We start from the raw sequence: 57,091 nt of genomic DNA, 5'->3' as shown, positions 1-57,091 counted from the left end.
CGCCGTCGCGCTTGACCGGGCCCTTGATCAGGTCCTCGCGCTTGATGCCCAGCCACATGGCGATCGCCGCCGCCACGAAGCACGACGAGTAGATGCCGAAGCAGATGCCGATGGTCAGCGCCAGCGCGAAGTAGTGCAGCGTCGGGCCGCCGAAGAAGAACATCGACAGCACCACCAGCTGCGTGGAGCCGTGGGTGATGATGGTCCGGCTGATGGTCGAGGTGATCGCGTTGTCGATGATCTCGGTGGTCGTCATCTTCCGGTAGCGCCGGAAGTTCTCGCGGATCCGGTCGAAGATCACGACCGATTCGTTCACCGAGTAGCCCAGCACCGCCAGCACCGCCGCCAGCACCGCGAGCGAGAACTCCCACTGGAAGAAGGCGAAGAAGCCCAGGATGATCACCACGTCGTGCAGGTTGGCCAGCACGGTGGCGAGCGCGAACTTCCACTCGAAGCGGAACGCCAGGTAGATCATGATCCCGACCACCACCATGCCCAGCGCCTTCAGGCCGTTGGTGGTGAGCTCCTCGCCCACCTGCGGGCCGACGAACTCGATGCCGCGCTGCGTGGCGGAAGGGTCGATGGCCTTGAGCGCGGCCATCACCGGCACGCTCTGCTGCTCGGCGCTCATGCCCTGGCGCGCCGGCAGGCGAATCTGCACGTCACGCGAGCTGCCGTAGTTCTGCACCAGCACTTCCTGGTAGCCGAGCTTGCTCACGGCGTCGCGGATCTTGCCGACGTCGGCGGGCTGCGAATAGGCCACCTCCATCACGGTGCCGCCGGTGAACTCGACCGACAGGTGCAGGCCGCGGTGCATCAGGAAGAACACCGCCAGCGCGAAGGTCGCGAAGGAGATGATGTTCAGCACCAGGGCATGGCGCATGAACGGAATGGTGCGGTGGATGCGGAAGAACTCCATGGCCTTCTTTCCTTACTTGGCTTCGGCCACGGACGTACCGTCGGCGGTATCGGTCTTGGGGCGCCAGACGGTGCCGATCGACACGCTCTTGAGCTTCTTCTTGCCGCCGTACCAGAAGTTCACGACGCCGCGCGAGAAGAACACGGCCGAGAACATCGAGGTCACGATGCCCAGGCAGTGCACCACCGCGAAGCCGCGCACCGGGCCGGAGCCGAAGGCCAGCAGCGCGATGCCCGCGATCAGCGTGGTCACGTTGGAGTCGAGGATGGTGCCCCACGCGCGGTCGTAGCCGGCGTGGATGGCCGCCTGCGGCGAGGCGCCGTTGCGCAGTTCCTCGCGCACGCGCTCGTTGATCAGCACGTTGGAGTCGATCGCCACGCCGATCGCGAGCGCCATGGCCGCGATGCCGGGCAGCGTGAGCGTGGCCTGGATCATCGACAGCAGCGCCACCAGCAGCAGCAGGTTGACCGCCAGCGCGATCGACGAGAACAGGCCGAACAGCGCGTAGTACACGCACATGAAGACCATGATCGCCAGGAAGCCGTACATCACGGACTTGATGCCCTTGTCGATGTTGTCGGCGCCCAGCGTCGGGCCGATGGTGCGTTCCTGGATGATTTCCATCGGCGCGGCCAGCGAGCCGGCGCGCAGCAGCAGCGCGAGGTCGTTGGCCTCGGTCACGCTCATCGAGCCCGAGACCTGGAAGCGGTTGCCGAGCTCGCCGTTGATCGAGGGAGCCGTGAGCACTTCGCCCTTGCCCTTCTCGAAGATCATCATCGCCATGCGCTTCTTGTAGTTCTCGCGGCTGACGTCGCGCATGATGTTGCCGCCCTTGGCGTCCATCGTCAGGTCGACCTTGGGCTGGTTGCTCTGCTGGTCGAAGCCGGGCTGCGCGTCGGTGAGGTTCTCGCCGGTGACCAGCACCTGCTTCTTGACGATCACCGGGCGGCCCGCGCGGTCGAAGAACTTCTCCGAACCGAAGGGCACCGGCCCGCCGCTGAGCTCGGCCGCGCGGCCTTCGGACGATTCGTCGACCAGGCGCATCTCGAGAGTGGCGGTGCGGCCGAGGATTTCCTTGGCCTTGGCCGTGTCCTGCACGCCCGGCAGCTGCACGACGATGCGGTCGATGCCCTGCTGCTGGATCACGGGTTCGGCCACGCCGAGTTCGTTGATCCGGTTGTGCAGCGTGGTGATGTTCTGCTTGAGCGCGGCGTCCTGCAGGCGGCGCGCGGCCTCGGGCTTGATGGTGGCGACGAGGCGCCAGTTGCTGCCGTCCGGACCGTCGGTGGTCGTGAGGTCGGGGAACTGGTCCTGGATCAGCTGCTTGGCCTTTTCCAGCGCCGCGGCGTCGCGGAAGGTCACCTCGACGGTCTGGCCGTTGCGGCTCACCTGGGTGCCGCGGATGTCCTTCGAGCGGAAGTTGGTGCGCAGGTCGCTCGCGAAGGATTCGGCCTTCTTGTCGATGGCGCCCTTCATGTCGACCTGCAGCAGGAAGTCGACGCCGCCACGCAGGTCGAGCCCCAGGTACATCGGGAAGGCGTGCAGCGCCGTGAGCCACTTGGGCGAGCGCGACACCAGGTTCAACGCCACCGTGTAGGGCGGGTCGGCGGCGTCGGGCACCAGCGCATGCTGGATCAGGTCGCGCGCCTTGAGCTGCTCGTCGGGGCTGCCGAAGCGAGCGCGCAACGAACCGCCATCGAGCGTGATCAGATCGGGCACGAGGTCGCCCGCCTTCAGGGCCTCCTCGACGCGGGTCTGGGTGGCGCTGTCGACCTTGACGGTCGACTTGGCCGACGAGACCTGCACCGCAGGTGCCTCGCCGAAGAAATTGGGCAGGGCATAGATCAGCCCCACGAGCAGCACGATCACGATGATCGCGTACTTCCAGACCGGGTAACGGTTCATGAGATCGCGCTTTTCAGAGACGGCAGGAACGGGACACGGCGTGACTTGAGGTCCGGGGCAACGAAGCGCAAGACCGGGCCACGCTTTTCTTTCTTATTTGACGGCGCCCTTGGGCAGCACCTGCACCACCGCGCTGCGCTGCACCTTGATCTCGACGCCGTTGGCGATCTCGAGGCCCAGGTACTGGTCGCCGACCGAGGTGATCTTGCCGAGCACGCCGCCGGCGGTGGCGACTTCATCGCCCTTGACCAGCGCCTCGATCATCGCGCGGGCTTCCTTCTGGCGCTTCATCTGCGGGCGGATCATGACGAAATACAGCACCACGAACATGAGCACCAGGGGGAGCATGCTGCCCAGCGAGGACAACATGTCGCCACCTCCGGCAGCGGGAGCGGCGGTCTGGGCGAAAGCGGTAGAAATGAACAAGGAAGTCTCCAACAGAGGGAAGAGGTAATGACTCCGGCGCGAGCCGCGCTCGGGGTTCGGCGGCACCAGGGCCTTCGCACCAGGGCCTTCGAACGGGCCAAGGGTCAACGGGCACGGGCCGCGAATCGAAGCCAGGCGGGGCTTGGCCGCCGCACAGCACCGGGCATTGTATTCGTGGCGAAGCGCCGCTCCGCGCGCTTATCCGGCGCGGGGCGGTGGGCATTCGGTGTTTGGGAGGCGCTCCTGGATTGCTATGTTTTGAATAGCATCGATCCTAAGCGGTGCCTGTGACAGCACGGTTTCGGCGCCAGGCCCACGGGCCCGGCGCCGGCGCGGCCGGGCCAGCGCTCAGGCTGCCGCGCGTTCGGCGCGGGGCTGGCGCCACCGGGCCAGCAGCTCGTTCCAGCGCAGGCGCGCGGCCTCGAGGTTGCGCTCCTTCACGTGGCCGTAGCCGCGGATCTGCTCGGGCAGCGCCGCGATCTCGAGCGCCAGCGCATGGTTGTCGGCGCGCAGCGCGCCGATCACCTCGTCGATGCTCGCGCGGTACTCGCCGATCAGCGCGCGCTCGGTCTTGCGCTCCTCGGTGCGGCCGAACAGGTCGAAGGCGGTGCCGCGCAAGCCCTTGAGCTTGGCCAGCAGCCTGAAGCCCGTCAGCATCGAGGGGCCGAACTTCTGCTTCAGCAACTGGCCCTTGGCGTTCTTCTTCGCGATCAGCGGCGGCGCGAGGTGGTAGTTGAGCTTGAAGTCGCCCTCGAACATGCCCTCGATGCGCTCGAGGAAGGCGCGGTCGGTGTGCAGCCGCGCGACCTCGTACTCGTCCTTGTAGGCCATGAGCTTGAACAGGTAGCGCGCCACCGTCTCGGTCAGCGCGGTCTTGCCGGTCAGGCTGCTCTCGGCCTGCTGCACCTTGGCGACGAAGCGGCGGTACTCGTCGGCATAGGCCGCGTTCTGGTAGCCGGTCAGGAACTCGACACGGCGCGCCACCAGGCTGTCGACGCTCTCGCGCTTCTTGAACTCGATCACCTGGCCGGGACGCACGCGCTTTTGCAGCTCGTCTGGCCGCACGGCGGCCTGGCGGCCCCATTCGAAGGCGGCCTTGTTGTTCTCGATCGCCACGGCGTTGAGCTCGATCGCGCGCATCAGCGACTCGTGCGCCAGCGGGATCCAGCCCTTCTGCCAGGCGTAGCCCAGGATCATCGGGTTGACGTAGATGGTGTCGCCCATCAGCGCGGTCGCGGCCGCGTCGGCATCGAAGGCGCCCACGCCCTCGGCGCCCACGGCGCGCGCGATCTCGGCGGCACAGGCGTCCTCGGGGTTCTGCCAGTTGGCGTTGCGCACGAAGGCGGCCGTGGGCGCGCTGTGCGTGTTGAGCGCCACGTGGGTGCGGCCCTCGCGCATGCGCGCCATGGTCTCGCCATTCACCGACACCAGCGGGTCGCAGGCCAGGATCAGGTCGGCCGCCGCCGTGCCCACGCGGGTGGTGCGGATGTCGCCCTGGGTGTCGCCGATCAGCACGTGGCTCCAGGTGGCGCCGCCCTTCTGCGCCAGGCCGGCCGCGTCCTGCGTGACGATGCCCTTGGCCTCGATGTGCGCGGCCATGCCCAGCAGCTGGCCGATGGTGATCACGCCGGTGCCGCCGACACCGGCCACCACCACGCCCCAGACCTTGCCGCCGGCCAGCGACGGGATCGTGGGCTCGGGCAGCAGGCCGAACTCGGCCGGCGTGGCCGCCTTGTTCTTCGCCTTCTTCTTGAGCTGGCCGCCCTCGACGCTGACGAAGCTCGGGCAGAAGCCCTTGAGGCAGCTCATGTCCTTGTTGCAGGTGCTCTGGTTGATCGTGCGCTTGCGGCCGAACTCGGTCTCCAGCGGCTCCACGCTCAGGCAGTTGCTCTGCACGCCGCAGTCGCCGCAGCCTTCGCAGACCAGCTCGTTGATGACCACGCGCTTGGCCGGGTCGACGGCCGTGCCCCGCTTGCGGCGGCGGCGCTTCTCGGTGGCGCAGGTCTGGTCGTAGATGATGGCCGTGGTGCCGGGCATCGCGCGGAACTCGCGCTGGATCTCGTCGAGCAGGTCGCGGTGCTTGACCTGCACGTGGTCGCCCGGGATGCTGACGCCCTCGTACTTCTCGGGCTCGTCGGTCACGATCACGACCTTCTTGGCGCCCTCGGCATGCAGGCTCTCGGCGATCTGCAGCACCGAGTGGCCCTCGGGGCGCTCGCCCACGGTCTGGCCGCCGGTCATCGCGACCGCGTCGTTGTAGAGGATCTTGTAGGTGATGTTCACGCCGGCCGCGATGCTCTGGCGGATCGCCAGCAGGCCGCTGTGGAAGTAGGTGCCGTCGCCGAGGTTGGCGAAGATGTGCTGGTCGGTCGTGAACGGCTGCTGGCCCACCCATGGCACGCCCTCGCCGCCCATCTGCGTGAAGCCGATGGTGGAGCGGTCCATCCAGGTCGCCATGAAGTGGCAGCCGATGCCGCCCATGGCGCGCGAGCCCTCGGGCACCACGGTGCTGGTGTTGTGCGGGCAGCCCGAGCAGAACCAGGGCTGGCGCGCGTCCTTCACGCCCTCGGCCTGGATCACCTGCATCGAGCGTTCCTTGGCCTCGAGGATCGCGAGCTGCGCGTCGATGCGCGCCGCCATGTCGGAGCCGGCGGGCAGCACGCCCGTCTTCTTGAGGCGCCCGGCGATCGCCTTGGCGATCAGCGCCGGGTTCAGGTCGGCATTGGCGCGCAGCAGCGTGTGGGCGGTCGGGTTGGGCATCGACCATTCGCCGCCCGAGTAGCCCTCGGCCGCATGCACCTCGCCCTCGTCGAACTTGCCGACCACGTTGGGCCGCACGTCGGAGCGCCAGTTGTAGAGCTCTTCCTTGAGCTGGTATTCGATGACCTGGCGCTTCTCCTCGACCACCAGGATCTCCTGCAGGCCGGTGGCGAACTCGCGCGTGAGCTGCGCCTCGAGCGGCCACACCACGCCCACCTTGTGCAGCCGGATGCCGAGCTGGCGGCAGGCCGCGTCGTCCAGCCCCAGGTCGATCAGGGCCTGGCGGGTGTCGTTGTAGGCCTTGCCGCTGGCCATGATGCCGAAGCGGTCGTTCGGGCCCTCGATCACGTTGTGGTTGAGGCGGTTGGCGCGGATGTAGGCCAGCGCGGCATACCACTTGTAGTGCATGAGCCGGGCTTCCTGCTCCAGCGCATGGTCGGGCCAGCGGATGTGCAGGCCGCCGGGCGGCATCTCGAAGTCGGTCGGGATCACGATGTCGACGCGCTCGGGGTCGATCATGGCCGTGGCGCTCGACTCGACGATCTCCTGGATCGTCTTCATGCCCGACCACACGCCCGAGAAGCGGCTCAGCGCGAAGGCGTGGATGCCGAGGTCGAGGATTTCCTGCACGTTGGCCGGGAAGAACACCGGCGTGCCGCAGGCCTTGAAGATGTGGTCGCTCTGGTGCGCCGCGGTCGAGCTCTTGGAGATGTGGTCGTCGCCGGCCACCGCGATCACGCCGCCCCAGGCGGTGGTGCCCGCCATGTTGGCGTGCTTGAAGACGTCGGAGCAGCGGTCCACGCCCGGGCCCTTGCCGTACCAGATGCCGAAGACGCCGTCGAACTTGTTGGTGCCCTGTGGCGAGAAGCCCAGCTGCTGGGTGCCCCACAGCGCGGTGGCCGCGAGCTCTTCGTTCACGCCGGGCTGGAAGACGATGTTCTGTTCCTTGAGGAACTTGCTGGCCTTCCACAGCGCCTGGTCGTAGCCGCCGAGCGGCGAGCCGCGGTAGCCGCTGATGAAGCCGGCCGTGTTCTTGCCGACCTGCTTGTCGCGCAGGCGCTGCAGCATCGGCAGCTTGACCAGGGCCTGGACCCCGCTCATGAATGCGCGCCCGTAGTCGAGGCTGTATTTGTCGTCGAGCGTGACGGTTTCTAGCGCGCGGCGGATGTGCTCGGGCAGCGGGGCGTTCATGTCTGTCGTCTCCGTGGTGGCAGGGCCTTGTGGGCCTGGCTGATAGGTGCGGGTCTGTGCCCGGTCGGGCGCGAGCCCATGATCACGCAAAGTGTATGCCGGGGTCCGCGACAGGTGTTTGCTTTCCATGCCCCCAAAAAGCCACTTCCAGAAAGAAGATTGCTTAATATCGAGGCTTATGGAAAGCATTGACAAGTTCGACCTTGCCATCCTGCAAGAACTGCAGACCGACGGCCGCCTCACCAACGCCGAGCTTGCGCAGCGCGTGGGCCTGTCGGCCGCGCCCTGCTGGCGCCGCGTGCGCGCGCTGGAAGAGGCCGGCTTCATCAAGGGCTACCGCGCCGAGATCGACCGGCACAAGATCGGGCTGGGCGTGCTCGCTTTCGTGCGCGTCGACACCGAGCGCGTCACCAACGAAGCGACCCGCAAGCTCGAGGACGCCATCCGCAAGATGCCCGAGGTCGTGGCCTGCCACTACATCAGCGGCACCGGCACCTTCGAACTGCAGGTTGTGGCGCGCGACCTCGACGGTTTCTCCGCCTTCGCGCGGCAGCACCTGATGAACCTGCCGAACGTGAAGGACCTGCACACCAGCTTCTCGCTCGGCGAGGTGAAGGCGAGCAGCGCGCTGCCGCTGGGGCACCTGGCGAAGTAGCGGCCGCGAGGGCCCGACGGGACCGGCGCCGATGGGCCACGGAACCCGCCGCCCGCCAGCCTAAAATCCTCGCCCACCCCAACCGCCACCCGGCGCACCCGAGGACTCCGCATGACCCCCACCCGCCGCGCCCTGGCGCTTGGCTTTGCCGCCGCCTTGCTGGCTTTCGGCGCCCTGGCGCCCGCCCAGGCGCAGAACCGCGAACTGACCGTGGCCTCCAGCGCCACCTATGCGCCGTTCGCGTTCGAGAACAAGGACAAGCAGATCGTCGGCTTCGACATCGACATCATCAACGCCATCGCGAAGCAGCAGGGCCTGAAGATCAAGATCGTGAACACGCCATTCACCGGCATCTTCGGCGCGCTCAACAACGGCGACGTCGACCTCGTGATCTCGGGCGTGACGATCAACGAGAAGCGCAAGCAGAGCTACGACTTCACGCCGCCCTACTTCGCGGCGCGCCAGCTGATCGCGCTGCCGAAGAACAGCACGGTCGCCTCGCTCAAGGACCTCACGGGCAAGAAGATCGCGGTGGTGAGCGCCTCGACGGCCGACGACATCGCATCGCGCGAGTTCGGCAAGACCAGCCCGAACATCCGCCGCTTCGAGAGCACGCCGCTGATCATCTCCGAGCTGGCCGGCGGTGGCGTCGACGCGGCGATGGGCGACAACGGCGTGATCGCCTACCGCGTGTCGCAGAACCCCGATCTGAAGACCGTCGACGACAAGTCCTTCCCCGAGGAAGGCTTCGGCATCGTGGTGAAGAAGGGCGACAAGGCGCTGCTCGACAAGCTCTCGGCCGGCCTGGCGGCGATCCGCGCCGACGGCAGCTACGTGACGATCTACAAGAAGTGGTTCAACAAGGACCCGAACGTGCGCTGAGCCGCACGGCCCCCGTTTTGCTCCCACGGCCGCGCTTCGCGGCCGTTTCGTTTTTCTTTTCGTTCGTTTCTCTGCATTGAAGGAAGCCGCCATGGAACAACCGGTGTTGCTGTTCGGATGGTTCCGCTGGGACATCCTGGTCGAATACAAGGACCTGTTCTGGCAGGGCGCCTGGATGACCTTGCGCATGACGGTGGTCTGCGTGCTGCTGGGCGCGAGCTGGGGCCTGTGCCTGGCGCTGGCGCGGCTCGCGCAGCCGCGGCATGCGCCCTGGACCTGGGTGGCGCGCTTCTTCCTGCGCTGGCCGGCCACGGTGTACGTGAGCTTCTTCCGCGGCACGCCGCTGTTCGTGCAGATCCTCTTGATCCACTTCGCGGTGATGCCGGTGTTCATCCACCCCACCTCCGGCCTGCTGATCGACGGCGAGCTCGCGCGCACGCTCAAGCAGGAGCACGGGGCGCTGATCTCGGGCGTGGTGGCGCTCACGCTCAATTCGGCGGCCTACATCTCCGAGGTGTTCCGCGCGGGCATCCAGTCGATCTCGCGCGGCCAGTTCGACGCCGGCCGCTCGCTGGGCTTCAACCCGGCGCAGGTGATGCGTTACGTGGTGCTGCCGCAGGCCTTCCGCCGCATGCTGCCGCCGCTGGGCAACAACGCGATCGCGCTGCTGAAGGACACCTCCCTGGTCTCCGCCATCGGCCTGGCCGAGCTGGCCTACGCGGCGCGCACGGTGGCCGGCGCCTATGCGCGCTACTGGGAGCCCTATCTCGCGATCTCGGTGATCTACTGGGTGATGACGCTGGTGCTGACCACGCTGCTGCGCCGGCTCGAGCACCGGCTCGCGCGCAGCGACCGCGGCTGACCGCTGGCTGACCGGCTCGGGGCCTCGCGGCGACAATAGCCCCACATGCCCCCGATATCGCCCGAAGAGACGCCCATCCCGCCAGCGCGGCCGAAGCCGCCCAAGCTCGCCGCGCTCGAGCCGCTGAAGCTGCCGGTGTTCCGCATGCTGTGGAGCACCTGGCTGATCGCCAACATCTGCATGTGGATGAACGACGTGGCGGCGGCGTGGATGATGACCTCGCTGACCACCTCGCCGATCTGGGTCGCGCTGGTGCAGTCGGCCTCCACGCTGCCGGTGTTCCTGCTCGGCCTGCCCAGCGGCGCGCTGGCCGACATCCTCGACCGCCGACGCTGGCTGATGGCCACGCAGTTCTGGCTCGCGGGCACGGCGATCGTGCTGTGCGCCGCGATCGCGCTCGACATGATGACCGCGCCGCTGCTGCTGGCGCTGACCTTCGCCAACGGCATCGGGCTGGCACTGCGCTGGCCGGTGTTCTCGGCCATCGTGCCCGAGCTGGTGCCGCGCCCGCAATTGCCCGCCGCGCTCGGGCTCAACGGCATCGCGATGAACGCCTCGCGCATCATCGGCCCGCTCACGGCCGGCATGCTGATCGCGAGCGCGGGCAGCGTCTGGGTGTTCGCGCTCAATGCGGTGCTGTCGGTGGCCTCGGGCTTCGTGGTGCTGCGCTGGCGCCGCGAGCACACGCCCAATCCGCTGGGCCGCGAGCGGCTGATCAGCGCGATGCGCGTGGGCGTGCAGTTCGTCTGGCAGTCGCAGCGCATGCGCGCGGTGCTCAGCCGCATCACGATCTTCTTCTTCCATTCGACGGCGCTGCTGGCGCTGCTGCCGCTGCTGGCACGCAACCTCCAGGGCGGCGGCGCCGGCACCTTCACCCTGCTGCTGGCGGCCATGGGCTCGGGCGCGATCGTGGCGGTGCTGTTCCTGCCGCGGCTGCGCCAGGCGCTGGGGCGCGACCAGCTGGTGCTGCGCGGCACCGCGCTGCAGTCGGCCGCCACGGCGGTGATGGCCTTCGCGCCCAATGCCTGGGTCGCGGTGCCGGCGATGTTCTTCGGCGGCATGGCCTGGATCACAGTGGCCAATTCGCTGTCGGTGTCGGCCCAGCTCGCGCTGCCCGACTGGGTGCGCGCGCGCGGCATGTCGACCTACCAGATGGCGATCATGGGCGCGAGCGCGATCGGCGCCGCGCTGTGGGGCCAGGTCGCCACGGTCACCGACCTGCAGGTCAGCCTGGTCGTGGCCTCGATCACCGGCACGCTGCTGATGCTGGCCGCGCTGCGCTGGGTCACCGACGTCTCGGGCGAGGACGACACCACGCCCGCCAAGGCCGGCTGGGCCTCGGGGCCGCCTTCCGAGGCGCCGCAGGAGAACGGCCGCGTGGTGATCCACGTCGAATTCATCATCGACCCGGCGCGCGCCGCGGCCTTCCACCTGGTGATGCAGCAGACGCGCCGCGCGCGGCTGAGCCAGGGCGCGATCGGCTGGGAGCTGCTGCACGACATCGGCGAGCCGGGCCGCTACGTCGAGCAGATCGTCGACGAGAGCTGGACCGAGCACCTGCGCCGCTTCAACCGCGCGACCGCCGCCGACATGGCGCTGCGCGAGCGCCGGCTGGCCTTCCACCTGGGCGAATCGCCGCCGGTGGTCACGCGCTACGTCGTGCGCCGCTGATCCACGAAGCCCCCTGACGCCATGAAGACGACCCAGGTCGCCACGCTGTTCTGTTGCCTGTTCCTCATCGGCTCGGCCGAGGTGGTGGCGGGCCCGATGATGGGCGCGATGAGTGCCGACCTCGGCGTGCGCTCGAGCGCCATCGCCTACCTGCCGGCCGCCTATGGGCTCGCCTATGGCGCCTTCGCGCTGATCGCCGGGCCGCTGTCGGACCGCTGGGGCCGCCGGCGGCCGCTGCAGGCCGGGCTGCTGGGCTTCGCGCTGCTGAGCGCCGCGCTCCCGAGCGCGCCGAGCCTGGCGGTGGCGATCGTGCTGTCGGCCCTGGCCGGGCTGTGCGCGGGTCTGATCCAGCCCAATGCGCTGTCGCTGGTGGCCGACGAATCGCCGCCCGAGCAGATCGGCCGCCGGCTCAGCCACGTGTTCGTCGGCCTGATGCTGGCCTTCGTGCTCACGCCGGTGGTGGCCGGCTGGCTGACCGACACCGCGGGCTGGCGCTCGGCCTACTACACGCTCGCGGCGATGGCCGCGCTGGCCTTTCTCGCGGTGACGCGCGCCTTTGTGCAGCGCGTGCCGTCCGCCACATCGCATGCGGGCTTTCTCGCCACCCATGCGCAGGCGCTGCGCACGCCCGGCGTGCGGCGGCGGCTCGCGGTCAGCTATCTCTGGCTCGGCTGGGTGGCGGGCTTCGGCGCCGTGGTGGCCGAGGTGGCGGCGCGCAAGCTGGTGCTGTCGTCGACCGACACCGGCCTGATCGCCGGCCTGTTCGGCCTGGCCGTGATCGCCGGCAACCTCGCCAGCGGCCGGCTGCAGCGCGCGCTCGGCGAGGCCGCGCTGCCACTGGCGGCGCTGGCCGCGGCGGCGGGCCTGCTGGGCCTGGCGCTGCCGGTGGGCTCGACCACGCAGCTGGTGCTGCTCGGCCTGCCCTGGGCCTTCGGCTACGGCTGCGCGGGGCCGCTGCACCATGCGCGGCTCAGCGCGCTGTCCGAGCGCTACCGCGGCACCATCAACTCCTATCACGCGAGCCTGCTCAACCTCGGCATCTTCTCGGTCTCGTTCCTGCTCGGCAGCGTGGTGCCGCGCTTCCCGGTCGAGGTGTTCTGCGCGCTGGCCGGCGGCGTGACGCTGGTCGGCGCCTGCCTGCTGCTGCCGTGGCCGTGGCGCAAGGCCGGGGTCGCGACGACCTGAGCGCGACGACCCGAGCGCAGGGCGGCAGCCCAAGGAAAACCCTGACGCGACTTTTTTTGACCATTCGGATAATTTAGGTCATCATCCGCGCCGTCGCCACGAACGAGGACCATCCCGATGAACCCGGTCACCCTGCGCAGCCGCTTCTGGTCGGACCTGACCAGCGAAGAGTTCTCCCGCCTCGACCGCGAACGGCTGATCGCCGTGCTGCCGGTGGGCGCCACCGAGCAGCACGGTCCGCACCTGCCGATGTCGACCGACACCGCCACCATCGACGGCATGGTGCGCGCCACGCTCCCCCACCTGCCCGACGACCTGCCCGTGCTGTTCCTGCCCACGGTGCCCTACGGCAAGAGCAACGAGCACTCGCGCTACCCGGGCACGCTCACGGTCTCGGCCAGCACGCTGATCGCGATGTGGACCGACATCGGCGCCTGCGTGGCGCGCGCCGGCGTGCGCAAGCTGGTGCTCTACAACAGCCACGGCGGCCAGATGAGCGTGATGGACATCGTGGCGCGCGACCTGCGCGAAGCGCACGGGATGATGGTGGTGGCCGCCAACTGGTACACGCTGGGCCTGCCCGAGGGCCTGTTCACCGCGCACGAGGGCAGGCACGGCATCCACGCCGGCGACCTCGAGAGCTCGGTGATGCTGCACCTCACGCCCGACTACGTGCGCGCCGACCAGTTCCGCAACTTCCACTCGATGACCGAGGACCTGGCGGCCGAGAACAAGTACCTCTCGATCACGCCCAGCGGCAAGCTCGGCTGGCAGATGCACGACATCAACCCGATGGGCGCGGCCGGCGACGCCACCCGCGCCACGGCCGAGAAGGGCGCCGCGGTGCTCGACCACGTGGGCCGGCGCTTCGTCGACCTGCTGCGCGAGGTCGACCGCTTCCCGCTGTCGCGCCTGGCCAACGAGCCCGCCTGGCGCTAGGCTCGCGCCCCGCCACGCCCTCCGGAACACCCCATGGAAAGCACCACGCCATCCATCCCCGATGCCGAAGCGCCGCTGGTCCGGCTGCGCAACGTCGGCAAGCGCTTCGCCAACGGCACGCTCGCGCTGCAGGGCATGTCGCTCGACATCGGCGCGCACGACTTCATCAGCTTCCTCGGCCCCTCGGGCTGCGGCAAGAGCACGGCGCTGCGGCTGATCGCCGGCCTCACGCGCGCCAGCAGCGGCGAGATGGCCTGGACCGGCGGCGCCGCCGCGCGCACCGACCGCGACCTGGGCTTCGTGTTCCAGGAGCCGACGCTGATGCCCTGGGCCAAGGTGTTCGACAACGTCTGGCTGCCGCTCAAGCTCGCGGGCATGAAGCGCGACGCCGCCGCGCCCGTGGTGCAGCAGGTGCTCGAGATGGTCGGGCTCTCGCGCTTCGCCGACGTCTATCCGCGCGAGCTCTCGGGCGGCATGAAGATGCGGGTGTCGATCGCGCGCGCGCTGGTCACGCACCCGCGCCTGCTGCTGATGGACGAGCCCTTCGCCGCGCTCGACGAGATGACGCGCATCAAGCTCAACAACGACCTGCTCGCGATCTGGCGCGAGCACCGCTTCTCGGTGGTGTTCGTCACGCACAGCGTCTACGAGTCGGTCTACCTCTCGAACCGCATCGTGGTGATGGCCGCGCGCCCGGGCCGCGTGATCGACGAGATCCGCATCGACGAGCCCTACCCGCGCGGCGAGGCCTTCCGCACCTCGAGCCGCTACAACGCGCACTGCACCGCGGTGTCCCAATCCCTGCATGGAGCCCTGCATGGCGTCGACATCGATCACTGAGACCGCGGTCGCCGCCGTGCACGACGACGACCTCGCCACGCCCTCGGCCGACGCCCAGCGCGCCCACGAGGACCGGCAGCGCCGGCGCGAATCGCTGCTGCGCATCGTGGTGCCCGCGGTGGTGGTCGGCGCGCTGCTGCTGCTGTGGGAATGGACCGTGCGCGCCAACAACATCCCGCACTACATCCTGCCCGCGCCCTCGCTGATCCTGAAGACGCTGTTCGACAACTGGGACACGCTCTCCAGCGCGCTGTGGTTCACCGTGCGGCTCACGCTGCTCGCGCTGGCCGCGGCCATCGTCGGCGGCGTGCTGCTGGCGATCGCCTTCGCGCTGTTCAAGTGGGTGGAGATCGGGCTGTTCCCGATCGCCGTGATCCTGCAGGTCACGCCGATCATCGCGATCGCGCCGCTGATCCTGATCTACGTCTCGAGCACCACCGCGGCACTGCTGCTGTGCGCCTGGATCGTGGCCTTCTTCCCGATCCTGTCGAACACGGTGGTGGGCCTCAAGAGCGCCGACAGCAACCTGCGCGACCTGTTCCAGCTCTACAAGGCCTCGCCCTGGCAGACCTTCCGCTACCTGCTCGCACCGAGTGCGCTGCCCTACTTCATGGCGGGCCTGAAGATCGCGGGCGGCCTGAGCCTGATCGGCGCGGTGGTGGCCGAGTTCACCGCGGGCACGGCCGGCAAGGAAACCGGGCTGGCCTCGCGCATCCTCGAGTCGAGCTTCCGCACCGAGATCCCGATGATGTTCGCGGCGCTGCTCTTGGTGTCGCTGCTCGGGATCGTGATCTTCATCGTCTTCGCCGCGCTCTCGCGCCTGGTGCTGGGCCACTGGCATGAAAGCGAAATGCGCCGTGAACGCTAGGACCTCGCTCGCCCCGGCCGTCGACTGGGACGCGGTGCATCGCGACCTCGCGGGCCTGAACCTGGTCACCGCGCCGGGCCAGCGCAAGCAGCTGTCGAAGGACTTCTTCTGGTACAGCCCGATCCTCACGGCGCAGCTCTCGGGCTGCGTGGCCGAGCTGGTCGTGAAGGTCGGCACCGAGGACGACGTGCGCCAGGTCTGCGCCACCGCCGCCAAGTGGAAACTGCCGCTCACGGTGCGCGCGGGCGGCACCGGCAACTACGGCCAGTGCGTGCCGCTCGAGGGCGGCCTGGTGATGGACGTGACGCAGCTGTGCCGCGTGCTCGACATCGGCGACGGCCGCATGCGGGTGGAGGCCGGCGCGCGCATGCACGACATCGACCTGGCCGCGCGCGAGACCGGCCAGGCGCTGCGCATGTGGCCCTCGACCTGGCACGTGGCCAGCCTCGGCGGCTTCATCGCGGGCGGCTTCGGCGGCATCGGCTCGTTCCGCCACGGCATCCTGCGCGACCCCGGCAACCTGCTGCGCGCGCGCGTGATGACGGTGGAGCGCGAGCCGCGCGTGATCGAGCTCGCGGGCGACGAGATCCAGCAGGTGCACCATGCCTACGGCACCAACGGCGTGATCCTCGACGTGGAGGTGGCACTGAGCCCGGCCGTCGACTGGGTGCACTGCACGGTGCTGTTCGAGCGCTACCGCGCGGCGCTCGATTTCGGCATCGCGGCCAGCACGCCCGACCTCGACCTGTTCCTGCTGTCGACCGTGGAGGCGCGCTTCTCGCCCTACTACACGGCGATGGGCGAGCACTTTCCCGCCGACCGGCATGCGGTCTTCACGATGGTCGCGCCCGGGTCGATGGACGACTTCCGCGCGCTCGCGGCCGCGCACGGCGGCCACATCGCGCTGGCCGGCACCGAGGCCGAGCTGCTCGCGGCCGGCCTGCCGCCGGCCTACGAATGCGCGTTCAACCACACGACGCTGCAGGCGCTCAAGATGGACCGCGGCTGGACCTACCTGCAGGTGGCCTACGCGCAGCCCTTCGATCCCGCGGTGGTCGAGCGCCACCTCGAGATCTTCGGCGACGAGGTGCTGCAGCACCAGGACTTCGCGCGCGCCGGCGGCGAGGCCGGCACCTTCGGCATCCTGCTGGTGCGCTGGACCGGCGAGGCGCGCCAGTACGAACTGATCCGCGAAATCGAATCGCAGGGCGGCTGCAAGATCTTCAACCCGCACGTGGTGACCATCGAGGACGGCGGCATGAAGACCATCGACACGCAGCAGATCGAGTTCAAGAAGCGCAGCGACCCGATGGGGCTGATGAACCCCGGCAAGACGCGCGGCTGGACGCCCGACATGGCCATCGACCGCTGAAAAGATTTAGGCTTCGCGTCCCGTCCTTTTTCCAAGAAACCTCCACAGGAGCACGTCCTCATGCGCATCCCCGCTTTCCGCATCCGCCCGCTCGGCAGCCTGGCCCTCGGCCTGGCGCTGACCGCCGCCGCCTTCGCCGCGCAGGCGCAGGAGAAGGTGGTGTTCGCCACCAACTGGAAGGCGCAGGCCGGCCATGGCGGCTTCTACCAGGCGCTGGTGGACGGCACCTACAAGAAGTACGGCCTCGACGTCGAGATCCAGCAGGGCGGCCCGATGGTCAACAACCGGCCGATGCTGCCGGCCGGCAAGATCGACTTCCTGATGACCGGCAACCTGCTGCAGTCCTTCGACAACGTGAAGAACGGCGTGCCCACGGTGGTGGTCGCGGCCTTCTTCCAGAAGGACCCGCAGGCCATGTTCGCGCACCCGGGCCAGGGCTTCGACAGCTTCAAGGACATGACCAAGGCGCCCGTGGCCTTCATCGGCAAGGATGGCCAGTTCAGCTTCTGGCAGTGGATGAAGTCGGAGCATGGCTTCAAGGATTCGCAGCTCAAGCCCTACACCTTCAACGTGGGTCCGTTCCTGGCCGACAAGAAGTCGATCCAGCAGGGCTACGCGATCTCCGAGCCGCTGTCGATCAAGGCCCAGGCCGGCTTCGACCCGGTGGTGCAGCTGCTGGCCGACAACGGCTTCTCGACCTATTCGACCACCATCGAGACGCGCGCCGACCTGGTGAAGACCAAGCCCGAGACGGTGCGCAAGTTCGTCGAGGCCTCGATCATCGGCTGGAACAACTACCTCTACGGCGACAACAAGGCCGCCAACGAGCTGATCGCCAAGACCAACCCCGACTCGCCCGTGGCCGCGCTGCAGGGCTCGATCGAGCTGATGAAGAAGATGGGCATCGTCGACAGCGGCGAGTCGCTGACCAAGGGCATCGGCGCGATGGACGAGGCGCGCGTGAAGGACTTCTACGACAAGATGGTCAAGGCCGGCCTCTACAAGCCCGGCGAGGTCGACCTGTCGAAGGTGGTCACGACCCAGTTCGTCAACAAGGGCGTGGGCCTGGACGTGCGCAAGAAGCTCACGGGCAAGTAGGCCGCGACCAAGGATCCGATCCACGACCACACCGATTTCTCCGCGGGCCGCGCGGTGCTTGCGCCGGGGTCAGATGCCGGCGCCTGGGATGCCATAAGGCACCGTGCGGCTCTTCATTCCTGGGCTCTGACCCCGTATCGCTGCTGCGTCGGCGAACCGGCCCTTTCATGAAAACGCTCGTCGTTCATTGCCATCCGAACCCTGACAGCTTCAACCACGCGCTCTACCGCACGGCGCTCGCCGCCCTCGAACCCCGCCACCAGGTCCGGGCCATCGACCTGTACGCCGAGGGCTTCGACCCGACGCTGACACGCGAGGAACGCATCGCGTACCTCGACAACACCCAATTGATCCGCGAACGCGTGCAACCCCACGTCGAGGCGCTGCTGTGGGCCGAGCACCTGGTGTTCGTCTATCCCACCTGGTTCCACGGACCGCCCTCGATGCTCAAGGGCTGGCTGGAACGGGTGTGGCTGCCCGGCGTGGCCTTCCTGCCGGCCGAGCGCAAGGGCCAGGCCGCGCGCTCGGGCATGCGCCACATCCAGCGCCTCACGGTGGTCACCACGGGCGGCTCACCGCGCTGGTTCGTGATGATCATCGGCGACCCCGGGCGGCGGCTGTTCACGCGCGCGCTGCGCGCCCTGTTCGCCTGGCGCTGCAAGGTGACCTGGCTGCAGCTGCACGACATGAACGCCGTGACCGCGCTCGACCGCACGCGCTTCATCGAGCGCGTGGCGCGCAAGCTGCAAACGCTGTGACCACGACCCCAACGATCCGGGAGAAAACACCATGAGCCTCGAACGCACGCTCACCGTCCGCGTGACGCGCATCGCGCGCCAGACGCCCGAAATCCTGGCCTTCGAGCTGGCCCATCCCTGGGGCCGCGCGCTGCCCGGCTACGAAGCCGGCGCGCACATCGACGTGCACATGCCCGGCGGCTTCTCGCGCCAGTACTCGCTGGCGCGCGCGCCCTCGGACGGCACCGTCTCGTCCTACCTGATCGGCGTGAAGCGCGAGGCCGCGAGCCGCGGCGGCTCGGCCTCGATGCACGAGCGCGTGCGCGAGGGCGACCTGCTGCCGATCAGCACGCCGCGCAACACCTTCCCGCTGCAGGCGCAGGCGCGCCACCACCTGCTGCTGGCCGGCGGCATCGGCATGACGCCGCTGCTGGCGATGGCGCAGGCACTGGCCGCGCGCGGCGAGGGCTTCACGCTGTGCGTGTTCGCGCGCGCCGAGGAGCACCTGGCCTTCGCCGAGGCGCTGCGCGCTCCGGCGCTGGCGCCGCATGTCCGGCTGCACCTCGACCAGGGCGACGCCTCGCAGCGCATCGACCTGCGCGCGCTGCTGGCCGCGCATGCCGGTGCCGCCCATCTCTATGTCTGCGGCCCCGGCGGCTTCATGCAGGCGGTGCGCGACGCGGCCGCCGCCGCGCAGTGGCCCGAGGACGCGATCCACGCCGAGTACTTCGCCGCGCCCACCGACGCCGCCGCCACCGCGGGCCAGCCCTTCGTGCTGCGGCTCGCGCAGCGCGGCATCGCGGTGCCGGTGGCGGCCGACCAGACCGCGGTCGACGCGCTGCACGAGGTCGGCATCGACATCCCGGTGTCGTGCGAGCAGGGCCTGTGCGGCACCTGCGTGGTCGGCGCCGATGGCGAGGGCGCCGAGCACCGCGACTTCTGCCTCACGGGCAGCGAGCGGCGCCACAAGGTGGCGCTGTGCTGCTCGCGCGCCAAGGGGGCCGAGCTGGTCATCCAGCTCTGAGACCGCGCATGGCCAGGACCACCGCCGTCGACACCGCCGAGGACGCCGAGGGCCCCGCCACGCGGGGGCGCTCGCGCAAGTACGCGCAGGTGCTCGGCGTGATCAACCAGGCCGCGATCGAGGTGTTCGCGAGCGAGGGCCTGGCCGGCGCCTCGACCCAGGCGATCGCCGACAAGGCCGGGCTCTCGAAGGCGCAGCTGCACTACTACATCGACAGCAAGGAGGCGTTGTACCGGCAGATCCTGCAGGACATCCTCACCGACTGGATCGTGGTGTTCGGCTTCGACGACGAGGCCCTGGGCCCGCGCAAGGTGCTCGGCGACCTGATCCGCCGCAAGATGGCGTTCTCGTTCGAGCACCCGCTGCGCTCGCGCATCTTCACGGCCGAGATGCTGCGCGGCGCGCCGGTGCTCAACACCCTGATGGACACGAGCAAGCAGCGCACCGACCAGGCCGCCGCCGTGATCCGCAACTGGATGGACCAGGGCCTGATGGACGAGGCCGACCCGATGCTGGTGCTGTTCCACATCTGGGCCGTGACACAGTTCTACGCCGACCATGCGACCCAGGCCGCGTACTTCCGCAACACCGCGCAGCACGGCGACGCGCAGGACCGCGATTACCTGGTCGAGCAGGTGACGGCGTTCCTGTTCAAGGGCGCGGGCGTCAGGTAGCGCGCACCGGCAGGTACATGGTGGCCTCGACCTCCACCAGCACCTCGTCGCCCGGCAGGAAGCGCGACACCTCCACCACCGTGCTGACCGGCGGCTCGCCCGGGTAGAACAGGCCGCGCACGCGGTTGTAGAAGGCGTAGTGCGGCAGGTGGCGGAAGTACTGCACCAGCTTCACCACGTCCTCCATGGTGCCGCCGTGCTCGGCCGCGATCTGGCGGATGCGCTCGAGCACGAACCAGCTCTGCGCAACGATCGGCGCCTCGAACACGTCGACCGACATCTGGCCGGTGGCGTAGCCCAGGCCCTGCAGCGCGCTGCGCCCGGCCTCGGGAATGGCGTCGTAGCCGGCGACCGCGCGGCGCGTGGCCGGGTCGACGGCGACCACGCCGCTCATGTAGACGAAATCGCCGACGCGCTTGGCGGCGGCATAGTTGGCCATCGGCTTGCCCATGCTCATGCGGTGTGCTCCAGGATCCGGCCCGCGCGGATGACGCTGCGGCGGCGGCCGCGCGGGTCGATGAGTTCGTGTTCGTCGGTGGCGGCCAGCACCACCAGGTCGGCCGGACAACCCGCGGCGATGCGACCGTCCCAGGCCAGCCCGAGCGCCTGCGCCGGCGCGAGCGTGATGCTGTCGATCCAGTCGAGCGCCGGCGCGAGGTGCGCCACCTGCACGCCGAGGCCGAAGGTCTCGACGAGGTCATAGCTGCCGTAGGGATAGAAGGCGTCCTGCACGTTGTCCGTCGCCAGGCTCGCACGCAAGCCGCGTGCCGCCGCCTCGCGGATGCGCGTGATGCCGCGCGGCACCGGCGTGCGGTCCCAGGCGCCCTGCAGGTAGAGGTTGGTGGTGGGCAGCGCGACCAGGTGCAGGCCCGCGCCCGCGCACAGCGCCAGGGTTTCGTGCGCCACGGCATCGTCCTGCACCGAGAGCGAGCAGGCATGGCCGCAGACCACCCGGCCCGTGAAGCCGCGCGCACGCACCAGCTGCGCGATGGCACGCAGGCCGCTGGCGTCGGCATCGAGGCCCTCGTCGACATGGAAGTCGAGCGACAGCCCGTGCTTGTGGGCGAGCTCGAACACGCGGTCGAGCTTGGGCAACAGGGCCTCGTTGCGGTAGACGAAGGCGCCGAGCGCGCCGCCCGCGCGCGCCACCTCGCGCGCGATGCGCTCGCCGGCCTCGGCATCGGCGAACAGGTCGAGCGGCGTGAGCGAGACGAACTGCAGCTCGACGCGTCCGCGCCAGGCCTCGCGCAGCGCCTCGAACACCGCGAGCGAGACCGGCGCCTCGGGCTGCACCCAGTCGAGGTGGGTGCGCAGCGCGCGCGTGCCGCTGCGCCAGGCGTCCTCGAGCGCGCGTTCCATGCGCGGGCGCAGCGACTCGGCGGTCCAGCCGGCCCGGTGGCCGTTCATGCGCTCGATGGCCGCGAACAGGTTGCCCTGCGCCGCGCCCACGTCCTGCACGGTGTAGTTCTTGTCGATGTGCGCATGCGCGTCGACGCAGGCGCTCAGCACGATGCCGCGCGCCGAATCCTGCCGCGCGCTCGGCGCGACCGAGGCCACGCGATCGCCGTCCAGCACCAGGTCGAACAGCTCGGCCTCCGACGCGAAGCCGCGCAGTGGCTTCGGGATGCGCAGCGCCTCGAGCTTCACTGCGCCTCGCGCCACGCGCGCAGCCAGCCCAGCCCGGCCGAGGTGCCGCCGGGTTCGCTGCCGCGCCGCGGCCGGTATTCGCAGCCGACCCAGCCCTGCCAGCCGGTCTGCGCCGACACCTCGTCGATCACCTGGAACAGGTAGGGGTAGTTCTGCTCGCCGATGTCGGGCTCGTGGCGCTCGGGGACGCCGGCGATCTGGATGTGGCCGACGCGGCCGGTGGGCAGGTACTGGCGGATCTTCATCGCGACGTCGCCCTCGACGATCTGGCAGTGGTAGAGGTCCATCTGCACCTTGAGGTTGGGCGCGCCGATGCTTTCGACGATGGCATGCGCATGGTCCTGGCGGTTGAGGAAGAAGCGCGGGATGTCGCGCGTGTTGATCGGCTCGATCAGCACGTCGCGCCCGGCCTTCGCGGCCTCCTCGGCGGCCCAGCGCAGGTTGTCGACGTACACCTGCTGCACGGCATCGGCCGTGAGGTCCTCGGGCACCAGCCCGGCCATGACGTGGATGCGCGGGCAGTCGAGCGCGACCGCGTAGTCGATGGCTTTCGCAATGCCTTCGCGGAACTCGGCATCGCGCCCCGGCAGGCAAGCCAGGCCGCGTTCGCCGCCCTCCCAGTTGCCGGGCGGGCCGTTGAAGAGCACCTGCTGCAGGCCGTTGTGCTGGAGGCGCGCGACGATATCGTCCTTGGAGAAGGCATAGGGAAACAGGTACTCGACGGCCTCGAAGCCGTCCTTCGCGGCGGCATCGAAGCGATCGAGGAAGTCCATCTCGGGATAGAGCATCGAGAGGTTGGCGGCGAAGCGTGGCATGGCGTTGTCTCTTTGAAGTTCTGGCGATTGTGGTCTCGAACGGAGTCACCAGCGCGCGCCGAAGGTCACGCGCAGTTCGGCGATCTGTTCGGGCGACAGCGGTGCGGGTGGCGTGGCATGGTCGCGCGTCATGAGGTGGAGCCTGGCGGTCTCCTCGAGTTCCTCGAGCACGGCCATCGCGGCGGCGGGGGTGTCGTGCCACACGTTGGGGCCGAGGCGGTCGAGCATCACGGCACGGATCGGCACGCCGGCCGCGCCGCGCTGCGCGATGACCTGCGCGACCTCGGCCGCCGCTTCGGGCGCGCCCGGGCGGTGGTAGTGGATGCGCGGCACGTGGCCGACCTTCATCACGAAATAGGGCGTGAGGGCGGGCAGCAGTTCGTCGCTGGCTCCGCTCAACGTGAGTGCGACGCAGTGGCTGCTGTGGGTGTGGATCACGCAGGCGGTATCGGCATCGAAAGCTCTCGCTGCTTCGTAGATGCGCATGTGCAGCGCGATGGTCTTGCTGGCACGGTCGCCACTGATCTGCTGGCCCTGCGCGTCCAGCCTCGCGAGCCGCGCGGGGTCGAGGAAGCCCAGGCAGGCATCGGTCGGGGTGATGAGGAAACCGCCGTCTTCCAGGCGCACGCTGATGTTGCCGGCCGTGGCGTGGACGTAGCCACGATCGAACAGGCTTTTGGCTGTGCGGCAGATTTCTTCTCTTGCTTTTGTTTCGGTCATTTTTTGGCTTCTTGTTCGGGGTGCGTGCACAGGGCATCGGGTACTTCCCTCCGCGAATGTCCCCCGCCCTTCGGGCTCCTCCTTTATTTCGCTGCGGGAAGGACCCGATACCCTGTGCACGGGAGGCGCTGCGGTGGTGCCGGCGGTTCAACAACGATTGCGTCCAGGCTCACGTCGATGGGGTACTCCCCGCAGCGAAATTAAGGAGGAGCCGAAGGCGGGGGACATTCGCGGAGGGGAGTACCCCATCGGCGCACGCCCGCCCCGACCTTCAACACCCCAAGGCATCACCCCAACACCACAAACGCCTTGGTAAAGAAATCATCCCCCCCAAAGTTCCCCGACTTCAAGGCGATATGCACCTCAGTGTCAGGCGCCAACGAGGAACGCGCATGACACCACGGCACCCCCGGATCGATCTGCGGCCCGATCTGCAACTGCGCGATGCCGAGCGCCTGCACGCAGGCCCCGGAGGTTTCGCCGCCCGCCACCACGAGCTGGTGCACACCACGCTCGACCAGCCCCCGCGCGATCGCGGCGATGGTGCGCTCGACCATCGCGCCGGCCTCTTCCACGCCCAGTTGGCCTTGTACCGACTTCACGGCACCGGCTTCGGCCGTGGAGTAGACGAGCACCGGGCCCTTGTCGATCAGCGGCGCGGCCCAGGCCAGCGTCTCGGCCGCGACGTCGACACCGGCCGCGATGCGCAGCGGATCGATGGCCAATGCGGCGCCGCCGCGCCCGATGAAGTCGAGCACCTGCCGGTTGGTGGCGAGCGAGCAGCTGCCCGACACCACCGCCGTGCGGCCGCCGGCCTTCGGCAACGCGCTGGCCTGCGATGAGGGTGCGAGGCCGAAGTTGGCCGGCAGGCCGATGGCCACGCCCGAGCCCGCGGTGACCAGCGGCAGCTTCGCGAGGGCCGGGCCCATACGCAGCAGGTCGTCGTTGGACACCGCGTCGACGATCGCGATCGACACGCCCTCGGCCTTCAGCTGCGCGATGCGCGCTTCGATGGCCTCCGCGCCGCGCGTCACCACCGCGTGATCGATCAGCCCCACCTTGCGCCGGCACTGCGCCTGCAGCACCCGCACCAGGTTCGGGTCGGTCATCGGCGTCAGCGGATGGTTCTGCATGCCGCTCTCGTTGAGCAGCACCTCGCCCGCGAACAGGTAGCCCTTGAACACCGTGCGCTTGTTGTCGGGGAAGGCCGGCGTGGCGATCGTGAAGTCGCAGCCCAGCGCCTCCATCAGTGCCTCGGTCACCGGGCCGATGTTGCCCTGCGGCGTGCTGTCGAAGGTCGAGCAGTACTTGAAGTAGATCTGTTGCGCGCCCTGCGCCTGCAGCCAGCGCAGCGCCTCGAGCGACTGCGCGATGGCCTCGGCCGGCGCGATGGTGCGCGACTTGAGCGCGACCACTACCGCATCCACCTCGGCCGCGAGCGGGCCCTCGGGCACGCCGATGGTCTGCACCACGCGCATGCCCGCGCGCACCAGGTTGTTGGCGAGGTCGGTGGCGCCGGTGAAATCGTCGGCGATGCAGCCGAGCAGCAGCTTTGCCATCGCTCAGCCCTTCACCGCGAGCTTGACCGCCTGCGGGTTCTCGCGCACGTAGTCGCTCAGGATCGCGTCGAAGCTGGCATCGGCCTTCAGGCCCAGCGCCTCGGCACGCGCCGCATGCACGCGGCTGGGCCAGCTCGTGACGATCTTCGCGATCGCCGCGTCGGGTTCCCAGTCGATCAGGCTCGTCGCCTCGGCGCCCGCGATACGCTCGAGCGCCTGCGCCATCTCGCGCACGGTGGTGGTCAGCGCGGGCAGGTTGACCGCTGTGCGTGCACCCCACTCGGCGCCGCTGGCCGTGGCCGCGCGCACGATGCCCGCGATGGTGTTGCCGGGCGAGGCCAGCGCCACCGGCGTGTCGGGCGCGACCGGGCAACGCGCGCGCTCGCCGGCCAGCGGTTCGCGCAGCATGCCGCTGAGGAAGCTCGAGGCCGCGCCGTTGGGCCGGCCCGGACGCACCGACACCGTCATCAGCCGCACGTTGCGGCCCTGCACGAAGCCCTTGCGCGTGAAGTCGGCCACCAACTGCTCGCCGACGAACTTCTGGATGCCGTAGCTGTTCTGCGGCGTGGGCAGCGTCGTGTCCTCGATCAGGGCCGGCAGCCGCTGCTCGGGCGAATCGCCGAACACCGCGACCGAGCTCGAGAACACGAACACCGGCGCATGGCCGGCGCGGCGCGCGGCCTCGAGCAGCGCGCGCGTGGTGTCGAGGTTGCTGCGCATGCCGAGGTCGAAGTCGGCCTCGCATTCGCCGCTGACGGCGGCCGCGAGGTGGAACACGAGCTGGCTGCTGGCGATCGGCAGCGTGCCGCTCTGCGCCTGCTCGAGCAGGTCGCCCTGCAGGAACTGCACGCGCGCGTCGGCCGCGAGGTCGGCCGGCGGCGCCACGCGGTCGGCCAGCACGATGCGTTCGATGGGTTGCGGCGCGGCGCCGGCCAGCGCCAGCGGTCCCTGGGCGAGCAGCGTGCGCGCGAGGCGCGCGCCGAGGAAGCCGCAGCCGCCGGTGATGAGGATGTTCATGGTCGTCTTGTCTCGGTGGTCGTTCGCAAGAGGGTCAGAGGGTCGGCAGGAAGCGCAGCAGCGCATCGGCCACCGCCTCGGGCGCCTCGCGCTGCGGGAAGTGGCCCACGCCGTCCAGCAGCTCGCGGCGGTAGGGGCCGCTGAAGAAGCGCTCCTTGCCCGCCGAGCTGTCCGGATGATTGCACGCATCGGCCGCGCCGTGCAGCACCAGCGTGGGCACCGACAGCACGGGCGCGGGATCGAGCGCCGCGTCGTCGGCCGCGTAATGCGGATCGCCGGGCGCATAGCCCCAGCGATGGCGGTACGAATGCACCACCACGCGGGCCCAGTCCTCGCCCTCGAAGGCGGCGGCGGTGGTGTCGAACTCGGCCTCGTCGTACCAGCCGGGCGGGCCCCAGGTGCGCCACATCATGCGCGTGAAGGCGAGGCGGTCGTCGTGCACCGTGCGCTCGCCACGCGGCGTGGCCATGTACCAGTGGTACCAGTAGTTGCGCGCCTGCTCGAGCGGCACCGGCTGGCCCGGCGCGTTGGTGCCGTAGCCCACCGACAGCAGCGCCAGCGCGCTCGCCACGCCGGGGCGCAGCCCGCAGGCGTTGGCCACCGCGCGGGCGCCCCAGTCGTGGCCGACCAGCGCGGGGCGCTCGAGCCCCAGCGCATCGATGAAGTCGAGCAGGTCGCGGCCCAGCGCCGAGAGCTGGCCGCTGCGCGGCGTGTCCGCATGCAGGAAGCGCGTGGGCGCGAAGCCGCGCAGCGCGGGCAGCAGCACGCGCCAGCCGGCGGCGGCCAGGCGCGCGGCCACGCCATGCCAGCCGCGCGGGCTGTCGGGCCAGCCGTGCACCAGCACCACGGTGGCGGCGCCGGCGGCGTTCCATTCCTCGTAGCCGATGCGCAGCAGCGGCGTGTCGACGGTCCTGTGTTCGCTCACGAGGCATTTCCTTTCGCGACCGGCAGCTCGATGCCCGGGAAGATCTTGATCACCGCGCTGTCGTCCTCGCGCGCATGGCCCGCGGTCGAGGCCTGCATGAACATCTGGTGCGCGGTGGACGACAGCGGCAGAGGAAACTTGCTGGCGCGCGCCACGTCGAGCACCAGGCCCAGGTCCTTCACGAAGATGTCGACCGCCGACAGCGGCGTGTAGTCGCCCGCGAGCACGTGCGCCATGCGGTTCTCGAACATCCAGCTGTTGCCCGCGCTGTGGGTGATGACCTCGTAGAGCGCGGCCGGATCCACGCCCTCGCGCAGGCCCAGCGCCATCGCCTCGGCCGCGGCCGCGATGTGCACGCCGGCCAGCAACTGGTTGATGACCTTCACCTTGCTGCCCGCGCCCGCGCTGTCGCCGAGCCGGTAGACCTTGGCGGCCATCGCGTCGAGCACGCCGCCGGCCTTGTCGTAGGCCGCGGGCGTGCCGGCGGTCATCATCGTCATCTGGCCGCTCACGGCCTTGGCGGCGCCGCCCGAGATCGGCGCGTCGAGGTAGAGCAGGCCGAGCTTCGCGAGCCGCGCCTCGAGCGCCACCGACCAGTTCGGGTCGACCGTCGAGCACATCACGAACAGGCTGCCGGGCTTCATCGAGGCCGCGCAGCCCGGCGTGCCGCCGTCGCCGAACAGCACCGCCTCGGTCTGCTGCGCGTTCACGACGACCGAGATCACGATGTCGCTGGCGGCGCCGAGCGCGGCCAGCGTGTCGCAGGCGGTGCCGCCGTCGCGCGCGAAGGCCTGCGCGGCCTCGCGGCGCAGGTCGAACACGTGCGGCGCATGGCCCGCGCGGCGCAGCGACTGCGCCATGCCGGCGCCCATGGCGCCGAGGCCCACGAGGCCGACGACGGGAGGGGAGGAAGTGGTCATGGAAGGAAGGAGCTGGATGATTTGTCAGGTCATCATACAAATTTGAGATGACTTTGTCTCGCACCGAATTCCGGCCCGCCGCTCAGGAGGCCTTCTTGCGCCGCCCCTTGCCGGCCGCGCCGCTCTCCTGCAGCCCCTCGACCAGCGGCCGCGCGAGCTGCGCGCCCTCCTGCTGCCAGAAGGCCGGGTCGGCCTGCTCGATGCGGCGGATCGCGTTGTCCATGTGGGTCTTGGCGGCCTCGCGCGCGCGCAGCGCATCGCCGGCCTCGATCGCCTCGACGATGCGCGCATGCTCCTGCGCCACCTCGCGCGCGAAGTCGGCGCGGCGCGCCTCGTTGGCGCGCGTGACGCGGGTGGCGCCGTGCAGGAACTGGCGCAGGTACTGCAGGGTGCCGATCAGGAACGGGTTGCGCGCGGCCTCGGCGATGGCGCGGTGGAAGCGCACGTCCTCCTCGGCGCCGTTGCCGCCCACGGCCACGGCCGCATGCAGCGCCGCGATCGCGTCGCGGATGCGGCGCACGTCCTCGGCCGTGCGGCGTTCGGCCGCCAGCGCCGCCACCTCGGCCTCGAGCGCGCGGCGCAGCTCGACCATCTGGATCACGGCCTCGCGCGAAGCCACGTGCGGCATCTCGAAGCGCAGCGGCTCGACCCCGGCCGCACGCACATACACGCCGCTGCCCTGGCGCGAGTCGACCAGCCCGAGCGACTTGAGCCGCGACACCGCCTCGCGCACCACCGTGCGGCTGACGCCGAACTGCTCGGCCAGCGCGGACTCGGTCGGCAGCCGGTCGCCCTCGGACAAGCGCCCGCTGCGCACCTCGGCCGCCAGCGCATCGGCCACCTGGTCGGCCAGGCGGACGGCGGGGGCGAGCGATTGAAAGCGGGCGGTCATGAATGGGCTGCGACTCTAACGCAGGCCCGCCGGCGGGATGCCATCGCATGTGGATGAAGGCAAGCGCGCAGTTCGGCGCATTTCCCGCGGGCATTTCCTGCGTGTCGAATAGCGCCGTGGGGCCCGCTCGCTATGCTGCCGCTCGTGATTCCGACCTTCAATCATTCGCACGTGCTGCCGCCGTTCGAGGGCGAGCGGTTGAGTGGCGCGCACAGCTCGCCTTACTTGGTGTCGGCCAGCGAAATGGTGCAGCGCTTCGCGATCGGCACGGCGCGATGCACCATCCTCGACGGCCTGTTGCGCTATCGCGCCGAACTCCGCGGCATCGGGTTCGTCGAAGGCTTTCAGTGGCTCGATGGCAGTTTCGTCGAGGATATCGAGGCACGCGAAGGTCGCTCACCTCGGGACATCGACGTCGTGAGCTTCGCCTACCCGCCGCAGGGAATGAGCAAGACGGAGATCAATCGGATAATGGACGAGCGCCCCGATCTCTTCGATCACGAGCGCTGCAGGCAGGGGTTTCACTGCGACACCAGCCTCATCAACCTGACCACCTCACCGGAGCGGTTGGTGCAGCAGACGCGCTATTGGTATGGTTTGTTTTCTCATCGTCGCGGCGATGCCCTGTGGAAAGGCATGCTGCAGTTGCCCATGGATTCCGACGATCACTCCGCCCGTGTGATGCTCGATCGACTCATGCACCAAGGAGAACCGAATGCTGGCTCAACTTGAGAAGCAATTCCTGCAGGCTGACCTGGCGCAGGTTCGCCAGCTGCTGGCGGACGGGCAGGCGCACGACGATCCGATCGCGGTGCATCAATATGCCCAGCGCGTCGCGCGCCTCGAAAAGGAACTGATCGAATTGTCGGAAGCAGGCACGAACGCGCCCGTCGGCGTGGCCTTGTTCTTCGGTGGGCGCCCGGTCGTGGGCTCGAATGGCATCAAGGCGTCGTTTGGGACGCAGGCCATCGGCAAGTTTCAGAAGCTCGTGAGTCAGCGCTATGCGGCCGCCGAGACAGGTCCGCTCTCTTCGCGTGGCCGCGTGCCGATGAGCGACGACACCCAGTTGCTGGTCACCGACGTCGTACGCGGCTCGTTCGGTTTCGTGCTGCAGGGCAGCGAACCTGCCAGCAGCGATGCACCGCTCAAGGACGCCGTGGATCACGTGGCCGATACCCTGTCCCGCATGGCGGCGGCGGACGACGCCCTGTTCGACGAAGCCTCGGCGGACGTGGACAACCGCCAGCTCGGTACCTTGCAGGAGTTCTTCAAGCTGCTCGACGACGAGGGCGCCAGTCTTCGCCTCGTCGAAGGCGAGCGGGACTTCGAACTCTCGACGCAAGCCGTTCGACGCGCGCGCCAACGCGCCGAGGCGATGACCATCGAAGACCGCGTCGAGATGCTCGAAGGCGAGGTCATCGGCTGGGCCGAGTATTCGTCGCGCTTCGAACTGCGCCTGCATGGCGATCGGAGCGTGGTGGTCGGCACGGTGACGCGTGCCGCCATGGAGCACTCGCTGCAAGAGGGACTGGCGCCTCTGCATCGGCATGTCCGCGCCAGAGTCAAGGTGCGCGAAGCACGGCTGCGCAACCGCACGCCGCGCAAGACATTCGCCTTGCAGGCGCTCGAAGTCATCGCGCCGCCCGCGGACTGGCCCGCGCGACCGGTCCAACAAGCGATCTAGACCCGCTCCACCGCCGCCGGCCGCGCGTTGAGCCACAACAGCGTCAACGCAAACGCCAGCAGCGGCAGCATCGCGAGGTTGATCGCGATCCAGCCCACGCCCGCGAGCAGCGCGCCCGAGCCGAAGGACATCAGCACGGCCGTGGTGCCGTTGCTCAGTTCCATCAGCGCCTGCGCGGGTCCGCGCTCGTGCTCGGCGTGCGCTTCCGCCAGCAGCGTGGTGCCGGCGATCAGCATCAGGTTCCAGCCCAGGCCCAGCAGCAGCGAGCTCGCGAGGAAGTGCGCGAAGTCCTGGCCCGAGAGCGCGACCGCGGCGCTGGTCGCGAGGATCGCCGAGCCGAGCATCGCGACGCGGCGGCTGCCCCAGCGATCGACCAGCGCGCCGGCGAAGAAGGCCGGCGCGAACATGCCGAGCACATGCCACTGGATCACCTGCGCGGCTGCGGCGGCGGAGAAGCCGCAGAAGTCCATCGCGAGCGGGGTCGCGTTCATCGCCAGCACCATGAGGCCGTGGCCGATGGCGGTCATGAGGATGGCGGCGCGCAGCATCGGCCGCGCGAGCAGCACGCGCATCTGGGCCCAGCCGCGCGCCACGGCCGGCGGCGCCGCGCCTTCGCGCAAGCGCGACATGGCGACCACGCCGCACAACGCGAGCACCGCGATCGCGAGGTAGGCGCCCGCGAAGGGCACGGGCAGCGCATTGCGCGTCCAGACCGCGATGGCGGGCGCGAACACCGCGGCGCAGACGCCGCCGCCGACCACCAGCGCGGCGGCGCGGCCCTTGTGGCGCGGCTCGACGGCCTCGAGCGCGGCATAGCGATAGAAGCCCGCCGAGGCCTGGTAGCCGCCGATGCAGGCGGCGCCGAGGCAGAACACGGCAAAGCTGCCGAGCCCCAGGCCCGTGGCGCAGACCAGCCCGCCCACCACGCCGAGCAGCGCGCCGCCCATCAGGCCGTGGCGGCGACCGCGCCGCTGCATGAACATCGACAGCGGCGACACGGCCGCGAGGTTGCCGAGCACCAGCAGGGCGAGCGGCAGGGTGGCCAGCGCGGGCCAGGGCGCGAGCCGCAGGCCCGCGACCGAGGTCAGCGTGATGCCGATGATCGAGCACGACCAGTAGAGCGCCTGGCCGAGGAACAGCAGCCGTATCGCGGGGTTGCGCAGCAGTTGCATCGCTCAGCCTCCCGCACGCGGCGCGCCCGCGCCGAAGCGCTCGGCAAAGGCCTGCGGACTCACGGCCAGGTGCTTGTGGAAGCTGCGCCGCAGCGTCTCGGGATGGCCGAAGCCGCACAGCCGCGCGACCGTCGACACCGAGGTCTGCGCATGGGCCAGCAAGGCCGAGGCGGCCTCGACGCGCACGCGCTCGACGTAATGGCCGGGCGTCATGCCGAGCTCGCGCCGGAACACGCGGCTCAGGGTGCGCGGCGGCATGCAGGCGCGCTCGGCCAGGACCTCGAGCGAGAGGTCGCCCGCGAGCTGGCCCGGGATCCATTCGAGCAGCGACGACAGCCGCGGCGCATGCGTGGCCTCGGGCGCGAGGAAGCGGCTGAACTGCGCCTGCCCGCCGGGCCGGCGCAGGAACATCACGAGCCGGCGCGCCACCGCCAGCGCGATCGCGCGGCCGAGGTCGTGCTCGACCAGCGCCAGCGCGAGGTCGATGCCGGTGGTGACGCCGGCCGAGGTGAAGACATGGCCGTCGCCCTCGCGGCCGCTCGGGTCGTAGGTATGGAGCCGGTCGGCCGCCACCTCGACCGCGGGATGGCGCGTGCGCAGCGCCTCGACGCTGTCCCAGTGGGTGGTGGCGAGGCGGCCATCGAGCAGGCCGGCCTGCGCGAGGATCAGCGCGCCCGAGCAGACCGAGCCGAGCCGGCGCACGCGCGGCTCCGCGCGCTGGAGCCAGGCCAGCAGCGGCGCGTTGCGCAACTGGGCTTCGGCGCCCCAGCCGCCGGGCACGAGCACGGTGTCGAAGCGCGCCGGGTCCTGGTCCTCGCGCGCGGCCTCGGCCAGCAGCGAGAAGCCGGCCGAGCAGGCCACCGGCCCCACCGCGTCAGCCAGCAGGTGCAGCGAATAACCGGCCGGGCGGCCCTGGCGCTGCAGCTCGACGTTGGCCGAGGCGAACACCTGCAGCGGACCGGTGACGTCCAGCACCTGGACATCGGGGTAGATCGTGCAGGCGATGGCGCGCGGCGTTTGCATGCGGGCAGTGTCGTGCGCGCCGCGATTGGCCGCAACGACAACGACCCCACGGATCCGGCCACTTTCGGCGTGGCCGGCCGGTGTGGCGGGATCAGCCCAGCGCGTGCCGTGCGGCCTTCGCGATGCTCTGCGCGTCGACGCCGAAGAAGCCGCGCAGGGCGGCGCGCGTGTCGCTGCGCCCGAAGCCGTCGGTGCCCAGCGTGAGGTAGCGGCGGCCCGCGGGCAGGAAGGCGCGGATGCTCTCGGGCACGGCGCGCACGTAGTCGGTGGCGGCGACGATCGGCGCCTTGCCCTGGCCGAGCTGGCGCGCGACGAAGGCCTCGCCCGCGTCCTCGCCAGCGATGGCGCGCTGCTCGCAGGCCAGGCCGTCGCGCGCGAGCTCGCTCCAGCTCGTGACGCTGAACACCTCGGCCTCGATGCCCTCGTCGGTCAGCAGCTGCGCGGCCTTCACGACCTCGGTGAGGATCGCGCCCGAGCCCAGCAGCGTGACCTTCTTCTTCGCCTTGCCCGAGGCCGGCGCATAGGTGCCGAAGCGATAGCAGCCGCGCAGGATGTCGGCCTCGGCGCCCGCGGGCACGTCGGGCTGCGCGTAGTTCTCGTTCATCAGCGTGACGTAATAGAACACGTCCTGCTGCTCGACCATCATCTCGCGGATGCCCGCGTCGACGATCACCGCCATCTCGCCCGCGTAGGCCGGGTCGTAGGCCTTGCAGTTGGGAATGGTCGCGGCCACGAGGTGGCTGCTGCCGTCCTGGTGCTGCAGCCCCTCGCCGCCAAGCGTGGTGCGCCCCGAGGTGGCGCCGAGCAGGAAGCCGCGCGCGCGCTGGTCGGCCGCGGCCCAGATCGCGTCGCCCACGCGCTGGAAGCCGAACATCGAGTAGTAGATGTAGAACGGCAGCATCGCCAGGCCGTGCACGCTGTAGCTGGTGGCCGCCGCGGTCCAGCTCGCGATGGCGCCGGCTTCGCTGATGCCTTCCTCGAGGATCTGGCCGTCGGTGGCCTCGCGGTAGCTGAGCACCGAGCCGATGTCCTCGGGCGCGTAGCGCTGGCCCACGCTCGAATAGATGCCGACCTGCTTGAACAGGTTCGCCATGCCGAAGGTGCGCGCCTCGTCGGCCACGATCGGCACGATGCGCGGGCCCAGCGCCTTGTCCTTGAGCAGGTTGCCCAGCAGGCGCACGAAGGCCATGGTGGTGCTCATCTCCTTGCCGGCGGCCGCGACCGCGAACTGCGCGTAGTTCGCGATGTCGGGCTTGGCCACCGGCTCGCAGGCGGTCTCGCGGCGCGGCATGGCGCCGCCGAGCGCCTCGCGGTGCTGGCGCAGGTAGCGCATCTCGGCGCTGTCCTCGGCCGGGCGGTAGAAGTCCATGGCGGCCGCCTGCGCGTCGCTCAGCGGCAGGTCGAAGCGGTCGCGGAACTCGATCAGGTCGACCTCGCCCATCTTCTTGTGCGAGTGCGTGGTCATCTTGCCCTGGGCCGCGCTGCCCATGCCGTAGCCCTTCTTGGTATGGGCCAGGATCACGGTGGGCCGGCCCTTGTGGGCGGCGGCCGCGGCATAGGCGGCATGGATCTTCACGAGGTCGTGACCGCCGCGCTTGAGGCGGTCGATCTGCTCGTCGGTCATGCCCTCGGCCAGGCGCGCGAGCTCGGGGTTCTGGCCGAAGAAGTTGTCGCGGTTGAAGCGGCCGTCCTTGGCCGCGAAGGTCTGCATCTGGCCGTCGACGGTGGCGGCGAAGGCGCGCGCCAGCGCACCGCTGGTGTCGCGCGCGAAAAGGCCGTCCCAGTCGCTGCCCCAGACCAGCTTGATGACGTTCCAGCCGGCGCCCGCGAACAGCTTCTCGAGCTCGTCGATGATGCGGCCGTTGCCGCGCACCGGACCGTCGAGGCGCTGCAGGTTGCAGTTGACCACCCACACGAGGTTGTCGAGCTTCTCGCGCGCGGCCAGGGTCAGCGCGCTCATCGATTCGGGCTCGTCCATCTCGCCGTCGCCGAACACGCCCCAGACCTTTCGGCCTTCGCAGTTCAGCAGGTTGCGGTGCGAGAGGTAGCGCATGAAGCGCGCGTGGTAGATCGAGCTGATCGGGCCGATGCCCATCGAGCCGGTGGGGAACTGCCAGAAGTCCGGCATCAGGTAGGGATGCGGATAGCTGCACAGGCCGCGCGCGCCGCTGCCGTCGACGAAGGCGGGCGCCGTGAGTTCCTGGCGGTAGTGCGCGAGGTCGCCTTCGCTCAGGCGCCCTTCGAGGTAGGCGCGCGCATAGACGCCGGGCGCGCTGTGCGGCTGGAAGAACACGAGGTCGCCGCCATGGGCCGCGCTGCGCGCATGGAAGAAATGGTTGAAGCCGGTCTCGAACAGGTCGGCCGCGCTCGCATAGCTCGCGATGTGGCCACCGAGTTCGCCATAGGCCTGGTTGGCCTTGGCCACCATCGCGAGCGCGTTCCAGCGCATCAGCGAGGCCAGCTTCTCTTCGACCGCGAGGTCGCCCGGGAACGGCGGCTGGTCCTCGGCCGCGATGGTGTTGACGTACGGCGTCGACAGCTCCGGCTGCCAGCCGATGCGCTGCTGGCGCGCGAGCCGTGCCAGCTCGTCGAGCATCTGGCGCGCGCGCTGCGGCCCGTGGACCTGCGCCAGCGCGAGGAAGGACTCGCGCCATTCGGCGGTCTCGGCGGGATCGGGGTCGTGCGACAGCGCTGCCTCGTCGAGCAGCAGGGCACGGATCTGGTCGGCGGAAATCGGGGCGTTCATGCCGGCACTTTAAGCCGCCATGAAAAGAATTGGCTACTGCTGCAGCCCGCAGCTTGACGTCTTACCAGCATAAAATGCCGCCAATCCTTCAGATCACGGCATTTCATGCAACTCGACGCGATCGACCTGCGCATTCTCGACGAACTGCAGCGCGACGGCGCGCTGTCGAACGTGGAGCTCGCGCGCCGCGTGCACCTGTCGCCCTCGCCCTGCCTCGCGCGCGTGAAGCTGCTCGAGACCGAGGGCGTGATCGACCGCTATGTGGCGCTCGCGAGCGCCAAGGCACTGGGCCTCGGCCTCAACGTGTTCATCTCGATCAGCCTCACGACGCAGAGCAAGCAGTCGCTGGCCGACTTCGAGCAGCGCATCGCCGAGCACGACGAGGTGATGGAGTGCTACCTGATGACCGGCGACAGCGACTACCTGATCCGCATCGCGGTGGCGGACATGGCGGCGCTCGAGAAATTCATCCTCGAGCAACTGACGCCGATCCCGGGGATCGAGAAGATCCGCTCGAGCTTTGCGCTCAAGCAGGTGCGATACAAGACGGCGCTGCCGTTGCCGACAGCGCCGTCCTGATCACTTCGGCAGGGCCGATTACTTCGAGAGCTTCAGCTGGATCGGGTCGGCCGTGAGGTAGCCGACGGCCGCAGCGTAGCGTTCCTTGTAGTTCGCGCGCACGTACGGATCGAGCGTGGCCTGGACCTTCGAGTGGATGCCGCCCCAATCGCCCGGATGCTGGAAGTTGCTCATGATGTAGGTCCAGCCGTTGATCTCGTCCACGGCATGCAGGCCGGTCGACTCGCCGCCCGCGGGGATCGACATGATGCGCGCCAGCTTCTTGGTGTCGATGTTGTACGCCCACAGGAAGTTGTTGACGTGGCTGCTGCTGTCCTCGCCGATGAACAGCGTGCGCATCTTCTCGGAGAACTTCAGGTTGTCGGGGTTGCCGATGATGTCCGGGTTCGAGGTGTTGCCCAGCGTGTCGGACGCGATGTCCTCGCCCACGATCAGGGCGCGGGTCTGGGTCGGCACCCATTCGCTGACGATCGCGGCGCCGTCGCCGTCCTTCTGGCCGCCCGCGAGGTTGTGGGCCATCACGCCACCCGCGCTGAGCTTCTTCGGCAGCGCGATGTTGGTGGCGGCGGTCCAGCCCTTGCCGCCGCTGACCATCGAGTCCTGGATGTTCTGCAGTGCCGAGTAGGCGACCTTGTCCTTGATGTTGACGGTCGTGCCTTCCATCTTGGTGAAGGCCATGCTCGCGCCCTTGAGGTTGGCGTAGCGGTGGGTCTCGAGGAAGGCGGCGGCCTTCTCCATGCCCGGCTTCAGGCGGACCCAGTTGGCCTTGCCGTCGCAGTACATCAGCGTGTAGCTGGCGTCGACCGGCGTCGCCGGGGTCAGCGGCGTGGCGTCGTTGCTGCCGTTCTGCAGGGCGTACACCACGTCGAGGATGTCAGAGGCCTTGAGCGTGTTGGCCAGGGCTTCGATCTCGGCGCTGGTGGCGTGGCCGAGCTTGATCCACGACATCTTCGTGGCGGCGGCGGCCGGGTCGATCGAGTAGCCCGCGTCGTACCTGGCGACGTAGAGCGTGCCGGCCGAGAGGTCCTTCTCCTTGTCGGCCACGAACATGAAGAAGCCGCCGTTGGTGTAGTCGTCGCCCATGATGGCGGTGCGCTGGTCGGGCATGACCTGGATCAGCTCGTGCGAGATGCGGCCCAGGCAGTAGTGCTTCTTCACGCTGCCGGTGCCGTCGGCATTGACGGTGATTTCGGGCAGGTGGCCGTAGTGGTAGGGGTTGGCCGTGGTCTCGTCGCCGAACACGTTCTTGCTGTAGGCCTTGAACATCGTGTTGGTGGAGATGCTGGCCGCGTCGGGCTCGTACTCCTCGCTCGACAGGTGGGTGCCCCAGGGCGAGAGGCTCGCGCCGCAGGTGATCCACAGGCCGTGCGCGCTCGACATGTCGACGTTGTGGTACTTCACCAGGCTGAGCTTGCCGGTGGTCTGGTCCTGGTCGAGCGTGAGCACCGCGATCGGCGAGGGCAGCGTGCCGTAGGTGTTGCCGCCGGCGAGGTCGCGCGTGGTGTATTCGAACTGCACCACGGCGAACACCGGCTTGCCCTTGACGCCGTCGACCTTGGCATTCGGCACGGTCAGCAGCGAGGTGCCGTCGGGGCTGTCGGAATAGAACTGGCGCGTGTTGATCGGCACCGACTTGTCGAGGATCGGCTGGTTCTTGATGTCGTAGTAGCCGCCGGCCAGGATCCGGCCGCCCTTGCCGTCCGGCACGAGGTCGCCGGTCAGGAAGAAGGGCTGGTAGGCGAGGCGGTATTCGGTCGAGCTGCCGTTGTCGAACGAGATCTTGAGCGTGGAACCGACCGTGGTGGTGGCCATGGCGGCCGGGTCGGCCAGCGTGGGCGCGGCCATGCCGGTGAATTCGGCCGACTTGAACTGCGCGGCCGGAGCCGGTGCTGGTGCAGGCGCGGGTGCCGGAGGAACGATGGGCAGGAAGCCGTTGCCGCCTCCGCCACCGCCGCAGGCGGTCAGGAAGGCAACGCCGCCGAGCGGCAGCATCGGTGCTGCGCTCAGCAGCTTGAGGGCGTGGCGGCGCGAGGCGCCGGACTGCGCCTTGGTGGAATCGGACATGGATTTCTCCCGAGTTGTCGTGGGGTGTCGTGGGCGACCGTGCAGCCTCTGTTTCTCTCCGCTGCCGGTCAGTCGCGAACCTTAGTTAACTACTGTGACGACGACGTGCATCGCACATGACAAGGCCATGACACCGCGCACGCGGATGTGACGACATCCGCGTGTCACTCCCACTCGGGAGCCCCATGCGCGGACCGGCGAGGCCGGTCCGCGGTACGGGGTTTCAGAGGCCGATCAGGCCGCCGTCGTCCTTGGTGATCACCAGCGTGGCCGAGCGCGGGCGGGCGGTGCCGCCCTGCGGCCAGTGGCTGCCGTACTTGCTCGGGTCGGTGGTGCCGGTGGCGGGCGGTGTCTCGCCCGGATGCTGGATGTTCACGAACAGCGCACGGCCGTCACCCGACTCGGCGATGCCGGTCAGTTCGCAGTCCTTCGGTCCCACCAGGAAACGACGCAGGCCGTCGGTACCGGGTGCCTTGCCCACGAAGGTGTTCTGCGTCAGCGTCTTCGTGCCGTCGGTGTTGGTGATCACCTTTGCACCGCCGTCGCCGAGCTTGCCCGGCAGCGCCGCCAGCAGCATGCAGTTGGTGACGTCGGTGTAGGCACCGTCGTCGGTCTGCAGCCACAGCAGGCCCGGCGCGGCGTGGCTGAACCACATGCCGTCGGGGCTCGAGAAGTCGTTGTCGGCCGAGAGCTGCGACACGTTGACATCGGCCGCGGCGGTGGAGCGCGCGCCGAACAGGTAGACGTCCCACTTGAAGCTCAGCGCCGCCGGGTCGGCGTTGTCGTCGGCGAAACGCACGATGTGGCCGTTCGGGTTGCCGATCTGGTTCGTCGTCTCGTTGTTCTTCTTGTCGTTGTAGAAGCGCGGGTTGGCGCCATCGGTGCTGCCGATCGGACGCGAGCTCGCGTTGGTGTTGGTCAGCGTCACGTAGACGTCGCCGTTCTTCGGGTTCACGGCGGTCCACTCGGGACGGTCCATCTTGGTCGCGCCGGCCGAATCGGCGGCCAGGCGCGCGTTGATCAGCACGTCGGCCGCGTCGGCGAAGGCGTAGTTGGTGTTGCTCGAGGTGATGCCGTTGACGCCGAGCTTGAGCTCGAGCCACTTGCCGGTGCCGTCGGCATCGAAGCGCGCCACGTAGAGGCGGCCGTCGTCCATGTACTTGTCGCCGGCGGCCAGGCCGCCACCGGCGTCGGCCGCATCCCAGTTCTTGGTCGAGACGAACTTGTAGATGTACTCGTTGCGCGAGTCGTCGCCCATGTACCAGACCAGCGGCTTGCCCACGACGACCGGGCCGAGGCAGGCACCTTCGTGGCCGAAGCGGCCGAGCGCGGTGCGCTTCTTCGGCGTGCTCGAGGGGTTGAAGGGGTCGATCTCGACCACCCAGCCGTAGGTGTTGTGGCCGTTGCGGTAGTCGACGGTGGCGCTGGCGCCAAGCAACTCGGTGTTCCAGCGGCCGTACTGGTTGTCGGCGGTGTCGGGCGTGACGGTAGCCCAGAGTTCGCGGCCGGTGCCGGAGACGCCATAGCGGCTGAACGACTTGCGCTCCTTGAGGCTGCGGTTCGCCTCGTCGGTGCTCGCGTCGCGGCGGAAATAGCCGGCCCAGTTCTCTTCGCAGGTCAGGTAGGTGCCCCAGGGCGTGGTGCCGTTGGCGCAGTTGTTGACCGTGCCGCGGGTCTTGCTGCCGTCGGTCGAGAACTTGGTCTTCAGGTAGTCGGTCTTGGCGGCCGGGCCCGAGAAGGTCATCTCGGTCAGCGTGTGGACGCGGCGGTTGAAGCTCGAGTCCTGCTTGTAGCTCCAGGCGTTGCCGTTCTTCACGACCTCGATCACGCTCACGCCGTGCAGGTAGAACTCGCGCTTGACCTCGTCGGCCACCGTGCGCACGCCGCCGACCACGGTCTGGCCATTGGGATGCAGGAACAGCGGCGTGATCGCTTCATGGTTCATCACCAGCAAGCCGCGCGTCGCGTTGGCGGCGTCCCACTTGTTCGAACCGTTCATGCCGAAGAAGGTCATGCCGTCGTGGTGGTCGCCGGCGCGGCGGTCGTAGGTGGCCGGATCATCGGTGCCATCGTTCTTGTACGCGGCCACGCCGGCGGCGATCGGGTCGCCCAGGCGGAAGAGCACGCTGGCGGTGTAGCCGGCGGGCACGGTGACCACGTCGGCCAGGCTCTTGGCCACGGGGTTGAAGTTGAGCTTCAGCGGTGCCGGGGGCGCGGGCGGCGGGGGGGCCGGCGCGGGCGGGGGCGGGACGATGGGCAGGAACCCACCGCTGCTGCCACCACCGCCGCAGGCCTGCAGCAGCGCGGTGCCGGCGGTGCCGACGCCCAGGCCGAACAGATGGCGGCGGCTCAGGCGCGAAGCGATCAGGTCGTTGAACGACGGGTTCTTGCTGGGATTGGTGCCGACGTCGTCGAGATCGTACGAAGGGTCGTCGCGGGTAGGTGCGGTCATGCGCGCTGTCTTTCTCGTGGGTTGGAAAAGTAACCAGCCCGCGAAGTTAGGCAGAACGAATGACAGTCCCGTGAATTACTCAGCTTCCGGTCAGGTTCAATCGATAGGCGTTTTTAAGGTTGTCACGATGCCGACATGTGGCGGCGCCAGGCAGGACGAAAAAAAAGGGGGCTGCGAGCCCCCGTGTGGATTCGATCCGGATTCAAGGCGGCGGCAGCTGCTTCGGCCACAGCGCCCACAGGCGCAGCGACTGGTTCATGCTCGCCGCGAAGCGCCCGGCATCGGCGCCGGTGCCCGCGAAATAGTCGGCGCGCACCGCGCCGACGATGGCGCTGCCGGTGTCCTGCGCCACCACCAGCTTCTGCAGCTGCGCGGACGGGCCGGCCGAGGCCAGCCACACCGGCGTGCCGTAGGGAATGCTCTCGCGGTCGACCGCGATCGAGCGGCCCGCGGTCAGCGGCACGCCCTGGGCGCCGCGCGGGCCGAAGGCCGCGTCGACCTCGTTCAGGTCCTCCTCGCGGAAGAACACGTAGCGCGGGTTGCTCCACAGCAGTTGCGACACGCGCTGCGGGTTCTGCGCCACCCAGGCCTTGGTGTCGTCGGGCCAGCGGCTGACCCGGCTCACGCCCTGCGACATCAGCCACTGCTGCACGCTGCGGTAGGGCTGCTCGTTGGTGCCGGCGAAGGCCATGCGCACGGTGCGCTGCGAGCCGTCGGGCTCGGTCAGGCGCAGCCGGCCCGAGCCCTGGATGTGCAGCATCAGCGCGTCGATGGGGTCGGCCATCCAGGCGATCTCGCGGCCGCGCAGCGCGGCCTGGGCCTCGGGCAGGGTCTCGATCTCCTGGCGCGTGTACCAGGGACGGCGCGGCACGAAGCCCGCGGGCACCTGGTAGAGCGGCACGTTGAACTGCGCGGTCGGTACGCGCGAGGCCTCGTACACCGGCTCGTAGTAGCTGGTGAGCTTGCCCTCGCTCGAACCGGCCAGCGACTCGACGCGGTAGGGCTGCAGCCGCTGGGTCATCCACTGGCGCTGCTCGTCGAGGGTCGCGATCGCGAGCTGGCGCACCTCGCGGCACAGCGGCGCGAAAGCGGCGTTGGGCCGCGAGCAGTTCGCCACCAGCGCGATCCAGGCCTCGTGCAGCGGGTCCTCGCCGAAGCCCGGCAGCTCGGCCCAGCCGACGGGCACCCAGCGGCTCTTGGGATGGGCCATCGATCCGGTGAGGGGGCCGAGGTCGCGCGGCGGCTGCACGACGGGGGGGCGGGCGGGGGTGTCGGGCACGCGCGGCCCGACGGAGCAGCCGGCCAGCGTTGCTACGATCGCGAGCCCAACCAGCCACTGGAGTCCATTTCTCATGGGTTTGATTTTGCTTGAAGCCCTCGCGGCCGGACTCCTGTTCATCGGCATCGTCTGGTGGACCATGTTCTCGGGCCGCAAGAAGGGCGAGTTGCACGAGGAGGACGAGCCCGGGGCGAGGGACGCGAAGGACGAACAAGACCCGCCGCCGCATCCGTGAATTGCTCGTGCAGTCCCGGGTCGACGCGCACTGTCGGAGAACGCCCTCCGGGCTATTACTTTGGTAGCAACCTATCGAGCAATCACGGGCCCTATCACGGCTTTCGGTGTTTCAGAGAGGCCTCGGAAGCCGTACCATCTCAGCCGCCGCAAGGCTAAGCTGTGCCCGCTTTGAATCAACCTCGAAAGGGATCGCCATGAAGAAACTCGTACTCGCCACCACCTCGCTCGCCATCGTTCTCGCGGGCTGTGCAGGCGGCGGCATGTCCGACACGCAGCGCAACACCGCCATCGGCGCGGGCGCGGGCGCACTGGGTGGCGCCGTCATCGGCTCCGCCACCGGCGGCAACCGCGGGGCGATCGGCACCGGTGCCGTGGTCGGCGCGGCGGCCGGCGCGCTCGGCGGCTACCTGTGGTCGCAGCGCATGGAAGCGCAGAAGCGCCAGATGGAAGCCGCCACGCAGGGCACCGGCGTGGCCGTCACGCAAACCCCCAACAACGAGCTCAAGCTCGCGATCCCGAGCGACGTCTCCTTCGACGTGGGCCGCTCGAACATCAAGCCCAACTTCGCGCCGGTGCTCGACCAGTTCGCCAGCGGCCTGCGCAACAACCCGGCCGCCGAGGTGCGCATCATCGGCCACACCGACAGCACCGGCTCCGACGCCATCAACAACCCGCTGTCGGTCGACCGTGCCGCGAGCACGCGCGACTACCTGGTGGCGCGCGGCGTGAACGCGGCCATCTTCCGCATCGAGGGCCGCGGCTCGCACGAGCCGATCGCCGACAACAACAGCGACGCGGGCCGGGCGCAGAACCGCCGCGTCGAGATCTACGTCGGCGAGCGCGGACCGCGCGGCTGACCCCCGGTCGGCCGCCGAGGCGGCCGATCACCCGCAGGGAAGGCAGGCGTGCCGGACCACCGGCACCCACATCCACGTCTTGTCCAATGGTTCACCCGAGGGAATATTCATGAGGAAGCTCGTTGTTTCGAGCGCGGCCGCTGCCGTGCTGTTGTTCGTCGCCGGTTGCGCTTCGCAATCGTCCACGCCACCGGCCGACGGGGCCGCGCCCGCCGCCAAGACCGAGGCCCCCGCCGGCAACAGCTGGACCGCACGGCTGGCCACGTTGAAGACCGACCTGGAAACCGCCACCAAGGGCACCGGCGTGGTGATCGAGCAGACGGCCGACAACCAGCTGCACCTCGTGATCCCGAACGAGCTGTCGTTCGACACCGGCCGCGCCAACGTGAAGCGCAACCTCGCGCAGGTGCTCGACAAGGTCGCCGACGGCCTGAAGAGCGCCACCGCCGCCAGCGTGCGCGTGATCGGCCACACCGACAACACCGGCAGCGAGGAAGGCAACGAGCGCCTCTCGGTGAGCCGCGCCGACAGCGTGCGCAACCACCTGGTGGGCCGCGGCGTGTCGACCACCGCCATCACCACCGACGGCCGCGGCTCGCGCGAGCCGGTGGCCGACAACGGCACGGTGGCCGGCCGCGCGCAGAACCGCCGCGTCGAACTGTTCGTGGCCGAGAAGGCCTGAGCACCGGCCCGACCGGCGCATCGCCAGCCCTCCCCTCGCAGAGGGCTTTTTTACGCGCGGCTCAGAGCCCGCGCAGCTTGTTCGCGAGCTCGACCGCCGACTTCACTTCCATCTTGTCGAACACGCGTGCGCGGTGGACCTCCACCGTGCGCACGCTGATCGCGAGCTGGTCGGCGATCAGCTTGTTCGGCAGCCCCTCGATCACCAGCCGCATCACGTCGCGCTCGCGCTCGGTCAGTTCGGCGATGCGGTCGGACAGCCCGCGGCGCGCGCGCCGCGCCTCGAGCGCGTCCTGCGAGAGCAGCAGCGCCTGCTCGATGCGGTCGACCAGCGCGTTGTCGGAGAAGGGCTTCTCGCAGAAGTCGAAGGCGCCGCGCTTGACCGCATCGACCGCGGTCGGCACGTCGGCATGGCCGGTCAGGAAGATCACGGGCAGGGCCGTGAGCAGGCCGCGCTCGACCAGCCGGTCGAACAGCACCAGCCCGCTGGTGCCGGGCATGCGCACGTCGAGCAGCAGGCACAGCGGCTGCTCGGGCAGCGGGCCTTCGGCCAGGCGCTGCTCGAAGGCCTCGGCGCTGCCGTAGTGCTCGCTCGCGAGCCGGCGCGAACGCAGCAGCCAGGCCAGCGCCTCGCGCACGCTGGCGTCGTCGTCGACGATGAAGATCAGGCCATCGATCAGCGGTTGCATATCGGTCGGGAAGGAAATCGAAAGGGTGGCGGGGGCGACGGCCTCAGGCCGCGGCCGGGAGGGTAAACCGGAACACGGTGCCGCGCGGCCGATTCGGCTCGAACATCAGCGCGCCGCCATGCTGCTCGACCACGGTGCGGCACAGGCTCAGGCCCAGCCCCATGCCGTCGGCGCGGGTGGTGAAGAAGGGCGTGAACAGGCGCGCGGCGACCTCCTCGCCGATGCCGCTGCCGAGGTCGGCCACCGAGAACTCGAGCCAGCGCCGCGCGTCGTCGACGCCGCTGCCGCCGACCGCCACCGCGCGCGCCACGCGCAGCCGCAGCACGCGGTTGCCGATGTTGTCGGCCGTGTCCATGGCCTGCATCGCATTGCGCGCGAGGTTCAGCAGCACCTGCTCGACCAGCGTGCGGTCGCACATCGCGGCCGGCAGCCGGTCCTCGAGCACCACCTCGATGATCACGCCGAGCTTGCGCGCCTGCAGCCGCACCAGCGGCAGCACGGCATCGATCAGCGCCTGCGGCGCCACCGCCTCGCGCGTGCGGTCGCGCCGGCGCACGAAGTCGTGCACGCTGCGGATCACCTGGCCCGCGCGGTCGGCCTGCTCGGCGATGCGGCGCACCGCCATCGCCACCTCGCCCTGCTCGCCGCGCGCGTCGGGGCCGAGCATGTTGAGCGAACCGGTGGCGTAGCTGGCGATCGCGGCCAGCGGCTGCGTGAGCTCGTGGCTCAGCAGCGAGGCCATCTCGCCCACGGTGGCCAGCCGCGCGCTGGCCTGCAGCCGCTCCTGACTGGCGCGCGACAGCTCCTCGATGCGGCGCTGCTCGCTGACGTCGATGAAGGCGCTCATCCAGCCGGTCTGCACGCGCTGCGCGTTGAGCAGCGGCGCCTCGAAGATCAGCACCGGAAAGCGGGTGCCGTCCTTGCGCATGAAGACCGACTCGAAGCCCTCGCGCGGCGGCATGCCGCCGGCCAGCCGGCGCGCCTGGCGCTGCTGGTACTCGTGCGCGAGCTCGGTCGGCCAGTAGGGCGCGTCGTTGGCCTCGCGCGCCATCAGCTCCTCGGCGCTGAAGCCCACCATCTCGCAGAAGGCCGGGTTGACGTAGGTGATGCGGCCCTGCAGGTCGCGCGCGCGCAGGCCGGTGATGACCGAGTCCTCCATCGCCTTGCGGAAGGCCAGCGAATCGGCGAGATCGCGCTCGGCGCGCAGGCGCCGCCGCGTGTCGCGCGCCAGCAGCACCAGCACCGACACCAGCGCGATCGAGATCGCCGTGACCAGCGCGGTCAGCACGTTCGGGAACAGGTCGGGCGCGGAGCGCCAGCCGTCCACGCGCAGCATCAGCGCGGCGCCGGGCAGGTCGATCAGCTGCTGCGAGGTGAACACGCGCGTGCCGACGCGGCGCGCGGTGCCGATGGCCACGAGGCGCGTGCCGTCGGTCTCGGTGAAGGCCACCTCCTGGCCGCGCGTGAGCGTCGGGCCGACCAGTTCGGCCAGCGTGTCGCGCAGCGAGTAGCTGGCCACCAGGAAGCCGCCGCCGGTGTCCATCGGCACGCACAGCTCCATCACCTCCATGCCGCCACCGCCGCCCAGCGGCACGTAGTGGCTCGGCGAATAGGCCGGCGTGCCGAGCTTGCGCGCGGCGGCGCAGGCCAGCGAGACGTCGGACTGCTCGGCCGTGCGGCTCGCGGGATCGAGCACGTGCAGCCGGTAGGGCGTGTCGACCGCGTCGAGCGTGCGCAGCCGCGCGTCGCGCCACTCGAGCCGCAGCCACTCGCGGTGCTCGCGCAGCAGCGCGGCCGCGGCCTCGGGCCAGTGCGAGCGGTCGGGGCCGGGCGCCTGCGTGGCGCGCAGGCTCTGGGCATTGCGCTGCAGGCCGCTGCGCAGGTCGGTCACGGCGTCGGCGGTGTCGCGGTCGAGCGCGGCCTGCACCTGCTCGACCTCGTGCTTGCCCGCGAGCCAGACCACGGTGACCAGCAGCGCCAGCACCAGGATCGCGAGCAGCAGCCAGAGGAACCAGCGCTGCCACAGCGAGCGCAGCCGCGCGAAGCCGACGACGAGGCGGCGGTAGGGCGGCACCGGCAGCGGTGGCGGCGCATAGGCCGGCTCCGGCGCGCCGGGCACCGCGAGATCGGCCGCATCCACCGCCATGCCGCGCCCCTAGAGGATGCGGTGCGACAGCGCGGGCAGCTGCGTGCGCGCGCGCTCGACCTGGGCGGTGTCGATGTCGAACAGCACCACGCCCTCCTCGCTCGCCTGCTGCGCCACCACCGTGCCCCAGGGATCGACGATCAGCGACTGGCCCCAGGTGCGGCGGCCGTTCTCGTGCGTGCCGCCCTGGGCGGGCGCGACCACCCAGGCCAGGTTCTCGATGGCGCGCGCGCGCAGCAGCACCTCCCAGTGCGCGGCGCCCGTGGTGTGGGTGAAGGCGCTGGGCACCAGCAGCAGGTCGGCGCCCTGGCGCGAGAGCGCGCGGTAGAGCTCGGGAAAGCGCAGGTCGTAGCACACGCTCAGGCCGATGCGCCAGGCATGGCCGTCGCGCGAGGGCAGCTCGAACAGCACCGGCTCGGCGCCCGGCGCGATCACGCGGCGCTCGTCGAAGCGCTCGCGCCCGTTGTCGAAGAAGAACAGGTGGATCTTGTCGTAGCGCGCCACGCACTTGCCCTCGGGCGAGAAGGCCAGCGAGCTGTTGAACACGTGGTCGGCATCGGTGCTCTCGATCGGCAGCGTGCCGCCGACGATCCACAGGCCGAACTCGCGCGCCGCGTCGGCCAGGAAGCCCTGCACCGTGCCCGCGCCGGCGGTCTCGCGCAGGCCCAGCTTGTCGGTGTCGCGCGCGCCCATCATGCAGAAGTACTCGGGCAACACCGCGAGCTCGGCGCCCTCGGCGGCGGCGCGCGCGAGCAGGTCGTGCGCGCGCGCCAGGTTGGCTTCGCGGGCGATGGCCGACACCATCTGGATGGCTGCGACTTTCATTGCGTGGTCTCCGGTCTCCTGCCTTCGCCCGCGGCCGGCAGCCCCGGGATGCCCGGCAGGCTGGGAAGCGCCGGCAGGTGCGGCAGGTTGTTCGAAATGTTGGGCAGCAGCGGACGCGCCACCTTCGCTATTTTGGGGTCGGCCCAGGTGCCCTCGATCTGGAACTCCTGCGTGGCCGCGCTCGACAGCGGCTTGCTCAGCACCCACTGCGCGAGGAAGGTGCCCAGGCCGATGGCCGGATTGATCGCGGTCGCGACCAGCGCGGCGGTGCCGGCGTTGATCTCGGGCACCACCACCACGCGCAGGTTCTGCGTCTCGTGGACGATGTCGGCCGAGCCGTCCATCAGCGCGGCGGCGTTCACGCCCTTCATCTGCAGGTTGTTGGTGCTCGCGGTGCCGTTCGCGATCTTCGCGTCGCCGCGGATGAAGTCGAAGGCGAAGCCCTGGCTGAACACGTCGCGGAAGTCGAGCGTGAGCCGGCGCGGCAGCGCCTGCAGGCTCAGCACGCCGAGCAACTTGGCGAGACCCGGGTCGGCCTTGAGGAACTGGCCCGATTCGACGTTCACGCCGAGCTGGCCGCCCAGACTCGGGTAGTCGATGGAGAACGGCGAGCCGCGCCAGTCGACGTTGCCCTCGAGCCGGCCGTTGCCGCGCCGCAGCACGCCGGGCATGCCGAAGCGCCCGAGCAGGCTGCCGGCATCGTTGATGTCGAGCCGGAAGGTCATGGCGGTGCGGCGCTGCTCGGCGCGGCCCCCGCCACCCGAACCCGGGACCGCGGCCCAGGTGCCCTTGGCCGCGAAGCTGGCCTCGGGCATGGTGAAGCTCAGCCGGTTGAGCAGCCACTCGCGGCCCACACCGCCGCGGTTGACCGCATCGATCTCGGCCCGGCCCAGGCGCTTGCCGAGCAGCTCGAAGTCGTCGACCACGATGTCGAGCGCGGGCAGGGTGCTGGGCTGCTCGTCGAGCAGGGCCTCGACCTGGGTCGCCTCGGTCGGCGCGATCTTCAGCCGCGCGAGCCGCGCATAGAGCCGGCCGGCCTGGGTGTGGCGGTACTCGGCATAGCCGCTGAGCTCGGTGGCGTCGATGTTGGCGCGCCACAGTGCGCCGTCGCGCGTGCCGCCGAGCACCACCTCGTGCAGGGTGCGGCCCGCCACGCTGAGCTGCTGCGCGCGCACCGCGATGCGCGTGGGCAGGTAGGGCGAGGCCTCGTCGCCGGCCGCGGCCTGCATGTCGGCCGGGCCGGTGCCGGCCGCTTCGCCGAAGGCCGCCTGCCAGGCCGCCATGTCGAGCCGCGCGAGGTTGATGTTGGCGAGCACGCCGCGCTCGGGCACGCTCGCGGTCTCGTTGGCCGCGAGGCCGACCGCGATGGCGCCGCGCAGCACGCGTGGCTCGCTGCCCGAGATGTCGCGCACGTACTGCACCGAGCCGACGCGGCCGATCTCCAGGCCGATCTGGTCCTGCGTGGCGACGCTGGCCGCGCCCGCGCTGCCCGCCGTGCCGGCGCGCGCCTCGCGCTGCACGATCTTCTTCTCGATGCGCAGCGGCATCTGCTCCTCGGCGCTCTTCGCGAGCGGCGCCGGCAGCTGCAGCGCCAGGCCCTGCAGGCTGCTGGCGACCGAGAACTCGGAGGCACCCTCGCGCATCGAGAAGCTCGCGGTGTAAGGCGTGCTGCCGGTGGCCTTCTTCGCCAGCCGCGCGAGCCAGTCGACCTCGCGCGCGGCGCGCATGCCTTCGGCGCTGACGTTGCCCTGCGCGCGGATCGCGAGCTCGTGGCTCGCGGCCGGGCCGGTGTAGCGGCCGCGGCCGTCGATGCGCACGTCGCCGCCGAGCAGCCGGGCCTGCACGCCGGCCAGCGCGAAGCCGGTCTCGGTGAAGTTCAGCGTGCCCTTGGTCTGGGTCAGCAGCGGCGCCTCGGGCACCGGCTGCACCTCGTTGTTGTCGCCGAAGGCCACACTGGCCTGCACCTTCGCCTTGTCCATGGCCTCGAGCGGCAGCTCGAGGTGCAGCTTGTAGTCGGCCACGCCGTTGGCGCGCACGCCGCGCAGGAACTCGCCGGCATCGCCGGCCAGCGGCGCGCCCACGCGCAGCAGCTCGCCCAGCGGCCCGCGCGCCTGCGCGTCGACCTTGAGCAGCGCGGCGTGGTGCGACATGTCGGCGATCTGGGCCTCGGCCTTCGACACCTCGATGGCGGTGGCGCCCGCGAGCCGGCCGCGCGCGTTGCGCACCTGCATGCCGGCGCGCTCGAAGATCAGCTCGCCCGACAGGCCGGTGATCGCGGGCCACTGGGCCACGCTGGGCGCGGCGACGGTCGGCGGGGTGGGCGCGGCGGCGACGCGGGAGGCCGCGGTGCCGCGCGCGGGCGCCGGTGCGGCGGCCGCGGCAGTGGCGGCCGCGGGCACGTGCGGCGGCGCATAGGCGTAGTACACGTCCTGCACCTTGGCCGCGATGCGGAACTCGCCGAGCCGCGGGTCCATGAAGGGCATGTCGTGCAGGTCGCCGCGCACGCGGAAGTCGACGCTGCTCGCGACGCCCTTGGTGACCGCGTCGCGCACGTAGTCGCGCGTGTGCTGCGGGATGTCGAGCGGCAGGTAGCGAAAGACCCGCGTGCCGTCGGCCCGGGTCAGCTTGCCGCGCAGGTCGAGCACGCCGGGAAAGCGCGCCTTGCTGCTCGAGGTGGCCGGGTCGCTGGTGCGCCAGCTGGCCTCGGCATCGCCCTCGGCATCGACGTTGGCGAAGCGCAGCTTCGACACCTGCAGCTGCGTGTTGCCGTTGTCGATCTTCCACTGCAGCTGGGCCGAGAGCCGGTCGACCGGGATCGCGGGCTCCTCGAACACGCCGGGGAATTCGAGCCCGCCCTGCGCGATCGCAAGCGTGGCACTGCCGCCCGCGTGGGTGGCGTCGAAGTCGAGCGTGGCGCCGCTGAGGCCGGGGGAGCCGGGATGCACGCGCGGGGGCACCGCCGCGGTGGCCGTGGTGCTCGCCGAAGGTGCGGAAGGCGTCGGGGCGGGCGGCTTGGCGGCGGGCGTGGCGGGCGCGGCAGCAGGGGTCTCGGCCGGCGCGGCGCCGGCCTGCGAGGCGATGCGCAGCCCGCTGACGCGCCCCTTGGCCTGGTAGCGGTCGGGCGCGCCCAGCGAGCCCTGCCAGTTCAGGTCGATGCGCTCGACCAGCCCGCGCGGGCCGTAGGCATCGAGCACGCGGTGGGTGGCGTCTCCGAGCGGCAGCCGGTCGGCGATGAGCGCCAGCGCCGCGAGGTCGAGCCGGTCGGCACGCAGCGCGCCGTGCTCGGGCGTGCGGCCCTTGGCGGGCGTGTGCTGCAGCCAGAGATTGCCGCCGGGCCAGCGCAGGCCGTCGGCGGTGTCGAACTGCAGCGCGGTGGTCGAGAACTCCATCGTGTCGACCGTGAGCCGGCCCGCGAGCCGGCCCGTGACCGCGCGCAGCACCAGCGGCTGCAGCCCCTTGCCGAGCGAGGCATCGACCCGGTCGAGCCCGAGGTCGGCGGCGGCGCCGACGATCTGGCCGTCGTCCACGTCGGCCCACAGCCGCAGCGCGCCGTTGCCCTCGCGGATGCGTGCATCGATCGATACGTAGCGCCCGAGCCGGGTCACGTCGATGTAGGGCAGGTCGGCGTAGATCTGGCCGTCCCAGGTCTGCCAGCGGCCGGTGCGCACCGACAGCAGCGGCTGGCGGAACTGGCCGCGCAGCGTGAAGCGCTCGCCCCAGCCGGCCGGCGGCGTGGCGTCGAGCCGCAGGCCGTGGCGGCGGCCGCCGTTGCGCGCCACGAAGCGCACGTCGGTCAGCATCAGCGGCTCGGCCTGGCGCTGCTCGTCGGTCCAGCGCACCGTGCCGCCCTCGATCACCAGTTCGCGCTGCGCGAAAAACCAGTCGGCGGCGCGGGTTTCTCCGGTCGTATCGGTCGACATGTGCAGGCCCGCGACATGGAGTTTTCCCTGAGCGTCGCGGCGCACGTCGAGCGCCGGGCCCTCGATGTAGAGCTGCTCGAAATTGAAGCGCCACAGCGAGCGCGGCGAGACGCTGGCCACCACGCGCACGAGGCGCAGCGCCTCGCGCTGCTGCGCGTCCTGCAGCACCACGTCGCGCAACTCGAAGGCGGGGAACAGGCTGCCCGAGCGGGCCGTGATCGAACCGATGCGCACCGGCACCCCGATCGCCTTGCTGGCCTGCGCCTCCAGCGCACCACGGTAATCGCCGATTCGCGGCACAATCCACGCGTGCAGGACCACGACTGCCAGGGCCAGGAGAAGCCACGCAGCCACGAGAAGACCCAGGAGCCAGCGCGCCGTCACAGCGGTGATCTTGAGCAGACGTGAAGGGGAAGACACCGTGTCGTTCATTGAGGATCGCGCTGTGCCGGGAATTATGACCGCCACCATCGGGACGGGTTCCGCCGCAACCAGCACCAGTTTGAATCAGTTGTCAGCTACAGCATCGACGAACCCCGACGCGGACAAGCCCGCCTTGTCCTCCTATTCGCGCTTCGTGCAGCGCCTGCGCCGCCGCTATGCGGGCGAACTCGCGCTGCTGCCCGAGGGCGAGCCGCGCCGCGCATCGATGACGCAGGCCTACGAGGCACTGCGCGCGCGCGGCGACGGCGTGGGCGACGCCCTGCGCATCGTGCGGCAGCTGGTGATGGAACGCCTTGTCACACTCGATTGCGACCGCCAGGCGCCGTTGGCCGTGGTGACCACCGCGGTCACCGAGCTCGCCGAGTTCGCGCTCGACACCGCCTGCCGCGAGGCCTGCGCCGAGCTCGACGCGGCGCATGGCGCGCCGCTGGGCGCCGACGGCCAGCGCTCGCAGCTGTGGATCGTGGGCATGGGCAAGCTCGGCGCGCGCGAGCTCAACGTGTCGAGCGACATCGACCTCATCTACCTCTACGACCAGGACGGCGACACCGCTGGCGACCCGCAGGGCCGCGGCAAGCTCGCGAACCAGGAGTACTTCGCACGCGCCGTGAAGCGCATCTACGCGCTGGTGGGCGACACCACCGAGCACGGCTTCGTGTTCCGCGTCGACCTGGCGCTGCGGCCCAACGGCAACTCGGGGCCGCCCGTGGTCTCGCTCGATGCGCTGGAGGAGTATTTCCAGGTGCAGGGCCGCGAATGGGAGCGCTTCGCCTGGATGAAGAGCCGCGTGGTCGCGCCCACCGAGGTGGTCGCGCAGGGCCAGGCCCAGGGCCTGCGCGGCGCGGTGCTGCCCTTCGTGTTCCGCCGCTACCTCGACTACAGCGTGTTCGATTCGCTGCGCGTGCTGCACCGCCAGATCCGCGAGCAGTCGGCGCGCCGCAGCGCGGGCCGGCCCGAGCGCGCGAATGACGTGAAGCTCTCGCGCGGCGGCATCCGCGAGATCGAATTCACCGTGCAGCTGCTGCAGGTGGTGCGCGGCGGCCAGTTCCCCGAGCTGCGCACCCGGCCCACGCTCGATGCGCTGCAGCGGCTCGCGCGCGCCGGCCTGATGCCGCAGGAAACCGCCGACGCGCTGGCCGCGGCCTACGAGTTCCTGCGCCAGGTCGAGCACCGCATCCAGTACCTGGACGACCAGCAGACCCATGCGCTGCCCGTGGCCGACGAGGACCTGCGCTGGATCGCGCAGACGCTCGGCTATGCCGACTGCTGCCCGTTCCTGGCCCAGCTCGACACCCATCGCGAGTTCGTCGCGCAGGAGTTCGACAAGCTGCTGGGCGGCGACAAGCCCTGCAACGGCAAGTGCAACGGCGCGCGCAAGGCGGCCGCGCCGGCCGAGCTGTCGGACCTGCTCGACGAGCTGCCGCCGGCCTTCGCCGAGCGCATCAAGGACTGGTGCGAGACGCCGCGCATGATGGCGCTGCGCGATGAAACGCGCGCGCGGCTGCGCCAGCTGGTGCAACGCACCGGCCAGTGGCTGCGCGAGCCCGACGGCGACGGCCAGGGCCAGACCACCCACCCTGTCGAGGCCGCGCTGCGCTGGGCCGACTGGATCGAGCCGCTGCTGCGCCGCGAGAGCTACCTGGCGCTGCTGGTCGAGCGGCCCGCGGTGCAGGAACGCCTGCTGCGGCTGCTGGGCTCGGCGCGCTGGCCGGCACGCTACCTGATGCAGCACCCGGGCGTGATCGACGAGCTGGCCAGCGACGAGATGCTGTCGGGTCGCTTCGTGGCCGCCGAGTTCGAGCGCGAGCTCGAGGCACGCCATGCCTCGCTGAGCCGCACCGGCGAGGCCGACGAGGAGCGCCTGCTGAACCTGCTGCGCCACGCGCACCATGCCGAGGTGTTCCGCACCCTGGCGCGCGACGTGGACGGCCGCATCACCGTCGAGCAGGTGGCCGACGACCTGAGCGCGCTGGCCGACACCACGCTGCGCGTGACCGCCCGCTGGTGCTGGCCGCACGTGCGCAACCGGCACCGCGAGGTGGCGCAGTTCGCGATCATCGGCTACGGCAAGCTGGGCGGCAAAGAACTCGGCTACGGCAGCGACCTCGACATCGTGTTCGTCTACGACGACGACGATGAGCGCGCCGGCGAGGTCTATGCGGCCTACGTGCGCAAGCTCATCAACTGGCTCACGGTGAAGACGCGCGAGGGCGACCTGTTCGAGATCGACACCGCGCTGCGGCCCAACGGCAACTCGGGCCTGTTGACCACCAGCTTCCAGGCCTACGAGAAGTACCAGCTCGGCCGCGGCAGCAACACCGCCTGGACCTGGGAACACCAGGCCATGACGCGCGCGCGCTTCGTGCTCGGCAGCGAGGACCACGGCGCCGAACTGGGCGAGCGCTTCGACCAGGTGCGCGAGGCCGTGCTGGTGGCGCCGCGCAACCGCGAGGCGCTGAAGGCCGAGATCATCGCGATGCGCGACAAGCTGCGCGGCGCGCGGCCCGTGAAGGCCGACCGCTTCGACGTCAAGCACAGCCCCGGCGGCATGGTCGATGCCGAGTTCGCGGTGCAGTTCTTGGTGCTGTCGGCCTCCAGCGAGCATCCCGGGCTGATCCCCAACCTCGGCAACATCGCGCTGCTGATCCGCGCGGAAGACGCCGGCCTGCTGCCCGCGGGCGTGGGCCGCAACGCGGCCGCGGCCTACCGCGAGCTGCGGCGCGTGCAGCACCGCGCACGCCTCAACGAGGAGCCGACGCAGGTGACGCCACCCGCGCTGGCCGCGCAGCGCGAAGCGATGCTGGCGCTGTGGAGGGCCGTGTTTGGTTGAGGCGCGCGGCGCCCGCCGACCCAGCGCGGCCTGCGCCGCCTGTGCGGTGGCTGTCGCCGTCGTGCTCGCGGGCTGCGCGAGCGGGCCGCGCAGCGGCGGCGGCGGTGGCCGCGACGGCCCGGGCGCCAGTCCGCCCTCCAACCTCGAACGCGTGCCCGACGCCGAGCCCCGCATCGAGCCGATCCGCAGCAGCGGCGGCACCAGCAAGCCCTACAGCGTGCTGGGCCGCGGCTACACGCCGATCACCGACGACCGGCCGTTCCGCGAGTCGGGCCTGGCCTCCTGGTACGGGCGCAAGTTCCACGCGGGCTCGACGGCCAGCGGCGAGCCCTACGACATGTACGCAATGACGGCGGCCCACAAGACGCTGCCGCTACCGAGCTACGTGCGCGTGCGCAACCCGGCCAACGGCCGCGAGGCGATCGTGCGCGTGAACGACCGCGGGCCCTTCGTCGACGGCCGCGTCATCGACCTGAGCTACACGGCCGCGCTCAAGCTCGACCTGCTGCGCGGCGTGGCGCCGGTGGAGATCGAGCGCATCACGAACGAGGACATCCGTACCGGCGCCTGGCGGCGCGGGTCGGACACGATGCTGGCGGCGGCGCCTGTCTACACGGCCCCCACGCCCGCACCCGCGGCACCGGTCTACGTACCGCCGCCGCCGATGCCTGTGCGCGCGGCCGCCGCGCCGGTGGCCGTGCCCTCGGCCTGGGTCTCGACGGTGGGAACGAACGCGCCCGAGGCTTCGACGATGCCGGTGGCGCCGTCCACCATGGCTGGGCCCGCACCCGGCGCCGACGACGAGGTCGAGCCGCCAGGACCGCGCCCGCCCATGGTGGTGAATGCCCTGCCGCCGCTGGCACCGGCCGCGTCCGCGCCGCCGAGCGGGCACTCGCCCGCGGCGGTGGCCGCCGCCGCAGCGGCTTCGCTGGCCGGGCCCGACACGCCGTCGGCCGGCTTCTGGGTTCAGCTCGGCGCCTTCCGCGAACGCGGCGGCGCCGAGACCCTGCGCGCCCAGGCCGCGCGCGGCCTGCCTGCGCTCGCACCGCAACTGCGCGTGTTCAGCGAGGCCGGCACGCACCGGCTGCAGGCCGGGCCCTTCGCCTCGCGCGGCGAAGCGGGCGAGGCGGTGTCGCAGGTGCGCGAGAGCCTGCGCATCTCGCCGATGGTGGTCGAGCGGCGCTAGGAGCGTCCGGCCGCTGTGCTCACAAGGTGTGAAGAAACCGTAGCGAGCGCCCCGAGGTCGCGCCGAGGACCGGAGCCGTACCTCGTACGGTGAGGACCGGAGGTGCGAGATCGGGGCGCGCAGCAGGTTTATTCACACCTTGTCATTCGAGCGGCTTGACCGGCGCGGGCACGTGCATCGCGACGTTCATGCGGTTCCACGAATTGATCTGCGCCACCGCGACCGTGAGCTCGGCGATCTCGAGGTCGCTGAAGGCGGCCCTCAGCGCCTCGTATTCGGCATCGCGCGCATCGTGGCGGTCGGCCATGCGCGTGAGCGACTCGGCCCAGGCCAGCGCGGCGCGCTCGCGCGCGTCGTAGAAGCTCATCTCGCGCCAGGTCGCGAGGCTGTTGATGCGCTGCCAGCCTTCGCCCTCCTTGCGCAGGTCGCGCACGTGCATGTCGAGGCAGTAGGCGCAGCCGTTGATCTGCGAGACGCGGGCGAACACGAGGTCGACCAGCTTCTTCTCGAGCGTGGTGTCGGCGATGGCGGTGTTGACCGACAGCAGGGCCTCGAAGGCCTTGGGCACGGTCTTGAACCAGTTGAGGCGGGGAGTGGTGTTCATGGCGATGTTCTCCAGTGGTTGACGATGAAATCGAGATACACACTGAAGACGCGCCGGCCCGCCGGCCTGTGACACGAAGTCGGAAAAAAATCAGCGCGCGAAGGCCGCGGCGATGCGCGCGAGCTTGTCGGGATTGCGCTGCGCGCGCACGCGCGCGATGCGGTCGCCGTCGAACTCGAAGGTCTGGGCCGACTCGAGCACGCCGCCGATGAAGCGCAGCAGGCCCGGTTCGCCGTTGAGGTCGACCAGCTCGATGCGCACGCTGCGTTCCGGCTCGCCGCCCGCGTGGCGCCGCTGCACGGCGAAGTAGAGCTGCGCGATGCGGCGCGCGCCGACCAGCCCGTGCGTGAAGGTCTGGACCTTGCCGCCGCCGTCGCCGACCAGTTCGGCTTCCTCGGTGAAGAAGGCCTCGAGCTCGCGCACGCTGCCCTTGGCCGAGGCCTCGGCGAAGCTGCGCAGCAGCCGCATCTGGGTCTCGCGCGACACACGGTAGCGCGGCCGCCCTTCCTGCACCTGGGTCTTGGCGCGGTGCACCAGCTGGCGGCAGGCGGCCTCGCTCTTGCCGAGCATGCGCGCGATCTCGTCGTAGTCGGTGTCGAACACCTCGCGCAGCAGGAAGGCCGCGCGCGCCTCGGGCGCCAGCCGCTCGAGCACGGTCAGGAAGGCCACCGAGACGTCGTCGGCGCGCGCCAGCACTTCCTCGGGCGTGGCCGGCGACTCGGTGAGCATCGGTTCGGGCATCCAGTGGCCGCTGTAGTGCTCGCGCTGCACCTTGGCCGCGCGCAGCCGGTCGATCGACAGCCGGGTCACGACCGTGACCAGCCAGGCCTCGGTGCTGTCGAGCGCCTCGGTGGCGGTTTCGTGCCAGCGCAGCCAGGCGTCCTGCACGACCTCCTCGGCCTCGGCCACGGAGCCGAGCATGCGGTAGGCAATGCCCTGCAGGCGCGGGCGGTGGCGGTCGAAGGCGAGGGTGGCGGCGTCCATGAAGGCAAGACGGCTGGCGTTGCCGGTTTGTGACGCGGGGCCTCGAAAAAAATCGCCCCGGCGTGCGGGGCGATTTTCTGCTTTCTTTCTTGCTCAGGCGCCCTGGTACTCGGGCTTGGGGCCGAGGCTGGCCGCCAGTTCCTTGCGATAGCGATTCAGTTCCTGGACCGTCTTGAAGCTGCGGTT

General features: G+C 70.2%; 47 protein-coding genes (2 of these 47 running past the window's edge). 21 read left to right on the top strand and 26 right to left on the bottom strand.

Translation table 11 applies throughout. The features are described 5' to 3' along the window. From secF to AC07PU_RS25940, 4 genes are all read right to left on the bottom strand, one after another. On the bottom strand, positions 1–919 hold the 5' portion of the coding sequence (gene secF, locus AC07PU_RS25955) for a protein translocase subunit SecF (protein WP_093351319.1). The gene continues 35 nt to the left of window position 1, outside the view; 919 of the gene's 954 nt are visible here — the first part of the coding sequence; the start codon lies at positions 917–919; its stop codon lies off the left edge, out of view. Positions 920–931: 12 nt separating this feature from the next. After that, positions 932–2,824, bottom strand: a complete 1,893-nt coding sequence (gene secD / locus AC07PU_RS25950) for a protein translocase subunit SecD (RefSeq protein WP_296774994.1) — start codon at positions 2,822–2,824, stop codon at positions 932–934. Positions 2,825–2,917: 93 nt separating this feature from the next. Further along, positions 2,918–3,250, bottom strand: coding sequence for a preprotein translocase subunit YajC (gene yajC / locus AC07PU_RS25945; RefSeq protein ID WP_093351325.1), 333 nt, complete (start codon positions 3,248–3,250; stop codon positions 2,918–2,920). Between the two features lie 348 nt (positions 3,251–3,598). Continuing rightward, positions 3,599–7,201, bottom strand: coding sequence for an indolepyruvate ferredoxin oxidoreductase family protein (locus AC07PU_RS25940; RefSeq protein WP_495321442.1), 3,603 nt, complete (start codon positions 7,199–7,201; stop codon positions 3,599–3,601). 178 nt (positions 7,202–7,379) lie between these two features. On the opposite strand from AC07PU_RS25940, the gene AC07PU_RS25935 reads away from it, so the two are divergent. The 13 genes from AC07PU_RS25935 to AC07PU_RS25875 all read left to right on the top strand — a co-directional run bounded on the left by AC07PU_RS25935 (position 7,380) and on the right by AC07PU_RS25875 (position 20,008). Continuing rightward, positions 7,380–7,856: an Lrp/AsnC family transcriptional regulator gene (locus AC07PU_RS25935; RefSeq protein ID WP_057594358.1), complete on the top strand. Its 477-nt coding sequence runs from the start codon at positions 7,380–7,382 to the stop codon at positions 7,854–7,856. A 111-nt stretch (positions 7,857–7,967) separates the two neighbouring features. Continuing rightward, complete coding sequence (locus tag AC07PU_RS25930; protein WP_495321441.1) at positions 7,968–8,738, top strand: basic amino acid ABC transporter substrate-binding protein; 771 nt, start codon at positions 7,968–7,970, stop codon at positions 8,736–8,738. Between the two features lie 91 nt (positions 8,739–8,829). Continuing rightward, positions 8,830–9,600, top strand: a complete 771-nt coding sequence (locus AC07PU_RS25925) for an amino acid ABC transporter permease (protein ID WP_057595865.1) — start codon at positions 8,830–8,832, stop codon at positions 9,598–9,600. A gap of 45 nt (positions 9,601–9,645) precedes the next feature. Next, positions 9,646–11,271 carry an MFS transporter gene (locus AC07PU_RS25920; protein ID WP_495321440.1) on the top strand — a complete coding sequence of 542 codons (1,626 nt, stop codon included), beginning with the start codon at positions 9,646–9,648 and terminating at the stop codon, positions 11,269–11,271. 21 nt (positions 11,272–11,292) lie between these two features. After that, positions 11,293–12,456: an MFS transporter gene (locus AC07PU_RS25915; RefSeq protein ID WP_495321439.1), complete on the top strand. Its 1,164-nt coding sequence runs from the start codon at positions 11,293–11,295 to the stop codon at positions 12,454–12,456. Positions 12,457–12,573: 117 nt separating this feature from the next. Further along, positions 12,574–13,395 (top strand): creatininase family protein, encoded by an 822-nt coding sequence (locus tag AC07PU_RS25910; RefSeq protein WP_495321438.1) that lies wholly within the window; start codon positions 12,574–12,576, stop codon positions 13,393–13,395. 33 nt (positions 13,396–13,428) lie between these two features. Beyond that, a complete protein-coding gene (locus AC07PU_RS25905; protein WP_495321437.1) occupies positions 13,429–14,235 on the top strand; it encodes an ABC transporter ATP-binding protein in 807 nt (268 codons plus the stop codon). Continuing rightward, on the top strand, positions 14,213–15,103 hold the full coding sequence (locus AC07PU_RS25900; protein WP_209541363.1) for an ABC transporter permease: 891 nt from the start codon (positions 14,213–14,215) through the stop codon (positions 15,101–15,103). The genes AC07PU_RS25905 and AC07PU_RS25900 overlap by 23 nt, the downstream gene beginning before the upstream one ends. Continuing rightward, positions 15,075–16,475 (top strand): FAD-binding oxidoreductase, encoded by a 1,401-nt coding sequence (locus AC07PU_RS25895; protein ID WP_495321436.1) that lies wholly within the window; start codon positions 15,075–15,077, stop codon positions 16,473–16,475. The genes AC07PU_RS25900 and AC07PU_RS25895 overlap by 29 nt, the downstream gene beginning before the upstream one ends. 60 nt (positions 16,476–16,535) lie before the next feature. Next, on the top strand, positions 16,536–17,573 hold the full coding sequence (locus AC07PU_RS25890) for an ABC transporter substrate-binding protein (RefSeq protein ID WP_209541365.1): 1,038 nt from the start codon (positions 16,536–16,538) through the stop codon (positions 17,571–17,573). A 167-nt stretch (positions 17,574–17,740) separates the two neighbouring features. Further along, positions 17,741–18,331 (top strand): NAD(P)H-dependent oxidoreductase, encoded by a 591-nt coding sequence (locus tag AC07PU_RS25885; protein ID WP_093351348.1) that lies wholly within the window; start codon positions 17,741–17,743, stop codon positions 18,329–18,331. A 31-nt stretch (positions 18,332–18,362) separates the two neighbouring features. Next, positions 18,363–19,334, top strand: a complete 972-nt coding sequence (locus AC07PU_RS25880) for a PDR/VanB family oxidoreductase (protein WP_495321435.1) — start codon at positions 18,363–18,365, stop codon at positions 19,332–19,334. Between the two features lie 8 nt (positions 19,335–19,342). Further along, the gene (locus AC07PU_RS25875) at positions 19,343–20,008 is read left to right on the top strand and encodes a TetR family transcriptional regulator C-terminal domain-containing protein (protein ID WP_093351353.1); all 666 of its coding nucleotides are present in this window, start codon (positions 19,343–19,345) and stop codon (positions 20,006–20,008) included. Here AC07PU_RS25875 and AC07PU_RS25870 read toward each other — a convergent pair. The 9 genes from AC07PU_RS25870 to AC07PU_RS25830 form a co-directional block, all read right to left on the bottom strand. After that, the gene (locus tag AC07PU_RS25870) at positions 20,001–20,465 is read right to left on the bottom strand and encodes a RidA family protein (protein ID WP_057595876.1); all 465 of its coding nucleotides are present in this window, start codon (positions 20,463–20,465) and stop codon (positions 20,001–20,003) included. The two genes, AC07PU_RS25875 and AC07PU_RS25870, sit on opposite strands and share 8 nt — an antisense overlap. Further along, complete coding sequence (locus AC07PU_RS25865; protein WP_495321434.1) at positions 20,462–21,670, bottom strand: amidohydrolase family protein; 1,209 nt, start codon at positions 21,668–21,670, stop codon at positions 20,462–20,464. The genes AC07PU_RS25870 and AC07PU_RS25865 overlap by 4 nt, the downstream gene beginning before the upstream one ends. Further along, positions 21,652–22,470: a 2-oxo-tetronate isomerase gene (gene otnI, locus AC07PU_RS25860; RefSeq protein ID WP_495321433.1), complete on the bottom strand. Its 819-nt coding sequence runs from the start codon at positions 22,468–22,470 to the stop codon at positions 21,652–21,654. The genes AC07PU_RS25865 and otnI overlap by 19 nt, the downstream gene beginning before the upstream one ends. A gap of 45 nt (positions 22,471–22,515) precedes the next feature. After that, positions 22,516–23,190 carry a class II aldolase/adducin family protein gene (locus AC07PU_RS25855; RefSeq protein WP_495321432.1) on the bottom strand — a complete coding sequence of 225 codons (675 nt, stop codon included), beginning with the start codon at positions 23,188–23,190 and terminating at the stop codon, positions 22,516–22,518. Positions 23,191–23,477: 287 nt separating this feature from the next. Then, a complete protein-coding gene (gene otnK, locus AC07PU_RS25850) occupies positions 23,478–24,749 on the bottom strand; it encodes a 3-oxo-tetronate kinase (protein WP_495321431.1) in 1,272 nt (423 codons plus the stop codon). Positions 24,750–24,752: 3 nt separating this feature from the next. Continuing rightward, complete coding sequence (denD, locus tag AC07PU_RS25845; RefSeq protein ID WP_495321430.1) at positions 24,753–25,766, bottom strand: D-erythronate dehydrogenase; 1,014 nt, start codon at positions 25,764–25,766, stop codon at positions 24,753–24,755. A gap of 34 nt (positions 25,767–25,800) precedes the next feature. Next, positions 25,801–26,691: an alpha/beta fold hydrolase gene (locus tag AC07PU_RS25840; protein ID WP_495321429.1), complete on the bottom strand. Its 891-nt coding sequence runs from the start codon at positions 26,689–26,691 to the stop codon at positions 25,801–25,803. Then, entirely contained in the window at positions 26,688–27,611 is a 924-nt protein-coding gene (gene ltnD, locus AC07PU_RS25835; RefSeq protein WP_495321428.1) for an L-threonate dehydrogenase, read from the bottom strand. Before ltnD ends, AC07PU_RS25840 begins: the two co-directional genes overlap by 4 nt. 82 nt (positions 27,612–27,693) lie before the next feature. After that, a complete protein-coding gene (locus tag AC07PU_RS25830) occupies positions 27,694–28,503 on the bottom strand; it encodes a FadR/GntR family transcriptional regulator (protein WP_495321427.1) in 810 nt (269 codons plus the stop codon). A 132-nt stretch (positions 28,504–28,635) separates the two neighbouring features. Between AC07PU_RS25830 and AC07PU_RS25825 the strand changes: the two genes are divergently transcribed. Both AC07PU_RS25825 and AC07PU_RS25820 read left to right on the top strand, forming a co-directional pair. Next, positions 28,636–29,235: a DUF6932 family protein gene (locus AC07PU_RS25825; protein WP_495321426.1), complete on the top strand. Its 600-nt coding sequence runs from the start codon at positions 28,636–28,638 to the stop codon at positions 29,233–29,235. Further along, a complete protein-coding gene (locus AC07PU_RS25820; RefSeq protein ID WP_495321425.1) occupies positions 29,219–30,187 on the top strand; it encodes a hypothetical protein in 969 nt (322 codons plus the stop codon). Before AC07PU_RS25825 ends, AC07PU_RS25820 begins: the two co-directional genes overlap by 17 nt. Here the strand turns inward: AC07PU_RS25820 and AC07PU_RS25815 are convergent. From AC07PU_RS25815 to mdeB, 3 genes are all read right to left on the bottom strand, one after another. After that, entirely contained in the window at positions 30,184–31,359 is a 1,176-nt protein-coding gene (locus AC07PU_RS25815; RefSeq protein WP_495321424.1) for an MFS transporter, read from the bottom strand. The two genes, AC07PU_RS25820 and AC07PU_RS25815, sit on opposite strands and share 4 nt — an antisense overlap. Positions 31,360–31,362: 3 nt before the next feature. Next, entirely contained in the window at positions 31,363–32,382 is a 1,020-nt protein-coding gene (locus AC07PU_RS25810) for a GlxA family transcriptional regulator (RefSeq protein ID WP_296774941.1), read from the bottom strand. 91 nt (positions 32,383–32,473) lie between these two features. Then, the gene (gene mdeB / locus AC07PU_RS25805) at positions 32,474–35,128 is read right to left on the bottom strand and encodes an alpha-ketoglutarate dehydrogenase (protein ID WP_495321423.1); all 2,655 of its coding nucleotides are present in this window, start codon (positions 35,126–35,128) and stop codon (positions 32,474–32,476) included. A gap of 105 nt (positions 35,129–35,233) precedes the next feature. On the opposite strand from mdeB, the gene AC07PU_RS25800 reads away from it, so the two are divergent. Beyond that, positions 35,234–35,707 (top strand): Lrp/AsnC family transcriptional regulator, encoded by a 474-nt coding sequence (locus AC07PU_RS25800; RefSeq protein ID WP_057595886.1) that lies wholly within the window; start codon positions 35,234–35,236, stop codon positions 35,705–35,707. Positions 35,708–35,725: 18 nt separating this feature from the next. Here the strand turns inward: AC07PU_RS25800 and AC07PU_RS25795 are convergent, their stop codons facing one another. From AC07PU_RS25795 to mltA, 3 genes are all read right to left on the bottom strand, one after another. Beyond that, positions 35,726–37,771 (bottom strand): PhoX family protein, encoded by a 2,046-nt coding sequence (locus AC07PU_RS25795; RefSeq protein WP_495321422.1) that lies wholly within the window; start codon positions 37,769–37,771, stop codon positions 35,726–35,728. Between the two features lie 223 nt (positions 37,772–37,994). Then, positions 37,995–40,223, bottom strand: a complete 2,229-nt coding sequence (locus AC07PU_RS25790; protein WP_495321421.1) for a PhoX family protein — start codon at positions 40,221–40,223, stop codon at positions 37,995–37,997. Positions 40,224–40,425: 202 nt separating this feature from the next. Next, positions 40,426–41,577, bottom strand: coding sequence for a murein transglycosylase A (gene mltA, locus AC07PU_RS25785; protein ID WP_490877462.1), 1,152 nt, complete (start codon positions 41,575–41,577; stop codon positions 40,426–40,428). Between mltA and AC07PU_RS25780 the strand changes: the two genes are divergently transcribed. The 3 genes from AC07PU_RS25780 to AC07PU_RS25770 all read left to right on the top strand — a co-directional run bounded on the left by AC07PU_RS25780 (position 41,576) and on the right by AC07PU_RS25770 (position 43,278). Next, on the top strand, positions 41,576–41,737 hold the full coding sequence (locus tag AC07PU_RS25780) for a hypothetical protein (protein WP_296774930.1): 162 nt from the start codon (positions 41,576–41,578) through the stop codon (positions 41,735–41,737). The two genes, mltA and AC07PU_RS25780, sit on opposite strands and share 2 nt — an antisense overlap. A gap of 196 nt (positions 41,738–41,933) precedes the next feature. Beyond that, the gene (locus tag AC07PU_RS25775; protein WP_057597447.1) at positions 41,934–42,596 is read left to right on the top strand and encodes a YiaD family glycine zipper/OmpA-like lipoprotein; all 663 of its coding nucleotides are present in this window, start codon (positions 41,934–41,936) and stop codon (positions 42,594–42,596) included. A 109-nt stretch (positions 42,597–42,705) separates the two neighbouring features. Then, positions 42,706–43,278, top strand: coding sequence for an OmpA family protein (locus tag AC07PU_RS25770; protein WP_093351397.1), 573 nt, complete (start codon positions 42,706–42,708; stop codon positions 43,276–43,278). 61 nt (positions 43,279–43,339) lie between these two features. Here AC07PU_RS25770 and AC07PU_RS25765 read toward each other — a convergent pair whose 3' ends face one another. The 4 genes from AC07PU_RS25765 to AC07PU_RS25750 are packed head-to-tail and all read right to left on the bottom strand — an operon-like array spanning position 43,340 to position 51,289. Further along, positions 43,340–43,966: a response regulator transcription factor gene (locus AC07PU_RS25765; protein ID WP_093351399.1), complete on the bottom strand. Its 627-nt coding sequence runs from the start codon at positions 43,964–43,966 to the stop codon at positions 43,340–43,342. Positions 43,967–44,009: 43 nt separating this feature from the next. Continuing rightward, the gene (locus AC07PU_RS25760; protein WP_093351402.1) at positions 44,010–46,112 is read right to left on the bottom strand and encodes a two-component system sensor histidine kinase NtrB; all 2,103 of its coding nucleotides are present in this window, start codon (positions 46,110–46,112) and stop codon (positions 44,010–44,012) included. Positions 46,113–46,121: 9 nt separating this feature from the next. Next, positions 46,122–46,937 (bottom strand): carbon-nitrogen hydrolase family protein, encoded by an 816-nt coding sequence (locus AC07PU_RS25755; protein ID WP_093351404.1) that lies wholly within the window; start codon positions 46,935–46,937, stop codon positions 46,122–46,124. Then, positions 46,934–51,289: a YhdP family protein gene (locus AC07PU_RS25750; protein ID WP_495321420.1), complete on the bottom strand. Its 4,356-nt coding sequence runs from the start codon at positions 51,287–51,289 to the stop codon at positions 46,934–46,936. The genes AC07PU_RS25755 and AC07PU_RS25750 overlap by 4 nt, the downstream gene beginning before the upstream one ends. Positions 51,290–51,314: 25 nt before the next feature. On the opposite strand from AC07PU_RS25750, the gene glnE reads away from it, so the two are divergent. Both glnE and AC07PU_RS25740 read left to right on the top strand, forming a co-directional pair. Continuing rightward, on the top strand, positions 51,315–54,131 hold the full coding sequence (gene glnE / locus AC07PU_RS25745; protein WP_495321419.1) for a bifunctional [glutamate--ammonia ligase]-adenylyl-L-tyrosine phosphorylase/[glutamate--ammonia-ligase] adenylyltransferase: 2,817 nt from the start codon (positions 51,315–51,317) through the stop codon (positions 54,129–54,131). A 46-nt stretch (positions 54,132–54,177) separates the two neighbouring features. Further along, positions 54,178–55,317 (top strand): septal ring lytic transglycosylase RlpA family protein, encoded by a 1,140-nt coding sequence (locus AC07PU_RS25740; protein WP_495321418.1) that lies wholly within the window; start codon positions 54,178–54,180, stop codon positions 55,315–55,317. A gap of 142 nt (positions 55,318–55,459) precedes the next feature. Here AC07PU_RS25740 and AC07PU_RS25735 read toward each other — a convergent pair whose 3' ends face one another. From AC07PU_RS25735 to AC07PU_RS25725, 3 genes are all read right to left on the bottom strand, one after another. Further along, positions 55,460–55,921, bottom strand: a complete 462-nt coding sequence (locus AC07PU_RS25735; RefSeq protein ID WP_495321417.1) for a carboxymuconolactone decarboxylase family protein — start codon at positions 55,919–55,921, stop codon at positions 55,460–55,462. Positions 55,922–56,011: 90 nt separating this feature from the next. Beyond that, a complete protein-coding gene (locus tag AC07PU_RS25730; RefSeq protein WP_495321416.1) occupies positions 56,012–56,905 on the bottom strand; it encodes an RNA polymerase sigma-70 factor in 894 nt (297 codons plus the stop codon). A 93-nt stretch (positions 56,906–56,998) separates the two neighbouring features. Then, positions 56,999–57,091, bottom strand: the 3' end of a protein-coding gene (locus AC07PU_RS25725) for a ferritin family protein (RefSeq protein ID WP_057597796.1). The gene runs 765 nt beyond the window's last position; the window shows 93 of its 858 coding nt (coding positions 766–858); its start codon lies beyond the right edge, outside the window; it ends in the stop codon at positions 56,999–57,001.

Source organism: Variovorax sp. GW821-FHT10D07 (genome assembly GCF_059415325.1).
Note: the sequence above shows the minus strand (reverse complement) of the source record. Positions and strands in the feature narration are given on the sequence as shown.

Bases quoted from the DNA above. Each gene is read 5' to 3' on its own strand.
- AC07PU_RS25790 (WP_495321421.1), bottom strand. From the start codon at position 40,223: ATGACCGCACCTACCCGCGACGACCCTTCGTACGATCTCGACGACGTC.
- ltnD (WP_495321428.1), bottom strand. From the start codon at position 27,611: ATGACCACTTCCTCCCCTCCCGTCGTCGGCCTCGTGGGCCTCGGCGCC.
- AC07PU_RS25910 (WP_495321438.1), top strand. From the start codon at position 12,574: ATGAACCCGGTCACCCTGCGCAGCCGCTTCTGGTCGGACCTGACCAGC.
- AC07PU_RS25920 (WP_495321440.1), top strand. From the start codon at position 9,646: ATGCCCCCGATATCGCCCGAAGAGACGCCCATCCCGCCAGCGCGGCCG.
- AC07PU_RS25780 (WP_296774930.1), top strand. From the start codon at position 41,576: ATGGGTTTGATTTTGCTTGAAGCCCTCGCGGCCGGACTCCTGTTCATC.
- AC07PU_RS25940 (WP_495321442.1), bottom strand. From the start codon at position 7,201: ATGAACGCCCCGCTGCCCGAGCACATCCGCCGCGCGCTAGAAACCGTC.
- AC07PU_RS25730 (WP_495321416.1), bottom strand. From the start codon at position 56,905: ATGGACGCCGCCACCCTCGCCTTCGACCGCCACCGCCCGCGCCTGCAG.
- AC07PU_RS25925 (WP_057595865.1), top strand. From the start codon at position 8,830: ATGGAACAACCGGTGTTGCTGTTCGGATGGTTCCGCTGGGACATCCTG.
- AC07PU_RS25765 (WP_093351399.1), bottom strand. From the start codon at position 43,966: ATGCAACCGCTGATCGATGGCCTGATCTTCATCGTCGACGACGACGCC.
- AC07PU_RS25900 (WP_209541363.1), top strand. From the start codon at position 14,213: ATGGCGTCGACATCGATCACTGAGACCGCGGTCGCCGCCGTGCACGAC.
- AC07PU_RS25820 (WP_495321425.1), top strand. From the start codon at position 29,219: ATGCTGGCTCAACTTGAGAAGCAATTCCTGCAGGCTGACCTGGCGCAG.
- AC07PU_RS25735 (WP_495321417.1), bottom strand. From the start codon at position 55,921: ATGAACACCACTCCCCGCCTCAACTGGTTCAAGACCGTGCCCAAGGCC.
- AC07PU_RS25825 (WP_495321426.1), top strand. From the start codon at position 28,636: ATGCTGCCGCTCGTGATTCCGACCTTCAATCATTCGCACGTGCTGCCG.
- AC07PU_RS25815 (WP_495321424.1), bottom strand. From the start codon at position 31,359: ATGCAACTGCTGCGCAACCCCGCGATACGGCTGCTGTTCCTCGGCCAG.
- AC07PU_RS25895 (WP_495321436.1), top strand. From the start codon at position 15,075: ATGAAAGCGAAATGCGCCGTGAACGCTAGGACCTCGCTCGCCCCGGCC.
- AC07PU_RS25890 (WP_209541365.1), top strand. From the start codon at position 16,536: ATGCGCATCCCCGCTTTCCGCATCCGCCCGCTCGGCAGCCTGGCCCTC.
- mltA (WP_490877462.1), bottom strand. From the start codon at position 41,577: ATGAGAAATGGACTCCAGTGGCTGGTTGGGCTCGCGATCGTAGCAACG.
- AC07PU_RS25755 (WP_093351404.1), bottom strand. From the start codon at position 46,937: ATGAAAGTCGCAGCCATCCAGATGGTGTCGGCCATCGCCCGCGAAGCC.
- AC07PU_RS25885 (WP_093351348.1), top strand. From the start codon at position 17,741: ATGAAAACGCTCGTCGTTCATTGCCATCCGAACCCTGACAGCTTCAAC.
- glnE (WP_495321419.1), top strand. From the start codon at position 51,315: ATGACCGCCACCATCGGGACGGGTTCCGCCGCAACCAGCACCAGTTTG.
- AC07PU_RS25830 (WP_495321427.1), bottom strand. From the start codon at position 28,503: ATGACCGCCCGCTTTCAATCGCTCGCCCCCGCCGTCCGCCTGGCCGAC.
- otnK (WP_495321431.1), bottom strand. From the start codon at position 24,749: ATGGCAAAGCTGCTGCTCGGCTGCATCGCCGACGATTTCACCGGCGCC.
- AC07PU_RS25775 (WP_057597447.1), top strand. From the start codon at position 41,934: ATGAAGAAACTCGTACTCGCCACCACCTCGCTCGCCATCGTTCTCGCG.
- AC07PU_RS25760 (WP_093351402.1), bottom strand. From the start codon at position 46,112: ATGGCGGTGGATGCGGCCGATCTCGCGGTGCCCGGCGCGCCGGAGCCG.
- AC07PU_RS25930 (WP_495321441.1), top strand. From the start codon at position 7,968: ATGACCCCCACCCGCCGCGCCCTGGCGCTTGGCTTTGCCGCCGCCTTG.
- AC07PU_RS25800 (WP_057595886.1), top strand. From the start codon at position 35,234: ATGCAACTCGACGCGATCGACCTGCGCATTCTCGACGAACTGCAGCGC.
- AC07PU_RS25880 (WP_495321435.1), top strand. From the start codon at position 18,363: ATGAGCCTCGAACGCACGCTCACCGTCCGCGTGACGCGCATCGCGCGC.
- AC07PU_RS25750 (WP_495321420.1), bottom strand. From the start codon at position 51,289: ATGAACGACACGGTGTCTTCCCCTTCACGTCTGCTCAAGATCACCGCT.
- AC07PU_RS25935 (WP_057594358.1), top strand. From the start codon at position 7,380: ATGGAAAGCATTGACAAGTTCGACCTTGCCATCCTGCAAGAACTGCAG.
- AC07PU_RS25875 (WP_093351353.1), top strand. From the start codon at position 19,343: ATGGCCAGGACCACCGCCGTCGACACCGCCGAGGACGCCGAGGGCCCC.
- AC07PU_RS25915 (WP_495321439.1), top strand. From the start codon at position 11,293: ATGAAGACGACCCAGGTCGCCACGCTGTTCTGTTGCCTGTTCCTCATC.
- AC07PU_RS25870 (WP_057595876.1), bottom strand. From the start codon at position 20,465: ATGAGCATGGGCAAGCCGATGGCCAACTATGCCGCCGCCAAGCGCGTC.
- AC07PU_RS25770 (WP_093351397.1), top strand. From the start codon at position 42,706: ATGAGGAAGCTCGTTGTTTCGAGCGCGGCCGCTGCCGTGCTGTTGTTC.
- AC07PU_RS25795 (WP_495321422.1), bottom strand. From the start codon at position 37,771: ATGTCCGATTCCACCAAGGCGCAGTCCGGCGCCTCGCGCCGCCACGCC.
- AC07PU_RS25810 (WP_296774941.1), bottom strand. From the start codon at position 32,382: ATGCAAACGCCGCGCGCCATCGCCTGCACGATCTACCCCGATGTCCAG.
- AC07PU_RS25905 (WP_495321437.1), top strand. From the start codon at position 13,429: ATGGAAAGCACCACGCCATCCATCCCCGATGCCGAAGCGCCGCTGGTC.
- otnI (WP_495321433.1), bottom strand. From the start codon at position 22,470: ATGCCACGCTTCGCCGCCAACCTCTCGATGCTCTATCCCGAGATGGAC.
- secD (WP_296774994.1), bottom strand. From the start codon at position 2,824: ATGAACCGTTACCCGGTCTGGAAGTACGCGATCATCGTGATCGTGCTG.
- denD (WP_495321430.1), bottom strand. From the start codon at position 25,766: ATGAACATCCTCATCACCGGCGGCTGCGGCTTCCTCGGCGCGCGCCTC.
- AC07PU_RS25855 (WP_495321432.1), bottom strand. From the start codon at position 23,190: ATGACCGAAACAAAAGCAAGAGAAGAAATCTGCCGCACAGCCAAAAGC.
- mdeB (WP_495321423.1), bottom strand. From the start codon at position 35,128: ATGAACGCCCCGATTTCCGCCGACCAGATCCGTGCCCTGCTGCTCGAC.